The sequence below is a fragment of the Gluconacetobacter johannae genome, from assembly GCF_014174305.1.
Classification (GTDB): Bacteria; Pseudomonadota; Alphaproteobacteria; order Acetobacterales; family Acetobacteraceae; genus Gluconacetobacter; species Gluconacetobacter johannae.
Map to the genome: position 1 here is coordinate 114,574 of NZ_JABEQH010000009.1, position 47,187 is coordinate 161,760.

Here is a 47,187-nt window from a genome sequence, read left to right on the forward strand (position 1 = left end):
GACAATCGCGCCGCGCGACTGGTGGACATCCTCCGCGCCAGCCCGGACCGCGTCGTCCCGCCCTGCCCGCTGTTCGGTGTCTGCGGCGGCTGCGCCATCCAGCACCTGTCCCTGCCGGCCGTGCTGGACTGGAAGGCCGGGCTGGTCGTCCACGCGCTGGAACGGGCGGGATTCGATTCCATCCCCCAGCCCAAGGCCGTCCAGAGCACGCCCGGCGCCCGCCGGCGCATCGACCTTGCCCTGCGCCGCACCCATGACGGCATCCGCATCGGCCTGCATGCCCGGCGCGGGGATGTGGTCGATCTGTCGGACTGCCCGGTCCTGGAACCGGCACTGTTCGCGCTGATCGCGGCCCTGCGCCCGCTGGTGCTGTCGCTGGCCGCCTTCCGGCGCGAGGGTGACGCGCTGATTAACCTGCTGGATTCGGGGCCGGACCTGCTGCTGGCGACGGATGCGCCGCTGGATGCCGCCGACCGCACCAAGCTGGCGGCCTTCGCGCGGCAGCACGCCATTCCGCGCATCGCCTGGCGCCGCACCGGATCGACCGACACGCCGGAAACCGCGGCGCAGACCGCCACCATCCGGCATGATTTGTCGGGGGTGACGGTCGCCCCGCCACCGGGCGCATTCCTCCAGCCGTCCCGCGACGGCGAGGCCGCGATCATCGCCGCCGTCCTGGGCGGGCTGCCCGGCCGCCTGAACCGCAAGGATGTGGTGGTCGAACTGTACGCGGGGTGCGGCACCCTGTCCTTCGCCCTGGCCCGGCACGCGCGGGTCCTGGCGTATGAAGGCCATCCCGACGCGGTCGCCACCCTGAAACGCGCCACCACCGGCACCCGCGTGACGGCGGAACAGCGCGACCTGAACCGGCAGCCGGTCATGGCGCGCCAGATCGCCGACGCCCGCGTGCTGGTCCTGGACCCACCCTATGCCGGCACCGGCGCGCAGATGGAACAGATCGTCGCCGGCCGGCCGGAACGGATCATCTACGTCAGTTGCAATCCACAGGCGCTAAGCCAGGATGCAACCGCCCTGCGCGCGGCGGGCTACCGGCTGGACGACGTGACCGTCATCGACCAGTTCCTGTGGTCGACCGAGGTCGAGGCCGTCTGCGTGTTCACCGCCCCGCCCGCGCCGCGGCGGCGACCGCGATAGGCAAAGGCAAGGGTGCAGCACGTCTCAGGGCGCTGCCCTGAAACCCGCCAAAGGGCCTAGCCCTTTGGAAACCCAGTCGTTTATCCATGATCGGGGTCCAGGGCCTCAGGCCCTGGGACAGGCGAGACGTCAGACATGGAAGCTCTCGCCGCAACCGCAGCGGCCCTTTTCGTTCGGGTTGACGAAGGTGAAGCCCGATTCCAGTTGCTGGACCTCATAATCCATCGTCGTGCCGATCAGGAACAGGGTCGCCTTGCGATCCACCAGCAGCGTGACCCCCTTGTCGGTCACCACCTCATCCCCCGGGCCAGCCGCATCGACGAAGCTCATGTCGTAGCCATGGCCCGAGCATCCCTTGGTCGAGACCGCCACGCGCAGCAACTGCCCGGCATGCGCCGTTTCATACAGCGTACGCAGCCGGTCGGCCGCGCGATCGGACAGGGACATCAGCGGCGGAAGGGCGCGCACCGGGCGGGAGGGGGCCGTGGCATCGGTCGAGGAATGGGTCATGATGGCGTTCTCCTGGCTCAAAACATGTTCAGCGTCAGGCGGGCATCGTCGCTCATGCGCGACATGTCCCAGGGCGGATCCCACACGATCTCGACCTCGGCGCGGGTGACGCCGTCCACCTTCCCCACCGCCTCCTGCACCTGCATCGGCAGTTCCTGCGCGCTGGGGCAGTTGGGGGCGGTCAGCGTCATCTCGATATGCACACCGCCGTCCTGGTGCAGGTCGATCGCGTAGATCAGGCCCAATTCGTAGATATTCACCGGGATTTCCGGGTCGTAGACGCTGGCGATCGCCGCGATCACCGCATCCTCGTCCGCCGCATGGCCCGCCCCGGCCGGCGTGGCCTCGGCCGGCTCGTCGCCGGGCGTCCAGCTTTCGACAGCCCCGCTGGTCGAACCCGTTCCGCCCTGGGCCGCAGCCGGGGGATCGAACGAAAAGCCCTCGGCCCCCTGCCTGGTCTCGGGTCCATTCATGTCGGCCGCCTCCTCGGGTTGCGCTTGCATCAACGCCTCACCTGTCCTTCGATCCATCCAGGGCCTCCATCAGCGCCGTCCACGGCAATGTCGCGCATCTGATCCGGGAGCGATGCTGGTGCAGCGGCGCGAACACCCCCAGTTCCCCGACCTGCTCCGCGCCTTCACCCGTCCGCACCATCTCGCCAAACCGGCGGGACAGCGTGCCGAGTTCCAAAGCACTCCGCCCCTCGGCCAGCCCGGCCATCATATCCGCCGACGCGATGCAGATCGCGCATCCCCGCGTCTCGTGCCGAACGGCGGTAACCGTCCCCCCGTCGGTCAGCGACAGGCCGACCCGCACCCGGTCGCCGCACATCGGGTTGGTTCCTTCGCCGACATGGGTCGCGCCGTCCAGCGACCCGGCATGCGCGGGCGCACGCGCCCTGTCGATGACCTGCCTCTGATACAGCGTGTCCTGTTCCATCGCCCGCTCACACGAACAAGGAGCGGATCTGCTCCAGTGTGGCGGCCAGGGTGTCGACCTCCTCGCGCGTGGTGTACAGGCCGAAACTGGCCCGCGCGGTGGCGCTGACACCCAGGCGCCGCATCAGCGGTTCCGCACAATGATGCCCGGCGCGGATGGCGATGCCATTCCGATCCAGCAGGGTCGCGATATCGTGCGGATGCACGTCGTCCATGGTGAACGAGATCACGCCGCCCCGATCGGCGGGCGCGCCGATCACCCGCAGGCCCGGCACCTCGGCCAGACGCCGCAGGGCATGGTCGGTCAGCGCGGCCTCATGCGCGGCGATGGCGTCGAAGCCGATCGATTCGATATAGGAGATCGCAGCCCCCAGACCGATCGTCTCGATGATCGCGGGGGTCCCGGCCTCGAATTTGTGGGGCAGATTGGCCCAGGTCGATCCCTCGAACCGGACGGTGGAGATCATGTCGCCGCCACCCAGGAACGGCGGCATGGCCTCCAGCAGCTCCCGCCGCCCCCACAGCACGCCGATGCCGGTGGGGCCGTACAGCTTGTGCCCGGTAAAGACGTAGAAATCGGCCCCGATCTCGCGCACGTCCACCCGGCGATGCACCACCATTTGGCTGCCGTCGAACAGCACGCGCGCGCCGGCCGCATGGGCCATGTCCGCGATCTGCCGCGCCGGCGTCACCGTGCCCAGCACGTTGGACATGTGCGTGACCGCCACCAGCGCGACCTTGCCGTCGGACAGCAGCCGCCCCAGCGCGTCCAGCTCCAGTTCGCCCGCGTCGGTGATCGGCGCCACACGCAGTTCGACGCCCGCACGGTCGCGCAGCATCTGCCAGGGCACCAGGTTGGCGTGGTGCTCCATTTCGGAAATCACCACCGCCTGCCCCGGCCGGATCAGGCTGCCGAAGGAATGGGCGACCAGATTGATCGCCTCGGTGCTGTTGCGGGTGAAGATGATTTCCTCGCGCGCCGGGGCGCCGATCAGGCCCGCCACCTGGTCGCGCACGGCCTCGCACGCGTCGGTCGTCCGTTCGCTCATCCAGTGCAGGCCGCGATGGACGTTGGCGTACTGGGTCCGCATGGTCCGCGACATCGCGTCGATCACCTGGACGGGCTTCTGCGCCGATGCGGCGCTGTCCAGGAAGACCAGCGGCTTGCCGTGCACGGCCTCGTTCAGGATCGGGAAATCGGCGCGCAGATGGCGCAGCGCGTCGATCGGGTCGGCCAGGGCGGCGGGCGACAGATCCATCTTATGCGTCCTTCCGGTTCCACCAGGATTCGACGGCGCGATCCAGCGTCGCCCGCAGGACCTCGTCGCCGATCAGGTCAACGGCGTCATGCAAAAACGCCTTGACCAGCATGGCCCTGGCCTCGTGCTCGGCCACGCCGCGGCTACGCAGGTAGAACAGCTGGTCCGGGTCCAGCGCGCCCACCGTCGCGCCGTGGCTGCACCGCACGTCGTCGGCATAGATCTCCAGTTCCGGCTTGGCGTCGATCTCGGCCGCGTCGGACAGCAGCAGCGCCTGGTTCATCTGGTAGCCGTCGGTCTTCTGCGCCACGCGCTCGACCAGGATCTTGCCCTGGAACACCCCGCGCGCATGGCCCGACAGCACGTTCTTCACCGTCTGCCGCGAATTGCAGTCCGGCGCGGCATGGGTGATGACGCTGGTCAGGTCGGCATGCTGCCGGTCGTCCAGAAGCTGCGCCCCGTTCACATGGACGACGGCCCCCGGCGCGGCCAGCCGGACATGGACCTCGTGCCGCGCCAGGGCTGCGCCCAGGGTCAGGGTAAAGCTGTCATACAGGCCACCCGCGCCGATTTCGGCATGGACGACCGCCAGATGCTGCGCGGCGGGGGCCTCGGCCTGCATCTTGGCATGCCCCAGGCGCGCGCCGTCGCCGACTGCGATGTCGAAGACCGGGTTGTTCAGGTACGCCCCCCGCCCGACCGACAGATCGAGGACCGACAGCGCGGCCCCCTGCCCCAGTTCGATCCGGTGGCGCGGATGAAACGAGATCGGCGTCCCCTCGGCCACCCCGATCGACAGCAGCAGCAGCCGCCCGGCATCGGCCCCCGGCGCGACACGCAGCACCAGACCGTCCTCGGCCAGGATGGCGTTCAGGGCGCTGGCCACGTCGCCATCCGCATCCGCATCGCTCGCCTGGAAACGGCCCACCGACACCCCGTCCGGCAGGGACGACAGCGACGGATCGAACCGCCCGTTGACGAACACCGCCCGCCGCATGTCCGGGTCCAGCCCGACGACCTGCCCGGCCTCGGCCAGGACCGCACGGACCGCCGCGTCGTCGGGCGTCGCCGGCGCCGTGGCGAAGGGAACGTCGCCCAGCGCGCGCAGCGAGGTGTATTTCCACGCCTCGACCCCGCTGCGCGGCAACCCCGTCCGGCGCAGCATGTCCGCCGCCCGGTCGCGCGACGGATTGGTTCCGGCCCGCGCGGCATAGCGGTCCAGGAACGCGGCGGCGCTGACGCCGGCGGGGGCGAGCGCGTTCACGCGGCCTCCGCCAGGAAGCGGGCATATCCCTGCGCTTCCAGTTGCCTGGCCAGTTCCGGGCCGCCGCTATGGATGATCCGCCCGCGCGCCATGACGTGGATGCGGTCGGGAACGATATAATCCAGCAGGCGCTGATGGTGGGTGATGACCAGCGCCGAGAAATCGGGCGAGCGCAGGGAATTCACGCCCTCGGCCACGATACGCAGGGCGTCGATGTCCAGCCCGCTGTCCGTCTCGTCCAGGATCGCGAAGGACGGGGCCAGCATACGCATCTGCAGCACCTCGTTGCGCTTCTTCTCGCCCCCCGAGAACCCGACATTGACGTTGCGCTTGAGCATGTCGTCGGACATCGACAGGTGCTTCGTCTCCTGCCGCACGGCCTTGAGGAACGCCACCGCGTCCAGCTCGTCCTGCCCGCGCGCGCGGCGCACCGCGTTGACCGCCGTACGCAGGAAGTTCGCATTGTTCACGCCCGGCAGTTCGACCGGCGCCTGGAACGCCAGGAACAGGCCCAGCGCCGCGCGCTCCTCGGGTTCCAGCGCCAGCAGGTCCTGGCCCTTGAAGGTCGCGCTGCCGCCCGTCACCTCGTAATCCTCGCGCCCGGCCAGCACGTAGGACAAGGTGGACTTGCCCGATCCGTTCGGCCCCATGATCGCATGGACCTCGCCCGCCGGGATCTCCAGATCGACGCCGCGCAGGATCTCCTTGTCGATCCCGCCATCCGAGATTTTGGCGCAGAGGCCGGAGATTTTTACAAACTCGTTGCTCACGTCACTCATTCTCCGTTCAGCCGACGCTGCCTTCAAGGCTGATCTGCAGCAGTTTCTGGGCCTCGACCGCGAATTCCATCGGCAGTTCCTTCAGCACGTCCTTGCAGAACCCGTTGACGATCAGCCCCACCGCGTCCTCTTCGGACAGGCCGCGCTGGCGGCAATAGAACAGCTGGTCTTCCGAGATCTTGGACGTCGTCGCCTCATGCTCCACCTTCGCGGTCATGTTGCGGCTTTCGATATAGGGCACCGTGTGCGCGCCGCAGCGATCGCCGATCAGCAGGCTGTCGCACTGGGTGAAATTCCGCGCCCCCGACGCCTTGGGCATCATCCGCACCAGCCCGCGATAGGTGCTGTCCGACTGGCCGGCGCTGATGGTCTTGGCGATGATCGTCGAGCGGGTATTGCGCCCCAGATGGATCATCTTGGTGCCGGTATCGGCCTGCTGGTGGTTGTTGGTCACCGCGACGGAATAGAATTCGCCCACCGCGCCGTCGCCCTGCAGGATGCACGACGGGTATTTCCAGGTGATCGCCGACCCGGTTTCCACCTGCGTCCACGAAATCTTGGACCGCGCGCCACGGCAGGCGCCGCGCTTGGTCACGAAATTATAGATGCCCCCCCGGCCGTTCTCGTCGCCCGGATACCAGTTCTGGACCGTCGAATATTTGATCGACGCATCGTCCATCGCCACCAGTTCCACCACCGCCGCGTGCAGCTGGTTCTCGTCGCGCATCGGCGCCGTGCAGCCTTCCAGATACGAGACCGAGGCCCCGTCCTCGACCACGATCAGCGTGCGCTCGAACTGGCCGGTGTTGCGGGCATTGATGCGGAAATAGGTCGACAGCTCCATCGGGCAGCGCACGCCGCGCGGCACGTAGACGAACGATCCATCGGTGAAGACGGCGGAATTCAGCGCGGCATAGAAATTGTCGGACACCGGCACCACGCTGCCCAGATAGCGGCGCACCAAGTCGGGATGGTCGCGCACCGCCTCGGAAATCGGGCAGAAGATCACCCCGGCCTTGGCCAGCGTCTCGCGGAAGGTGGTGACGACCGACACGCTGTCGAACACAGCATCGACGGCGACGGGGGGGCGCGCCTCCTCGCCCTCGGGCACCTCGACGCCGGCCAGCATCGCCTGTTCGTGCAGGGGGATGCCCAGCTTTTCATAGGTACGCAGCAGTTCCGGATCGACCTCCTCCAGCGATTTCGGCCCGGCCTTCTTCTTCGGCGCGGCATAATAATGCGCGTCCTGGAAGTCGATCGGCGGATGGCGGACCTTCGCCCAGCCCGGCTCGGTCATCGCCTGCCAGGCCTGGAACGCCTTCAGCCGCCAGTCCAGCAGCCATTCGGGCTCTTCCTTCCGCCGGGAAATCAGGCGAATCGTGTCCTCGTTCAACCCCTTGGGCGCGAGGTCCATCTCGATATCGGTCTCGAAACCCCATTTGTAGGTGGATTGGCCGAGGCTTTCGACCGCGTCCCGGGTTTCGGTAATCGCTGGCATATCTTCCTGCTCCCTCAGACCGCGGCGGCGGAACCGGCGACGGACGTTTCGTGACCCCCGTTTGTGTCATGGCCCCTGGCATCGGCGGCCCCCACATCACGATCGTGGCATTCCCCCGCCCCCGGCTGCTGCCGGCCATGGCTTTGCATGTCCGCGAGCGTGATCGCGGACAAGGCCCCCCGGATGGCGTCATTGACCGCATCCCACTGCCCGCACACGCCGCACAGCACGCGCGCGTCGCACCCGCCGCCATCGACGCAGGCCGTCAGCGAAATCGGGCCGTCCACGGCGGTGATGACCCGCGCCACGGAAATATCGTTCAATGGCCGGGCCAGCCGATACCCCCCGCGCGCGCCGCGCAGCGATACCACCAGGTCATGGGACGCCAGGATCTTCAGCACCTTGGCGACGGTGGGCTCGGGGATGCCCGTAACCTGCGACAGGGACGGCGACGTCATCACGTCGTCCTGCTGCCCCAGGCGCATCAGGGCCACGACGGCGTAATCGGTCAGCTTCGACAGTTTCAGCATCCGTCCCCCACCCTCTGGCCGGCCTCGCGGCCATAGCGGACCAAATCAGTACTGATTTACCATCAGATGAGACGATGCACCGCCACCGTCAAGTGCAATCGGCACAATCCTGCCTGCCGCATCCAGCCCCTTACCCGGCTCCGGCGCCGAACATCAGCCGCAGCACCAGCGACAGCATCGCCCCGGCAAGGAAGCCGACCAGCGTGCCGTTCAGCCGCACGAACTGCAGATCCTTGCCCACCCGCAGTTCCAGCCGCGACGCCAACTGGTCGGCATCCCACCCCGCGACGACCGAGGCGATGAAGCGCGACAGCCGGTCGCAGACGAAGGGCAGGCCACGCACGATCATGCCACGCACGCTCGACATCACCCGCTGGCGCAGCGCCTGGTCCTCGCGCATCTGTTCGGCCAGGTGCCGCAGCGCATCCCGCACGATCGACGCCGACCAGCCGTCGGGCTGGGCCATGTCGGCCTCGATCATCAGGCGCATCCGCCGCCAGACATCGCCGCTCCAGCCCCGGATGCTGTCATGGCTCATCACCCCCATGATCGCGCCGGTGATCTCGGCCCGCCGCTCGGGATCCGTCTCGATCCGGTCGATCTCGGCGCGGACCCAGGTCGTGAAGCCTTCGCGCAACTCGGAATTCTGGGGATCGACGCGGTCCAGCTCGTGATTCACCGAAATCAGAACCTTGGTCGCGATCGACCCGCCAATGGCCCAGCCCAGGATCCGCCCCCCCTGTTCGCGCACCCGGTCCTCGATGATCGCGCGCAGGGCCGCCTCCTTGGCCTTCAGCCCGTCCTTCAGGCGCGCCAGCAGGAAGGACAGGACCTCCTGGTGGCGGTCGCCCTCCACCAGCGCGCGCAGGGTCCGCGCGACCACCGGCGCCACGTCCTCGCCCCCCAGGACCACCGGCAGGATCCGGCCCATGGCCGACCCGGCGCGCCCGTCCTCCAGCCGGTCCATGACCGGCGGCGCGGCCTGGGCCAGCGCGCGGCTGACGGTCTCGGCCGTCGCGGGGTCGGCCAGCACCCCGGCCAGCATGCCGGGCAGGTCGATCCGGTCCAGGGCCGCGTTGACGTCGGCCTCGGTAAAGACATGGGTCGCCACGAAGCGGCCCAGGGCCTCGCCCAGCCGCGCCTTCTGCGCGGGCAGGATCGCGGTATGGGGAATCGGCAGGCCCATCGGCCGGCGGAACAGGGCCGTGACGGCGAACCAGTCCGCCAGGCCGCCCACCACCCCGGCCTTGGCGCCGGCCCGCAGGATGTCCAGCCACGGACTATCCGCCACCAGGCCCACGGCCGGCGCGCCGTAGCCTGCGATCGTCAGGACACCCATCCCGGCCAGCAGGCCGGTCGCCGCGCGGCGATAGCGTCGCAATACAAGCCACGCGGCCCTGTCCGCTTCGGGAATCGTGTTCATCCCCCCGTCGATACCACCCCGCGCGCGGGGACCCAAGGCTTCATGCCCGCCCACCGCCCCGCCGCACCGCGCATCCAGACGCGTCGCCACAAGGGCATGGGCCCAAATTCACTGTGATGTCGGATGGCAGACATTGCGATGTGAACGCGAACATGGAACTTTGCCGCGCAGGTACGGATTGGACGATTGGGACTGCGCGATGACCGAAACCACTTCCCACGACGCAGCGGAGATGCTGCTCGACCTCGCACGGCAGGCCGTCGCGGACGGGCATGACTCCTCGTCGGGCAATCCGGTCATTACGCTGGCCCGCCGGATCGGCCGGCGGATCACGTCCGGCGACCTGTCGACCGAAACCCTGGAAGATGTCGTCCGGCACCTGCGCGACGAGGCATTCCGCGCGCGCGCCCACCGGCTGCATGCCTATGTGGATGGCACCGACGACGCCATCGTCGCCGAACGCATGCGCGCCGTCGCGCGGACCGTCGCGGACGATCCCGCCCCGGACGGCACGGCCGCCAGCTTCGGCCATTTCCGCAGGACGCTGGAGCGCAGCCGCTTCGCCGCCGTGTTCACCGCGCATCCGACCTTCGCGCTGGCCAACCCGGTCTACGAACGGCTGGCCGCCATGGCCTCGAACGACACGGGCCAGGACGCCGCATTCCCGGTCCTGGCGACGCATCGCCGGGCCGCGCCGCCGACCCTGGACGAGGAATTTGCCCTGGCCACGGCGGCAATCCTGCGCGGGCGCAACGCGCTGGACCGCCTGACCCGCATCCTGCTGGACGAGGCCCAGGCGCGCTGGCCGCGCGAATGGTCGGTGCTCAGCCCCCGCCCGGTGATCCTGACCAGTTGGGTCGGCTACGACACCGACGGGCGGACGGATATCGGCTGGTGGGACACCATCCGCCTGCGCCTACGCATGAAGCACCTGCAACTGACGCGACTCCAGGACCAGGTCGCGCCGCTGCGCCCGATCGCCGACGGGCTGCATGAACGCATCGCCTGCGCGCTGGGCGCCGTCAGCGCGCAGATCGACGCCTGCCCGACCGGGCCGGACCCCGAAGCGGTCGCCGCCTTCGCCGCCGTGCTGATCGGCCGGCGGGACGAGGCGATTTCCCGCGCCAGCGACCTGGCGTCGTCGTTCCAGGAAGCCATCGACACCGCCGCCCCCGAACACCGCATGGCCCTGGCCGTCGCCCGCGCGGGCTTCATGGCGCACGGCATGGCGGCCGCGCATACCCATGTCCGCCTCAATTCGACGCAGATCCACAATGTCGCGCGGCAGCGGCTGGGCATCGAGGACAGTCCGGAAATGCCGTCGCAGCGCCGCGGCCTGCTGACCCGCATCAATGAGGCGCTGGACCGGGTCGAGCCGGTCGAGGTCGATTTTGGTTCGCTGCTGGCCGAACAGGCCACGGCCGCGCGCCTGATGATGACGGTGCGGCAGATCGTCCGGCACATCGACCGCGAAAGCCCCATCCGCTTCCTGATCGCCGAGACCGAGAGCGGCTATACCCTGCTGACCGCCCTGTGGCTGGCCAAGACCTTCGGAATCGACGAACAGATCGAGATCTCGCCGCTGTTCGAGACGCAGGAGGCCCTGGAAAACGGCGCGCATATCATCGAGGAGGCGCTGCATTCCCCCCATTGGCGCGACTATCTGCGCCGGACCGGCAAGCTGAGCCTGCAATTCGGCTATTCCGATTCCGGCCGTTATGTCGGGCAGCTGGCCGCGACCTACCTGATCGAGCGGCTGCGGCTGAAGATCTGCGACCTGCTGCGCCGCTGGGACCTGACGGATATCGAAGTCATCCTGTTCGACACCCACGGGGAAAGCATCGGGCGCGGCGCGCATCCCTTCCGCCTGGCCGACCGGTTCGACTATCTGTCGCCCCTGCATGCGCGCGCGGTGTTCGCCGGCGCCGGCCTGCGAATCCGCGAGGAAGCGGCCTTCCAGGGTGGGGACGGCTATCTGCTGTTCGGCACCCAGGCGCTGGCCGACGCCACCGTCAGCATCATCGCGTCGCATATCTTCGCGCCGACGCCGCTGGACCGCGACCCGGTCTATGACGAACCCGATTTCTCGGCCGATTTCTTCTCGACCATCGGCGCCGGCATGGCGGGGCTGGTCGAGGACCCGGGCTATGCCGCCCTGCTGGGCGCCTTCGGTCCGTCGCTGATCGACAAGACCGGATCCCGCCCCTCGGCCCGCCAGAGCGACGCGGCGGCGGCCACCACGCGGATCAGCCATCCCAGCCAGCTGCGCGCCATTCCCAACAACGCGATCCTGCAACAGCTGGGCTGGTGCGCGAACACCATCCAGGGCCTGGGCTCGGCCGCGGCGCGCCACCCCGAAACGTTCGAGGAATTCCTGACCAAAAGCCCGCGCTTCCGCCGCGCGCTCGATTTCGCGTCCCATGCGCTGGCGCATTCCGACGATACGGTCCTGCGCGCGGTGATCTACATGCTCGACCCCGACATGTGGCTGGCCCGCGCGACGGCCGAAGCCGATCCGGCGCGGCGCGACGCCTTCCTGGCGCTGATGAACGGGCTGGAGCGCCTGAATTTCTGGGCCAGCACGCAGGCGATGTTCCGCCGCATCCAGTCGGACCACCTGGCGCTACGCAAGGCGTGGCAGCATGCGCCGGGCATGCAGCCCGAGGAAATGCTGCTGCATGCCATCCGGATCGCGACGATCGAGCAGATCTGGCTGCTGTCGACCCGCATCCCCTATTTCGCGCCGCGCAACGCCTTCACCCGCGACGTGCTGACGGTCCGCGTCCTGTGCCTGGAAATTCCCGCCGCCCTGCGGGAACTGGAACATATCTTCCCCTACGCCACCGGCAGCGGGCTGGACCTCGATTTCCACGAAGCCCACGGCCCGCGCAACGACAGCGCCTACGTGCGCGAACACACCGAAATCTTCGATCCGATGCTGCGGCTGTTCAACCTGGTGCGGGAAACCGGCATGGCGGTGATGCACCATGTCGGGGCGTTCGGCTGACGGGCGGGCGGCCCCGCCCCGACTGGCGGGTCAGCGAACCGCCCCCGCCGGTCGGCCCGCCGCTGGCGGCGGCGGCCGGCATCCGGCGGATCGTCGCGCCCAATCCCGGCCCGATGACCGGCCACGGCACCAACAGCTGGCTGGTCGAACATGCCGCCGGCACGGCGGTCATCGACCCCGGACCGGACGATGCCGCCCATCTGCGCGCCATCGTGGCGGCGGCGCGCGGGCCGGTCACCCACATCCTGCTGACCCATACCCACCGCGACCATCTGGACGGCGCCCGCCCCCTGGCCGGCATGACCGGCGCACCGGTCTGCGCCTATCGTCACAGCGCCTGTGCGACGTTCACCCCCGACATCGCGCTGGATGATGGCGCCCCGGTCGCGACCCTGACCGCACTGCACACGCCGGGACACGCCGCCGACCATCTGTGCTTCGCCACCGGGGACGGAGTCCTGTTCACCGGCGACCACATCATGGGCTGGTCGACGACGATGGTCCCGCCGGCTCCGCACGGGTCGGTCCGCCTGTTCCTGGACAGCCTGAACAAGGTGCTGGACCGCGACGCGCGCCTGCTGCTGCCCGCGCACGGCGCGCCCATCGCCAGCCCCGCCCCCTGCATCCGGGGCCTGATCGCCCATCGCCTGGCGCGCGAGGACAGCATCCTGGCGGCCCTGCCGGAGGAACCCGCCACGCTGGATGACATCATGCGCTGCGTCTATCGCGCGATCCGTCCCGCGCTGCATCGGGCGGCGAAGCTGAACCTGCTCGCCCATCTGGAAAAATTGCGCGACGACGGCCGCGTCGTTCACCATCATGAGACCTGGCGCGCCATCCGCGGCAAAACGGCCGCCTGAGCCGGCCCGCCTCACGCCCTGCCCCCACCCGGAGAGACCATGTTGAAGAAACGCCTGCCGTTGCTGCTGTCCGCCTCTGTCCTGAGCATGGGGGTGGGCGCTCCGGCGCTGGCCGACGACCATGCCGACGCCGCCCGCACCGCCCATTCCGCCACGCGGCCGGCGCCGCAACCCATCGAACGGACCAGCAGCGGCACGGTGACCATCGGCGGCAGGACCATCGCCTACCAGGCCGTCGCCGGGACATTGCTGATCCACCCCCGAATCTGGGACGATTCGGAGGAGACGATCCATGAGGAAACCCCCGGCAGCGACGCCCACGCCATCGACGGCAATGCCGACGCCACGGCGTCGATGTTCTATGTCGCCTATTTCCGCAAGGATGCCCGGCCCGAGAACCGGCCGATCACCTTCGTCTACAACGGCGGCCCCGGTTCCTCGACCGTCTGGCTGCATATGGGCGCCTTCGGTCCGCGCCGGGTGGTGACGAACGACGACACCCACACCCCCGCCGGCCCCTATCGCCTGATCGACAATCCCCAGAGCCTGCTGGACGTCACCGACCTGGTGTTCATCGACGCGCCGGGCACCGGATTCGGCCGGATCAACGGCAAGGACAAGGAAAAGCTGTTCTGGGGCGTCGATGCCGACGGACAGGCCTTCACCCGTTTCATCAGCGGCTTCCTGGCGAAGTACGGCCGCTTCAACTCGCCCAAATATCTGTTCGGCGAAAGCTACGGCACCCTGCGCTCCGCCGTTATCGTCAACGACCTGCAAAACCGGGAGAACATCGATTTCAACGGCGTGATCCTGCTGTCGCAGATCCTCAGCTACGACAACAGCGTCGATGAGCCCGCGCTGAACCCCGGCATGGACGAACCGTTCGTGCTGGCGCTGCCGACCTATGCCGCCACGGCCTGGTACCATCACAAGCTGCCGCAACAGCCCGCCGAGCTGAAACCGTTCCTGGCCGAAGTCGAGCATTTCGCCAGCACCGACTACCTCGTCGCCCTTCAGCAGGGGGCGGCCCTGCCGGCGGCGGAGCGTGAGCGCATCGTCGGCCGCCTGCACGATTATACCGGCCTGCCGGCCAATTATATCCGCCGGGCCAACCTGCGGATCGACGGCGGCGAGTTCTCGAAAACGCTGCAGGCGGACAGCGACGTCACCACCGGGCGCCTCGATACCCGTTTCTCAGGCCCGTCGCTCGACCCGCTGAGCCAGGAGGCCGGATACGACCCCCAATCGACCTCGATCAGTTCGGCCTACGTGTCGCTGTTCAACGACTATACGCGCAAGACCCTGGGCTACGGCGACGGGCTGACCTACCGGGCCGAAATCGACATTCCGCACTGGGATTTCCACCACGCCCCCGACGGACCCGATTCCACCCCGTCCGACGGACAGGCAAACGTCATGCCCGACCTGGCGCAGGCGATGAAGACCAATCCGACGCTGAAAATCATGCTGAACGCCGGATATTTCGACCTGGCGACCCCGTACTACGAAGGCATCTACGAGATGCAGCACCTGCCGATTCCAGCACGCCTGCAAGGGAATATCGAATTTCAGCAATATCAGTCCGGCCACATGGTCTACGCCAACATCCCGTCCCTGACCCAGTTGCACGACAATATCGCGGACTTCATCCGCCGTACCGACAACCAGGCCGATCCGGCTACGCCGTAGGCCCCCGGTCAGGCGCGGCCGCGAAGACCCTCAGAGCCATCCCGACGCCGGCGACCAGCATCAGGGCGCCGGCCACTTCCGACCAGGATGGAAGCTGGCGTGCATATGTCGCGCTGTAGATCAGCGCGAAGATCGTTTCGAAGACGATGAGTTGCCCGGCCACCGAAACCGGCAACGCGCGGGCCGCGATGGACCATGTCCAGGTCGCCACCCATGACGACAGCACCCCCAGCACCAGCCCCGCACTCACCGGCCGCAGCCAGGCCCCATGGGCCAATCCGATCGCCGGCACGGCCGACCAGTGCGCCAGCCAGCCGACCACCAGCAGCGGGAGCAGCGCGATCATCGTGCCGATCCCCGTCAGGGCCGTCCAGGTCACCGGGGAGAGGCCCGGACGCGCGGCCAGTTCGGCGGCATTTCGCATGCCGTACCACGACCACAGCACCAGCGCGCCCACCGCCAGCAGCAGGCCCCACAACGGCCCATGACCCCCGCCATCCGCACGGGCCTGCAAAAGGGCGACGCCGTTCACCAACGCCAGGCCGAACAGGATGACCATCAACGCCGGCATCAGCCGCCTGAGCGGCAAGCCGCTCGTCCGGTGGCCCAGCACGGACATCAGCACCGGAAGGCACCCGATCACCAACGCCACCACCGGAGGCCCCGCAAGCGGAACGGCAAGCGAGAGCGCCAGATAATATCCGACATTGCCCGTAAAACCGAGCAGGACCAGAATCTGGTAGTCCGCCTTCGACAGGCGGCGCAGCGCCGCAAACCCCTCCGGCGCGACCAGCATGAGCGAGACGACGCCGAAGGTGACGTATCGGCACACCGTCAGATCGAAGGCCGAATAGGGGCCGCTGACCAGGGGCGCGATGAAGGTCAACGCCCACAACGCCCCGGTCGCCAGACCGGCCAGAAGCCCCACGGTCGCCGTCTGCGTGCCCATGCCGACGGTGACGGGCTTAACGGTACACCATGCCGCCATCGATCAGGATCGACTGCCCGGTCATGTAGTCGGAATCCGGCCCGGCCAGGTAGGCCACCAGCCCCGCCACGTCGTCGGCCGTCTCCGCTCGCCCCAAGGCGATCCCGTCGACATATTTCCGGTACGTCTCGCCCAGCTTCGCCCCGGTGATGTCCGAAAAGCGCCGGTCGATCTCGGTCCACATGTCCGTGCCCACCACGCCGGGACAATAGGCGTTCACGGTGATCTTGCGGCTGGCATATTCCTTCGCCGCCGCCTGGGTCAGCGCCCGCACCGCGAATTTCGTGGCGGAATAGACGCCCAGCAAGGCAAATCCCTCATGCCCGGCGATCGAGCATGCATTGATGATCTTGCCGCCGTGCCCGCGTGCGATGAACTTGGCCGCGGCCGCCTGGATGCCCCACAGCACGCCCTGGACATTGATGCGGAAGATGCGCTCGACCTCCTCGGGCGTCACGGAGGCGATCGCCTGCACCTGCGCGATCCCCGCGTTATTCACGATGACGTCGAAGCCGCCCAGTTCCTGTTCCGCATGGTCCACCGCCGCCTGCACCTGAGCCCGGTCGCCCACATCCGCGACAAAGGTCGCGACCTTGCCGCCCAGCGCCTCGATTTCCTGCGCGACGGCGGTCAGCGCATCATTCCTGATATCGACCAGCGCGAGGCGCGCGCCCTCCTTCGCCAGCCGCAGCGCGATGCCCCGGCCGATTCCCTGCCCTGCGCCGGTAACCAGCGCGACCTTCCCGTTCATGGACATGTCGTAAGTTCCCCCCGCCGATTATCCGCCCGACCACTTTTCCGGCCCGCGCACTCGGCTGTTCTTCTGGTGTTTCCGTGACTCATCCGGTCACGGTCATGCAGTTCAGCCATGCCCGGCCCCGCCGCTTCAACGGGCCTGGGCGCCCCCTCACCACGACGTGACGGACGCCGTCGGGATTGTCGCAATTCTGCACAAGGGCGCAACCCATACCGCAAAAAAAACCGGCCCACATGGGGCCGGTTTCCTTACCTGCGATCCGGTCGAAATCAGGCCGACTTGGCCATGATCTCCTCGGCGACATTGCGCGGCACCGGGTCGTAATGATGGAACTGCATCGTGAAGGACGCACGGCCCTTGGTGATCGAGCGCAGGTGCGAAATGTAGCCGAACATTTCCTTCAGCGGCACCAGCGCGCGCACCATGACGGTCGAACCCGAGCTCTCCTGGTTCTGGATCATGCCGCGACGACGGTTCAGATCGCCCACCACGTCGCCGACATGGTCGTTCGGCGTCGTCACCTCGACGTCCATGATCGGCTCCAGGATGACCGGGCCGGCCCGCTTCATGCCTTCACGGAAGCACGCCTTGGCGGCGATTTCGAACGCCAGCGCCGACGAGTCGACGTCATGGTACTTGCCGTCCAGCAGCGTGAACTTGAAGTCCACGGTCGGGAAGCCGGCCAGCACGCCCGTCGAGGACTGCATCCGGATGCCCTTTTCGACCGCCGGGATGTATTCCTTCGGCACGGTGCCGCCGACGACCTTGTTCTCGAACTGGATCTCCTGGTTCCGCTCCAGTGGCGCGAACTCGATCTTCACCTCGGCGAACTGGCCCGAACCACCCGACTGCTTCTTGTGGGTGTAGGTTTCCACATGCGGCTGGGTGATGGTCTCGCGATAGGCCACCTGCGGCGCACCGATATTCGCATCGACGCCGTATTCGCGGCGCAGACGGTCGATGATGATGTCCAGATGCAGTTCGCCCATGCCCGACAGGATGGTCTGGCCGGTTTCCTGGTCCGTCTTCAGACGCAGCGAGGGGTCCTCGCCCGCCAGCTTCTGCAGCGCCAGGGTCATCTTCTCGACCCCGTCCTTGGTCTTCGGCTCGACCGAGATGTCGATGACCGGGATCGGGAAGGTCATGCGCTCCAGCACCACCGGATCGGCAGGGTCGGCCAGCGTGTCGCCGGTCTGCGTGTCCTTCAGCCCCACGAAGGCGGCGATGTCGCCAGCGTGGACTTCCTTCACTTCCTGGCGCTTGTCGGCATGCATCTGGAAGATGCGGCCGATCCGCTCCTTGTGGCCCTTGGTCGTGTTCAGCACCGAATCGCCCGACCGCAGGATGCCGCGATAGACGCGCACGAAGGTCAGCGTGCCGTACTTGTCGTTGATGATCTTGAACGCCAGGCCCGCGAACTTGCCGTCCGGATCGACCGGGATGATCGGCAGCTTGTTCTCGTCGACCTCTTCGTCCTCGGGCGGCGCGATGCGGATGCCCTCGACGTCGTCCGGCGCCGGCAGGAAGTCGATGACCGCATCCAGCAGCGGCTGCACGCCCTTGTTCTTGAAGGCCGTGCCGCACAGGACCGGGCGGAACTCGCCGGAAATCGTGCCCTTCTTGATGCAGCGCTTCAGGGTCGCGACGTCGACGTCACCCTTCTCGAAATATTCTTCCATGGCCGCCTCGTCCACGGACAGGGCGGTGTCCAGCAGCTCCTGGCGGGCTTCCTTGGCCTTCTCCAGAAGGTCGGCCGGAATTTCCTCGTCATGGTACTTCGCGCCCAGCTCGCCGCCTTCCCAGACGATGGCCTTCATCTCGATCAGGTCGACGACGCCGATGAAGTTTTCCTCGGCGCCGATCGGCAGCTGCAGCGGGATCGCGACGATGTCCAGCTTCTCCTTCAGCGTGTCGAACGCGCGGTAGAAGTCGGCGCCGGTGCGGTCCAGCTTGTTGATGAAGATGATGCGCGGCACGTTGTAGCGGTCGGCCAGACGCCAGTTGGTCTCGGACTGCGGCTGCACGCCGGCGACGCCCTCGATGATGAAGACCGCGCCGTCAAGCACGCGCAGGCTGCGGTTCACCTCGATGTTGAAATCGATATGGCCCGGAGTGTCGATGATGTTGATGCGGTGACCGGCCCATTCGCAGGTGACGGCGGCCGAGGTGATCGTGATGCCGCGCTCACGCTCCTGGTCCATGTAGTCGGTCGTGGTGTTGCCCTCGTGGACCTCACCGATCTTGTGAGACACACCGGTGTAATACAGGATACGCTCGGTGGTCGTCGTCTTGCCGGCGTCGATATGCGCCGTGATGCCGATGTTGCGAATCAGCGAAAGACCGGACTTTTCGGACACGGGGGAACCTCCACAAAACAATTCAGGCGCGAACGGAACCCTTCCCCTCGCGCCTGCCGGGGCCGGAAGCTGCCCCCCACCCCAAGGATCGGGGTTCCGGAAGATGCAGGCCGGCAGAATAGACAGATGGGCCTGACATGCGTCAGACGCCCTGAACATGCAAGCCCGGTCCGCCTGAAAAATCGGACCCGACCCGCATGCCGGACGATTACGCCGTGGCTTCGGCCTTCTTTTCCTTGGCGCGCAGGATGCGGCGCTTCAGAGCCTGGGCCTCGGTCGGCAGCTTGCGGTTCGGGGTGGACAGCAGGAACGCGTCCAGGCCGCCATTGTGCTCGACCGTACGGATGCCGTTGGTGCTCAGGCGCAGGCGCACCGCGCTGCCCAGGATATCGGACAGGAGAGAGGTCTCCTGCAGGTTCGGCAGGAAGCGGCGGCGGCTCTTGTTGTTGGCGTGGCTGACGTTGTTTCCCGTCAGCACGCCCTTGCCCGTGATCTGGCAACGGCGAGACATGGTATCATCCTCGGATAACTAAGGGCCGAGGCAAGATGCCCGGCAACGATCGTCAAGATTAGGCGCGGCTTATGGCCAAGGTACCGGCCGCCGTCAAGGCGAAAGGAACGATTCGGGCCGTTTTCGCCTGAATCGACCTCCGGCATCCCCGCCATGGGCAGGCCGCGCCCGCGGGTTACTCGGGCTGGGACGCCCGGTCGCGGTCCGGATGCAGGTCGCCCGCGCGGACGCTGTGGATGGCGTTTTCCAGCATGGCCAGCATCGTCCCCTGGTCCATCGTCCGCGACAGCAGGCCCAGCGACCCGCCCAGCAGGGCGGAGGCGATGGCGATCGGCGGCAGCTTCTCGCCCAGCATGTATTCGATCGCCTTGTCCACGACCGCGCCGCAATGGCTCAGTTCCTCGGGCACCGATCCGTCGTCGCCCAGGGTCGGGCCCTCGCCTGGCGTGTCCGTCATGTCGTCTTCTCCCTGTTGTCGGCCCGTTCGGGCGGCCGTTCGGGCCATCCGGCCGCGTCGCGGCGCAAAATGCCCCCGTTCACGCGGGAAAACCACCCCCCGGCGCGGCCTCGGCCACCGCGTCGGCCCGCTCCTCGGCCTGCGCCGCCCACATCCCGGCATAGAGTCCCCCGCGGGCCAGCAGGCTGCGATGGGTTCCGCGCTCCTTGATGACGCCATCGCCCATCACGAGGATTTCATCCGCATCGACGACCGTCGACAGGCGGTGGGCGATGATGACGGTCGTCCGTTCGGCCGACACCGTCCCCAGGGCAGCCTGGATTTCCTGCTCGGTATGGGTGTCCAGGGCGCTGGTCGCCTCATCCAGGATCAGGATGCGCGGGTTTTTCAGGATGGTGCGGGCAATGGCCACGCGCTGCTTCTCGCCGCCCGACAGCTTCAGCCCGCGCTCGCCCACCTTGGTGCGGTAGCCGTCGGGCAGGCTGACGATGAAATCGTGGATCTGCGCCAGCCGCGCCGCATGCTCGATCTCGGCCTGGGTGGCGCCCAGGCGGCCGTAGGCGATGTTGTAGCCGATCGTGTCGTTGAACAGCACCGTATCCTGGGGCACCACGCCGATCGCCGCCCGCAGCGCCGCCTGCCCATACTCGCGAAGATCGTGCCCATCCACCACGACGCGGCCCGACGTCACGTCGTAGAACCGGAACAGCAGCCGGCTGATGGTCGATTTGCCCGCCCCCGTCGGCCCGACGATGGCGACGCGGCCGCCGGCGGGCACGCTGAAGCTGACATCGTGCAGGATCTCGCGATCCGGACGGTAGGAAAAGCGCACATGCTCGAAACGGATCGCCGCCGCCGGGGCTTCGTCCAGCCGGCCGGGCAGGCCGATGGCGTCCGGGCGGTCCGTGACATCGGGCGCCTCCTCGGTCAGGCGGAACATCTGCTCCAGATCCACCAGCGACGTCCGCAACGAGGAATAGATGCTGCCCAGGAAATTCAGCGGCAGGTACAACTGCATCAGGTAGGTATTGACCAGCACGAAGCGCCCGACCGTCAGCCGCCCCCCGGCCACATCGTCCGCCGCCAGCAGCATGACCGCCGCCAGGGTCACCGCGATGATGGCCGCCTGCCCGAAATTCAGCCCGTTCAGCGACACCTGCGTGCGGACCGCCGCGCGTTCGTACCGGCGCTGGGCCTCCTCGTACCGGCGGCTTTCATGTTCCTCGTTGCCGAAATACTTGACCGTCTCGTAGTTCAGCAGGCTGTCCAGCGCCTTCCAGCTCGCCTCGCTGTTGATGTCGTTCATCTCGCGCCGGATGCCGATCCGCCAGGAGGTGAACATGACGGTGAAACCGACATAGGACGCCACCGCCACCAGCATGATGACGGCGTACCGCCAGTCGAACAGGCGCCAGATGACGGCGATCACCATCAGGGCCTCGATGATCGTCGGCACGACGTTGAAGACGCCGACTCGCAGGATGGTCTCGATCGCCTCGGTCCCGCGCGCGATGGCGCGGGTCACCCCGCCGGACTGGCGGTCGAGGTGAAACCGCAGCGACAGCGCGTGCATGTGCCGGAAGCTGCGGATGGCGGCGACGCAGCTGATGCGGAAGCGGACCGGCGCGAACAGGGCGTCGCGCCATTCGCCCAGCCCCGCCGACATCAGCCGCAGCAACCCGTACCCCAGGATCAGCAGCATCGGGATGGTCGCCAGCCCTGCCCCCGCGCCCCCCACATGCAGCGCATCCACCACGCGGCTGTAGAGGTACGGGACGCAGATCGTCGCGACCTTGGCCGCGATCAGCAGCACGCACGCGCCCACGACGCGCCACCGCGTGCCGGGGTCGTTCCGGGGCCACAGATAAGGAAGCAGATCGCGCAAGGTCGTCAGGACCGGCTGTTCCGGCCCACGCTGGTCCTGGGATAAGGGAGGTGTCATGGCCTGGATGTGGCATGTGCCGGCGGTTTTGCAAACACCATCGCGCTATCCGGAACATGATCGGGGGCGCCCTCGCCGGACAGGATTGTCACGCGCCGGCCCGCCCGGTATGGCAGGCACACGCATCAGGAGCAGACCTGCATGGCCCCCGACGCCGACGCCTTTCTCCGGCATCTCGAATCCTGCAATACGGCCCGGCTGCCCGGCGGGCGGACGCCGTTCCGCCTGGGCGACGCGCCGGCCGGATGGATTGCCCCCCCTCTTGTCCCCGAACTGGAACAACGCGGCCTGCCACGCCGGGACGGGGCCATCACGCTGGCCGATCCGACCCGGCTGGAACCGCTGGGCGAGGATCTGGCGGCCTGCGGGGTCTACGGGTCGCATCACGAACTGTTCGACGTCGCCGCCACGGCCGACGGCCCGGCGATCGCCCGCGTCGATCGCGGCGCGCTGCCGCTGTTCGGCCTGATCGCGCATGGCGTGCATATGAACGGGCTGGTCCGCCGTCCGGACGGCCTGCATCTGTGGATCGGGCGGCGCGCGACCAGCAAGCGCCTCGATCCGGGCAAGCTGGACCATCTGGTGGCCGGCGGCATCCCGGCCGGCCACACCCCCCAGGACGCCCTGCACAAGGAGGCGGCCGAGGAAGCCAGCATTCCCCTGTCCGTCGCCCGCCGGGCCGTGCCGGTGGCCCGCATCCGCTATGCCATGGACCGCCCCGAGGGCCTGCGCCGCGACGTCCTGCACTGCTACGACCTGGAGTTGCCGGCCGATTTCGTCCCGGCCCCGGCGGATGGCGAGGTCGAATCCTTCGCCCTGATCCCGGTCGAGGACGCCTTTCGCATCGTCCGCGACACCGACGATTTCAAGTTCAACGTCAATCTGGTGCTGATCGACCTGTTCCTGCGCCTCGGCCTGATCGACCCGGACAGCCGGGCCGGGCGGGCGCTGCGGTCGGGACTGGCCGGCGCCCCGGCCTTGGCCTGATGCGCGCCACCGTTGCGCGCACCCTGCCCGCCATCCTGCCCGCCGTCCTGCTCATCCTTGCCGTCGGCGGCATGTCGGGCTGCGCGCCGGCGCGGCCGGACTGCGCCGGGTTCGGCGCGCGTCCCGGCCTCGAACTCTCGCTGCTGTTCGGCCTGACCCGGCCGGACGGCGCCCCGATCACCGACGCCCAATGGGACGGGTTCATGCAGCAGGAGATCACGCCCCGCTTTCCCGACGGGCTGACCGTCTTTCGCACCCTCGGGCAATGGCGGGACCGGGAAAACGGCCGAATCGTCGCCGAGCCGTCGCGCATCGTCTGGATCGCCGCCCCCGGCGACACACCCGACCTGCGGGCGCGTGTGGAAGCGATCCGCGCCCGCTACCGGCGCGATTTCCAGCAGCAGTCGGTCGGGCTGACAATCCGGTCGGGCTGCCAGGCGTTCTGATCGCGGGACGCCCACCCCTGTCGCGGCAGGACTCTGTCGGGTATGCTCGCCGTTCCCGTATCGGCTGCCCCGGCCCGGGGCGGACAGCGATGGAGTAACACGCCCCGATGACCAGCGCCGCGACACCCAGCGCCCCCCTCCCCAGCGCGCCGGTCGCCCGCAAGGAGCCGCGACGCATCGCGCAGCTCGGCCGGGTCCGGATCGACGATTACGGCTGGATGAAGGACGACAACTGGCAGGCCGTCCTGCGCGACCCGTCGGTCCTGCGCGCCGACATCGCCGAGCATCTGCGGGCCGAGAATGCCTATACCGCCGCCATTCTTGCCCCGACCGAGGCCCTGCAGGCCACCATCGCGGCCGAGATGAAGGCGCGCATCCGCGAGGACGACACCTATCCCGCCCTGCCGCACGGCCCCTGGCGCTATTACATGCGCTACGCCACCGGCGCGCAGCATCCGATCCACGCCCGCCACCCCGAAGGCCGCCCCCAGGACGAGGAGATCCTGCTGGATGTCAGCGCGGCGGCGCAGGGGCATGAGTACTACGCCATCGCCACGGCGACCCACAGCCCCGACCACCGCCTGTTCGCCTATGCCGAGGACGCCCAGGGGTCCGAGGTCTATCGCGTCGTCGTCCGCGACATCGCCACCGCCGCCGCCGTCGGCACGCCGGTCGAAAGCTGCAGCGGCAATTTCGCCTTTTCCCCCGACGCGCGCTTCCTGTTCTGGACCTGGCGGGACGAGCACGGCCGGCCGACGAAAATCTTCCGCCGCGACATCGCCTCGGGCAGCGACGCCCTGGTCTACGAGGAAGCGGACCCTGGCTTCTTCATCGGGGTCGAGGCCAGCCGGTCGAGCCGGTGGATCGTCATCTCGGCCAGCAACCAGGACACGTCGGAATCGTGGCTGATCCCCGGCGACCGGCCCGAGGCCGCGCCGGTCTGCGTCGAACCGCGCCGCGCCGGGCTGCTCTATACGCTCAGCCACTGGGGCGACCGGTTCGCCATCCTGACCAATGCGGACGGGGCGGTCGATTTCAAGCTGATGGTCGCCCCCGACGCCACGCCGGGCATGGCGCACTGGCGCGACCTGGTTCCGCACCAGCCTGGACATTACATCACCGACTGCGTGGCGTTTTCCGGGCACCTGGTCCGGCGCGAACGGCGCGACGCCAATACGGCGCTGATCGTCCGGCACCGCGACGGGGGGGAACATGTCCTGTCGTCGGACGAGGACGCCTATGTCCTCTCGCTCTCGGGGTCGTACGAATACGACACGCGGGAACTGCGCTACGTCTACCAGTCGCCGACGACACCCCGCCAATGGTACGCCTACGACATGGACGACCGGTCGCGGCACCTGCTCAAGACCCAGGACGTGCCCTCGGGCCATGACCCGCTACGCTATCGCTGCTGGCGCCTGACCGCCATCGCCGGGGACGGCGCCGAAATCCCGGTCACGGTGCTGGGACGGCACGACACGCCGGTCGATGGATCGGCGCCGCTGCTGCTGTATGGCTACGGCGCGTACGGCCATGCGATCGAACCCAGCTTTTCCACCGGCGTGTTCAGCCTGGTGGACCGGGGATGGTTCTACGCCATCGCCCATGTGCGCGGCGGGTCGGAAAAAGGCTGGAACTGGTTCCTGGGCGGCCGGGGGCGGAACAAGACCAACAGCTTCACCGATTTCATCGCCTGCGCCGACCATCTGGCGGCGACCGGATTCGGCGCGCCGGGCCGGATCGTGACGGACGGTCGGTCGGCGGGGGGCATGGTCATGGGGGCCATCGCCAACATGCGGCCCGACCTGTTCGCCGGCATCGTGGCCGTGGTGCCGTTCGTCGACGAACTCAACACCATGTCCGACATCTCGCTGCCGCTGACGCCGCCGGAATGGCCCGAATGGGGCAATCCGCTGGAAGACGCCGACGCCTACGACCTGATCGCCAGCTACGCCGCCTACGAACAGGTCGGCCCCCGCCCCTACCCGGCGATTCTGGCCATCGGCGGATTATCCGACCCACGCGTCACCTATTGGGAGCCGGCGAAATGGATCGCCCGGATCCGCGAACACACGACCGCAGGCCGCCCGGTCATGCTCCGCACCAATATGGAAGCCGGGCATGGTGGGGCGTCGGGGCGCTTCGACGCCCTGAAGGAGGCCGCCCTGATCCAGGCCTTCGCGATCTGGGCCGTCGAAACGGCGGACCGGCCCTGAACGGGCCGAGCGCCACACGGCCAGGACATGAATCAGGTCGCCGCCAGAAAAGGAACATCATGACGGATCACGCCAGCCCCGCCATCGTGCCGCGCCACACTGCGCCGCCCCGCCGCCTGCGCGAGCCCCAGCGCGTCCAGCGAATCGCCCGCGGATTGCTGGCCATCTTCTTCACCGGCCTGGCGCTGTACACGATTCGCGGGTTCCTGCCCTCGCTGATCTGGGGCGGCATCTTCGCCATAGCCGCCTGGCCGCTGTATGTCGGCAGCCGCAACCGGTGGAAATCCCTGCCCGGAGGCACCATCCTGCCGCTGATCTTCACCGTTGGCGTCGCGCTGATCTTCCTGGTCCCGATGGGCCTGTTCGCCCTGGAAGCCGGGCGGGAAGCGCAGAGCATCGCGATCTGGATGAATGAGGCCCGGCATTCCGGCGTGCCGGTCCCCGGGTGGATCCACGAGTTGCCGTTCGGCGCGCCGGCCGTGACGTCATGGTGGGAAAGCCACCTGCAAGATCCCGACGATGTGTCGGAACTGCTGCACTCGCTCAATATCGGGCGCAGCGTGCAGGTAACCCAGCAACTGGGGTCGCAGATCTTCCATCGCGGCCTGCTGTTCGTCTTTTCGATCCTGACCCTGTTCTTCCTGCTGAAGGACGGCGAGAGCGTAATCCGGCAGTGCCTGGTCGTGTCCCGCAGGGCCTTCGGCAAGCGGGGGGAAGGCATCGCCCAGCAGATCATCGCCTCTGTCCACGGAACGGTGGCGGGCCTGGTGCTGGTGGGCATCGGCGAGGGCGCGCTGATGGGGGTCGCCTATTTTATCGCGGGGGCGCCGCACCCGTTCCTGTTCGGGGTCTTCACCGCCGTCGCCGCCATGATCCCGTTCTGCGCGGTGATCGCCGTGGGCGTGGTCTCCCTGCTGCTGCTGGCCAAGGGGGCGATGATCGCCGCCATCGCGATCCTAGGGCTGGGCCTCGCGGTCATCTTTCTCGCCGACCATCTGGTCCGGCCCGCGCTGATCGGCGGCTCGACGGAGATGCCGTTCCTGTGGGTCCTGACCGGCATCCTGGGCGGGGTGGAAAGCTGGAACCTGCTGGGGCTGTTCCTGGGGCCGGCCATCATGGCCGTGCTGCACATGCTCTGGCGCAACTGGACGCGCGAACGCTATCAGGACGGTGCCTGAGGCACCGTTTGGGCGGGCATGATACATGAGAGATACGGTCGCAGACGGTGGTCGGGCAGGCGGGATTCGAACCCACGACCCCCAGTCCCCCAGACTGATGCGCTACCAGGCTGCGCTACTGCCCGTCCGTCTGCGACGACACGCCGTGTAGCAGCGCACGCCACGAACCGCAACCCGTGTTCGGCATCGAATCGGCCGACGGGACGGATCAGACCGGGATCAGCCGCCGCAGGGCCTTCAACTCGATCAGAATCCCGCGCAGGCTGTCCTTCAGGATCAGGTTTTCCTGGCGAATCCGTTCGATTTCCAAAGACTCGGCAGTTCCTTCCCCGGACGGGGCCGCAACCGGCCACTCCACCGCCTGCGGCGTCAGGGGCGCGGCCGGCGCGTCGGGTGTCACCATCATCACCGCCTCGATCCCTGGTCCGTCGAACGCCGAATCCGACGCATCGGCCGCGTCATCGGCCGGGGCAATGGCTGCATCCTGGAACGGGACGTCGGACCCGCTCGCCGAATCGTCGGCCGCCGGCTCGGTCGCCGGGCCGGCATCCGTACCCTCGCGCAGCATGCGCTGGACGCCCTTGATCGTATAACCCTGCACATAGAGCAGGTCGGAAATCCGGCGCAGCAATTCGATATCGTCGGGCCGGTAATAGCGCCGCCCCCCGCCCCGCTTCAGCGGGCGAACCTGGGTAAAGCGCGTTTCCCAGAACCGCAGCACATGCTGGGGCACATGCAGTTCGTCCGCGACCTCGCTGATCGTGCGAAAGGCGTGCGGCGCCTTCTTCAGCCGGCCGGCCGCCGCGTCATCGGCCATTTCGGCCGCCGGCCAATCCTCCTGCCCTTCGTCGGCGCCACTCATTCGGCGTCGTCCTCGATCGTATCGGTGGGCTGTCCGTTGACGCGCGAGCGCAGCAACTGGCTGGGCCGGAACACCAGAACGGATCGCGGCAGAATCGGGACCTCGACCCCGGTCTTGGGGTTACGGCCTGTCCGTCGCCCCTTCTGCCGTACGGAAAACGTGCCAAAGCCGCTGATCTTGACCGTATTTCCCGACTCGAGTTCCTGCGCGACCCGCTCGAGGACATGTTCGAGCAGATCGGCCGATTCGTTCCGGGATAGCCCGACCTGACTATAGATGTGTTCTGCCAGACTGGCGCGGGTCACTGTGCTCATACGCGCAAAGGTATGCATGCAGCGATGGAGCGTCAATTCAATGCGTTGACGTCCGCCATTTTTTCGGCGTCAGAAACGCGCCAGCGCCGATCCCCATGTCAGGCCGCCGCCCAGCGCCTCCATCAGCACCAGGTCGCCCTTGCGGATGCGCCCGTCGCGGACGGCCTCGTTCATCGCCAGCGGGATCGACGCCGCCGACGTGTTCGCATGGCGGTCCACGGTGACGACCACCCGTTCGGGCGGCAGTTCCAGCTTGCGCGCGACACCCTCGATGATCCGCAGATTGGCCTGGTGCGGCACCAGCCACGACACGTCGGCGTAGGTCAGGCCATGGGCGGCCAGCACTTCATCGACCGAGTCCGACAGCTTGGCCACGGCATGGCGAAACACGTCGCGCCCGCGCATGCGTAGGAAGCCGCTACTTTCCCGCCGGCCCACCGCGCCGTCGACATAGAGCAGATCGCCGGTGGTACCGTCCGAATGCAGGTGGGTCGAGAGGATGCCCTCAGGCCCCGGCCCCTCCGCCGCCGTCAGCAGAACCGCCCCGGCGCCATCGCCGAACAGAACGCAGGTCCCCCGATCGGACCAGTCGATGATACGCGAATAGACCTCGCTGCCGATCACCAGGATTTTCTCGACCTGGCCACTGCGGACCAGGGCATCGGCCGTGGACAGGGCGTAGACGAAACCCGAGCAGGCCGCCGCGATATCGAATCCGAACCCGCCGCGCAGGCCCAGTTCGGACTGCACCCTGACGGCCGTAGCGGGAAAGGCCTGGTCGGGGGTGCTGGTGGCGACGATGATCGCATCGACATCCGCCGCCGACACCCCGGCATATTCCAGCGCGCGGGACGCCGCCGCGGCCGCCATGCTGACCGCACTGTCGTTCGGCCCGGCAATATGCCGCTGGGTGATCCCGGTGCGGGCGCGAATCCACTCGTCCGACGTGTCGAGGCGCGCCGCCAGCTCGTCATTGGTCACGATCCGGTCTGGCAGATAACCACCAAACCCGACCATAAGCGAACGTCTCGCCATCATTCCCATCATTCCAAACCCGGCGCCGGGCCATCACCAGCTCTGCCGTGAGACGCACACGGGGCGCCTGTCCGGCCTATGCCCTGTCGGCCCATTCCGACGTCAACTGACCACCGCGACCGCAGGCTGATCCTTCCCGGCGCCTGGCCGCAGGGCCGTAAGCGCCCCCATCCGCGACAGTCGTTCGCGTATGCTTTCGTTGAACCGGTGCGTCACCATATCCATGGCAACATCGACGGCCGATGCAAAGCCTTCGGCGTCGGTCCCGCCATGCGATTTGACCACGACACCATTGAGCCCGACGAATACCGCCCCGTTATAACGACGCGGATCCAGCCACTCGCGCATGCGGTTCAGGCCCGGCCGCACCAGCAGATAACCCAGCTTGGCCAGCAGGCCGGACCGGAAGACCTGGCGCAGCAGGACGAATGACATCTTCAGTGCGCCCTCGCCGGTCTTCAGCGCGACATTGCCGGTGAACCCGTCGGTGACGACCACGTCGGTGGTGCCGGCCGTAATATCGTGCCCTTCGACAAACCCATGGAACTGGGGCGCGAGCGGGCTGTTACGCAGGATTTCGGCGGCCTGACGCAGTTTTTCGTCGCCCTTCAGCTCCTCGGAGCCGACATTCAGCAACCCGATCGTCGGCGCCGTCAGGCCCAGCACGGCCTTGGCGAAGGCTTCGCCCATCACGGCGAATTCGACCAGGTTGCGCCAGTCGCACGCCATGTTGGCGCCCAGGTCCAGCATCACCACATCGCCCTTGGTCGTCGGGCTGATGGCGGCCATGGCCGGGCGGGAAATGCCGGGAAGCGTCTTGATGACGATCTTGGCCAGCGCCAGCATCGCGCCGCTGTTGCCGGCCGACACCACGCCCCGGGCCTCGCCCTGGGCCACGGCGTCCATGGCCAGCCGCATGGAGGAGTCGCGCAGGCGCAGCGCCGCTGTCGGCTTCATGTCCATCGGAACGGCTGCCGCCGCCGGACGGACCGTGCAGATCGCCGCCGCCTTGGGGTGACGGGCCAGCTGCTCGCGCAGCCGGTCCTCATCCCCGATCAGCAGGATCCGGGCCGAAGGGTGCCTGTCGGCCGCGATCGCCAGACCAGCCACCACAACTTCCGGGCCACCGTCCCCGCCCATGCCGTCTATGGCCAGCGTGAAGGGCTCGGCCTCGGAAAAAGAGGAACCTGTCTCGCTCATGCGTGCCTTCTGCCGGGAGAGAACCAAATACGCAAGACCGTCACGGATATCGTGTCAAAGCCGGCGGCGCGACCGCTTGCATCCGGTCACGCCACCCGCCTTCGGTCCTGCGTCGTCCGGTCAGGCCCGGACGGCGGTCTTGAGCGTCTTGCCCGCCGCAACGACCTCACGGCCGTCATAGTGCCCGCAATGGCTGCAGACATGGTGCGGACGCTTCAGTTCGCCGCAATTCGCGCATTCGGCATGGGCCTCGACGCGCAGCGCCTCATGGCTGCGACGCATGCCCCGACGGGACGGCGAGGTTTTTCTCTTGGGTACAGCCATGGGCCTGGGCCCCTCCGTTCTGAGATCTTAACCGGGTTCCGCCATAGGCCGAGCCCCGATCAGTTATCGGTAATTGAGGGGGGGCGTCTAGCAGACGGAAAGACATTCCGCAAGGCATGTCCTGCACCCCGTCGGGCATAGACGCCCCCAAGGTCAGTCGCGCGGCCAATCCGCCGGCTCAGTCCGCCGCCTTCTTCAACGCGGCCAGGGCCGCGAACGGACGTCGTGTCCCGCCATCGCCCTCCTCCTCCGGCAGCCCCTCCTCCGGCGCGGCGGGCGGAAGATCGACCTGCCCCACCCCCTCGGGCAGAACGCTGCCGGGCCGGCGGGGATAGGGGTCCAGGATCAGCGACAGCTCCTCGGCCGCCAGTTCGCCCAGGTCGATCATGTCGCGCTCGTAGGGGATTTCGTCCATGGCCTCGGGGTCCAGGGCCTCGTCTTCGCGGAAGCGTTCGGCCGGAACGAAGCGCGCGGCGAACGTTTCGGTCATCGCATCCTCGAACGGATCGGTCGTAATCACGCAGACCTGTTCGACGCAGGCGGCCAGCCAGCCTTCGGCCAGCACCTCGCCCTGGCGACCGGGCGTCAGCCGGTACCGGCAGGACAGGGCGCGTATGGCCGGCAGGCCGAACCGGGCGGCCAGGGCGGCGCATTCGTCCTGGTTCGCCTCGATCGTCATGTCCTTGCCCGACATGGCGATTCGACCAACCGCGATCCTGCGGGAAAATTCCGCGTCCATTCCTGTTCAACTCCTCGATCGGCGCGCCGCATGACCGGCGCCCCGCGCCGCGCATCCGGGCATGATATTTGTCTATGATGGCGATGAAGAATTGACTTCGCCACCCCAATCGGGCACCCGACGGAGACTTCTTTCATGCAGCAGGATGCCCCACAGGCCATGCGGTCATCTCCGGACGTGACGCCGACCCTTCGCCCGATCCAGCGTCTTCTGCCGTGCGCGGTCGTCGGGCTCGGGCTTCTTCTGTCCGGCTGTGCGGTCTTCCAGTCGCGCCCCATTCCGCGCGGCTCGCTGATCGAGGCCGACGACTACGCTCAGCTCAAGCCCGGCGTCAGCACGCGCGGCGACACCATGGACCTTCTGGGGTCGCCGACCACCCGCGCGACATTCGACGACAACACATGGATCTATATTTCCATGACGACGATGCCGACGCCGGTCAGCTTTCCAGGCATCCGCAAGCAGCAGGTCCTGGTGCTGAATTTCGACAATGGCGGCGTGCTGCGGAACATGCGGACCCTGAGCAAGGCGGACGCCCGCTATGTCGGGATGGAGCCGGACGTGACGCCGACACCGGGCACCAAGATCAACATCCTGCAGCAGATCCTGGGCAATGTCGGCCGCTACAACCCGATGAGCAACATGAACAGCACATTCGGCGGCAGCACCGGCCCGATGGGCAGCAACAACGGCCCCGGCCACGGGGGCTCGGGCAATACGCTGCCCTGATCGGCGCACCCGTTACAGGGGCAGGACGATCCTGACCTGAAGCCCCCCCAGGCGACTGCCCTGCAGGGTAATGTCGCCGCCATGGGCGCGGACGATGTCGCGCGCGATCGTCAGGCCCAGCCCGGTACCGCCGTCGCGCCCGCTCTCGAACGGGCGGAAGACGGCCTCCTGCTTGTCCGAGGCGATTCCCGGCCCGTCGTCGTCGACGCAGATGATGACTCCGCGCTCGTCGCGCCGGGCGCTCAACGCCACCCGGCCCCCATGCCGGCGGGCATTTTCCAGCAGATTGTCCAGCACGCGCCGGAACGCATCGGGGCGCAGCACCGCATCGACCGGTTTGGGAATGGACACCGACAGGATCACGCCGCCCGCGCGGCGGAAGGCGAAAGCGACCTCGTCCAGCAACTGGCCGACATCGACCGGCACCGGGTTTTCCGCTCCCTCCCCCCGCGCGAAGGACAGGTAGCTTGCGATCATCCGTTCCATTTCCGCGACGTCGCCGACCATGTCGGCCACGTCGGCCTGAAGCTCCCCGGCGTCGATCGTCCCCTGCTGGGGAATCATCGCCAGCGACAGGCGCAGGCGCGTCAGCGGCGTACGCAAATCATGCGACACCCCGGCCAGGACGGCCGTCCTCTGCGCCACGAAACGAAATACCCGTTCCTGCATGCGGTTGAAGGCGATCGCGGCCTTGCGGACCTCCTGCGCGCCTTCGGGATGAATAGGTCCGATATCGCGCCCCAGCCCGAACAGTTCCGCCGCACGGGCCAGCCGCCGGATCGCGCGGACCTGATTACGCATGAAGATGCTGGCGATCAGGAACAGCAGCAGCGTGCTGCCGACGCCCCATGCCACGAACAGCCAGATCGGCGCGACATCCAGCCGCTTGCGCGGCGCCCCGATATCCAGAACCCCGTCCGGCATCTGGATGCGGATATGGACCGTGTGTGGGTCGTCGATCCAGTCGATATAGGTCGGGCGGCCGATCGACGCCCCGAGCGCGTCCGCCAGGTCCTCGTCCATCGGGCCCAGCACGTGGGTGGACCCGGTGCGCCGCAGACGCTGTCCGGGATGCCAGATCATGTCCAGTTGCGTGCGTTCGCGCACCCGACGCGTGATCCACTCCCGGTCGCCCATGGCGTGATAGCGGTCCAGCAGATCCAGCGTCAGGACGATATCCGCCGTCACGCTGCCCGACAGGCGGCGCGAGACGACCTTCAGATAATTGCCGTAGAACAGCTCCAGCGAAATCCCCTGCGTCACCAGCAGCGGGATCAGGATAATCAGCAGGGTACGGCCCAGCAGCGACCGCGGCAGCACCCGGCGGACGGGACGATCCAGGCGGCGCTGCAGGCGCGACATGCGCGATGCCCCACCGCAATCGGCGGAACGTGGATCGAAAACAGCCATCGTGCGCGCCTTCCGTCGTGCCGTGGGGCGTCAGACCCCCGGTTTCAGCACATAGCCCTTGCCGCGCACCGTCTGGAGGTATCGCGGTTCGCGCGGATCGGGCTCGATTCGGCGGCGCAGGCGCGTCACCTGCACGTCCACCGCGCGTTCGCCGATTTCCTCCATGTCCAGGATCCGGGCGATCTCGTCGCGCGACAGGGTTTCGTTCGGCCGGCGCGCCAGGACCGTCAGCAGGGCGACCTCGCCGCCCGTCAGGTGCACACTGCCCTCCGGCCCGTTCAACAGGCCGCGCGCCGGGTCGAATTCCAGCCCGCCCAGGCGGACGACGCGCAGATTGTCCGACGGCGCGGGTGGGGTGAAGCGGCGCAGATGCGCCTTCAGCCGCAACAGCAGCTCCCGGGGCTCGAACGGCTTGCCCAGGTAATCGTCGGCGCCGGCCTCCAGCCCGGTGATCCGGTCCTCGGGGTCGCCGCGCGCCGTCAGCAGCAGGATCGGCAGTTCCTGCCCCTCCTGCCGCAGGGCCCGGGTCAGGTCCAGGCCGTTCTCGCCGGGCATGGTGACGTCCAGCACCATGGCGTCGGGCTGCATGAAGCCCAGCACCTGCCGCGCTTCGGCGGCCGAGGACGCGGCGCTGATGCGAAACCCCTGCTCCGTCAGATAGCGTTGCAGCAACCGTCGCAGGCGCGGATCGTCGTCCACCACCAGAATGTGCGCCCCTGCGATCGACCCATCCCGCGCCACGGCGTCCCGTTCGTCCGTCCCCATCATCCCCTGCCCCGGCGTGAGCGTTCGCCCGTTGCGACGACGGCATCCAGCACACGTCGTGTCCTGTCGTCCATAAGACCCTGCATGACCCGGCGGAACCCCTCGATCGCTGCGGCGCCGACATCGCGATACACGCCCATCAGCTTTTCGCGCTGCACATCGAACAATTGCCGCTCGACCCCGGCGCCGGAGGGCGTCAGGTGCAGCAGCCGCTGCCGCCGGTCCCGGCGCCCGACCTCCTGGCGCACATAGCCCCGCGCCTGCAGATCGCCCAGCGCGCGGCCAAGGCTCTGCTTGGTGATGCCCAGCAGCTCCAGCAATTCGCCCACCGCGATTCCGGGGTGGCGTCCGACCATCTGCAGGATGCGATGATGCGCGTGGCCCAGCCCCAGCGCCTCCAGCAGGGGGGTGGCCACCGAATCGAAATCGCGCCAGGCCAGGATCATCAGTTCCTGGGCCTGGCGCATTTCCTCCTCGCGCAGGAACAGCAGGCCGCTGCCGGCCCCTGCCGCACCGGCCCGTCGCGGCGCGCCCGCCTGGTCGCTCACGCTGCCATCCCGCCGGTTCAGGCTGTCCGTCCCGAAAGAAGACGCTGCTTCATGCGCCCGAAACGCGCGACCCGCGCCAGCCTGCGGTCCAGGAAGGCCGCAACCGCCGCCATATCGTCGCCCCGGGCCAGCCAGAACAGCAGGACCTGCACATAGATCGCGGCCAGCGTGGCCCGCTTGGTGTACCAGGCCGTCCCCTCGGCCCGATCCCCGGCGGCCTCCCAGATCGCATCCACGCTCCGGGCCAGCGTACGGGCCAGCACGTGGCCCCTCCCCGGCACCAGCAGCACGGCCAGCGCGCGGCGAAAGGCGGCCCGGTCGGGGGCGATCCGTTCCAGGCGCAGCAGCATGACCGCCCGGACCCGGCGGCTCAGTCGCGGCTCGTCCAGGTCGCGCGCGACCTCGATCATGTCCCGGTCGATCCGATCGAACCAGGCTTCGACCAGATCCACGGCCCCGCCAGGAAACAGCAGGTCGGCATCCGGCCCCGCGACAGCCCGCAGGATCGCGATGCTCCACCCCGCCCGCCCCGCCACGGGGGCGATGCACTCCAGCGCCGCGTCGCGCGCGGCGCTGCGTTCCGGCCTGCCCGGCGCCAGGCAGGCGGCGGCGCAGCCGGCCATCCGCGTTCCGATCATGCGCGTACTCCGTATCGCCCGATTTCCTCGTCGAAACCCATCTGCCCCAGATCCGTCATCCGCATCGGATAGAGAATACCATCCAGATGGTCATATTCATGCTGCAGGACATTCGCCAGGAACCCCGACGCCACGCCCTGCACCCTCTCGCCCTCGCGGTTCAGGCCCGAATAGGCAATGCGGGCATGACGCGGCACCAGGCCCCGCAGACCGGGAATCGACAGGCAGCCTTCGGGGCGCAACACGATCTCGTCATCGACCGGGTGCAGGACGGGATTTATCAGCACGCTGGTCCCGCACGGCGGGTCATCGGCGCCGGCGCTGCGCTCGGCGGGCACGCGATAGACGAACAGACGCCGCGAGACGTGCACCTGCGGCGCCGCCAGCCCGGCCCCGCGCGCGTCTTCCATCGTCTCGATCATGTCGTCGATCAGGCGGGCGATGTCGGCCGACTGCGGGTCGGCGACCTCGTCCGCGCGGCGCAGCAACACCGGGTGCCCCATCCGGGCGATCTTGAGCAGGGTCACGGTATCAGGCCATCCTCTGTCTTCGATTCGGGTCCGGCGCCCAGGGATTCGCTGCGGGACGACCCCGCGCCGGACGCAGGCGTGCAGTGCCAAAATAGTCTGCCCGAGTCCCCCGGGAAACGGGCGGAATGATTTGTGTTTTCGCCGAAGCCCATGTTATAGGTCCGCCCCACTCGGGAATCGCATGCAGGGCTGGGCTCTGCGGTCATCCCGCATAACGCATTTTCGTGGCCGGCCAGGACAGCCACAAGCAGGAGTTGACGACCAAGTGCAGGTTCTCGTTCGCGACAACAATGTCGACCAGGCTCTCAAGGCGCTCAAGAAGAAGATGCAGCGTGAAGGCATCTTCCGCGAAATGAAGCTGCGTCGCCATTACGAAAAGCCCTCCGAGCGCAAGGCGCGCGAGGCTGCCGAAGCCGTTCGCCGCGCGCGCAAGATGGAGCGCAAGCGTCTGGAGCGCGAAGGGTTCTAATCTGCACCTTCGGGTCAGTTCCCAAAAAAAGGCCGGCATCCCCAGGATGCCGGCCTTTTTTATTGTGCCCTGCCCCGGCTGGCCCCTACCGGATGGCGGGCGGGGCCGCATCCATCAGGCGATGCGACAGATAGACGGCCTCCAGCGCGCGCTCATGCGCGATTTCAGGCGCGTTGACGGTTCCGGAATGGCCGCCCTCGGTATCCTCGTAATACAGGAACGGCACCCCCAGCGCCTGCAGGCGAGCCGCGAAGCGGCGGGCATGGACCGGCCCCACCCGGTCGTCCCGCGTCGAGGTGAAGATGAACGGCTCGGGATAGTCCGTGCCCGCACGCAGCGCCCGCAGCGGCGAGATGCGTTGCAGGAACGCGCGCTGGTCCGGCACGGCCATGCTGCCATATTCGCCGACCCATGACGCGCCGGCGGCCATCGTCTCGTAATGTTCCATGTCCAGCAGCGGCACGCCGATGATGACGGCGTTCCACAATTCCGGATGCTGGGTAAATTCCACGCCCATCAGCAGGCCGCCGTTGGACCGCCCGCGAATCCCCAGGCGGGCGGGCGAGGTCACGCCCCGCCTTTCCAGGTCGCGGGCGACGGCGGCAAAATCGTCGAAGACGCGCTGGCGATGGACGCCTCGCCCGGCCTCGTGCCACGCCGGGCCGAATTCGCCCCCGCCACGGATATTGGCGACGACGTAGACACCGCCGCGCGCCATCCACAGCCGGCCGAATTCCGGATTATAGTCGGGCACCGAGGATAGCTGGAACCCGCCATAGGCCGTCAGCATCGCCGGATTCGCCCCATCAAGGCGCATGTCCTTCCGATGGACGACGAAATAGGGAATGCGGGTTCCATCCGTCGATATCGCCCAGGACTGGTCCACCACCAGGCCGGCAGCATCGAATTGCGGCGGCAACTCCATGATCTTCCGCACGCTGACCGCCGTCGTGTCGGCCAGCCAGAGTTGCGGCGGCGTCACGAAACCGGACACCGACAGGAAGGCCCGCCCCGACCGCTGGTCGGCATCGACCACATGCACCGACATCATGTCCGGCAGGGGCAGCCGGGTCCCGGTCCAGCCTTGCGCCCCGCCCACGGAAGGACGGAACACCCACGCCTGGCCCCGCACGGTGTCCAGCAGCGTCACCACCACCCCGTCGCCCGTCACCGCGACCTCATCGACCGATTGCCGCGCGGTCGGGGTAAAGATGACCTGCGGCGGCGCGGCGCCGGACGGATCGACGGACACCAGGCTACCCGCCGGGACCGGCTTCCCCCCGGCCGGGGTCCAGTCCTGGTTGACCGACAGGATCAGGCGGCTGTGCAGCAGACCATGCACCTCCAGGCGCGTCGGCAGGTCGATCCTCCGCACGCCCTGAGGGGTCAGACGGCTGTATTGCTCCTCGAAAAACGTGACGGCGCGGCGAATCAGCACCAGTCGATGCCCCTCGCCGTCCGTCAGCACCATCGGGTCCACCGCGACGTCGGTACGGCGGCCGCGCATGACCTCCTCGGCGTGGTCCAGCCCCTGGCCGCGATGCAGGCGGCGCACGATGAACGGATAGCCCGACTCGGTCATGTCGCCATTCGCGGCCCCGCCCCAGTCGCGCGCGACCAGCAGCGTATCCCGGTCCAGCCAGACCGCGCCCTGCTTGGAACGGGGCAGCACAAAGCCGCCCGGCACGAAGCGCCCCGTCGCAAGGTCGAATTCCCGCAGGCTCGCCGCATCCTCGCCGCCCTCGGACAAGCGCACGAGGCACGGCCGGTCATCGGGCGTCAGGCACTCCGCCCCCTGGAACACCCAGTCGCGATGTTCCTGCCGGGCCAGCGCGTCGACATCCAGGCGGGTCCTCCAGCGCGGATCCGCCGCGATGAACGACGACACGTCCGATTCGCGCCAGATCCCGCGCGGATGCCCGTCATCCTGCCACAGATTGTAGATGCGCCCCGCCAGGAAGGTCGGCTTGGGAATGCGGTGCCGGTCCTGTTCCACCCCCAGGACGGCGTCGTAGAACCCGCGATAGCGCGAATCGCCCTGCAGCGTCGCGAACGCATGCTGGTTCTGCTGCCGGACCCAGGCAAGGGCATCGGGGCCGGTGACGTCCGACAGAAAGGCCGGCACCCCATCGGCGGCGTGGGCCGGCGGCGACGCCAGCATCGCAATACAGGCAAGGATCGTCCGGATCGTTTTCATGCCGAAAACTGTTCCAGATGATCCGAAGCCGGAAAAGCAAAAAAATGACGGGCGTTGCCCGAACCCACCAGGGCCTGAGGCCCTGGACCCCAATCATGGATGAAAACGACTGGGTTTCCAAAGGGAAGTGCCCTTTGGCAGGTTTCAGGGCAGCGCCCTGAGGCGGGCCGACCTGTTCAGCCGTTCAGCTTGTCCAGTTCGCGCACCACGGCCTCGCCCATCACGGCGGTGCCGACCTGGGCCATGCCGGGGCTCATGATATCGGCGGTGCGAAGACCGCTGGCCAGCACGTTGGACACCGCGGTCTCGATCAGTTCAGCCTCGGCATCCATGCCGAACGAATACCGCAGCAGCATGGAGAACGAGAGGATCTGCGCCAGCGGATTCGCCAGCCCCTTGCCCGCGATGTCCGGCGCGCTGCCATGGATCGGTTCGTACAACGCCGGCCGCTTGCCGGTGGCATCGACCGTGCCCAGGGTCGCCGACGGCAGCATCCCCAGGCTGCCCGTCAGCATCGAAGCCAGGTCGGACAGCAGGTCGCCGAACAGGTTGCCGGTCACGATCACATCGAATTGGCGCGGGTTACGCACCAGCTGCATGGCGCAATTATCCGCCAGCATGTGGCTCAGCTCCACGTCCGGATAGTCCCGCGCGTGCAGGTCGGTCACGACCTCCTTCCACAGCAGGCCACTTTCCATGACGTTGCATTTTTCGACCGAGCACACGCGATTGCCGCGCTGACGCGCCAGATCGAAGGCGACGCGGGCGACGCGCTCGATCTCGGCCGTGGTGTAGACTTCGGTATTGATGCCGCGCTTCGTGCCGTCTGGCAGGGTCTCGATCCCGCGCGGCTCGCCGAAATAGATGCCGCCCACGGTTTCGCGCACGATCATGATGTCCAGGCCGGCCACCACGTCGGGCTTCAGGGTGCTGGCATCGACAAGCGCGTCGAACACCTTGGCGGGACGCAGGTTGGCGAACAGCCCCAGTTCCTGGCGCAGCTTCAGGATCGCGACCTCGGGACGGCGGTCGAAGCCGACCGACGCCCATTTCGGATCGCCGACCGAACCGAACAGAACGGCGTCGGCCGCCTTCGCCGCCTGGATCACCTCGTCACGGATCGGCACCCCGTGCACCGCAAGCGATGCCCCGCCGACCAGATCCTCGGAAATATCGAAGGAAATCCCGCGCGCGCGGCTCATCCACGCCACGACGCGCGCGACCTCGTTCATCACTTCGGGGCCGATCCCGTCGCCGGGCAGGACCAGGAGTTTCTTCGTGACGGTCATCTTGTTCTTTCCATCCTGATAAGGCGCGCGCGGACGCTCAGTCGATGACGATCCGCGTCTGCCAGGGCTGGGCCTGCTGCCGGGCGGTTTCGAACGTGCCGATCGCGCCCTCGTGCTGCAGGGTCTGGCCGATATCGTCCAGCCCTTCCAGCAGCAGGTGCTTGCGTAGCGGGTCGATGTCGAACCCGATCTCGGCGCCGTCGGGGCGGATTACCACCTGGCGTTCCAGATCGACCGTCAGCCGTCCGTTCCCGCCCAGGCGCGCGTCGTCCATCAGCATGTCGCAGATTTCGCGCGGCAGCCGGATCGGCACGATCCCGTTCTTGAAGCAGTTGTTGAAGAAGATATCGGCGAACGACGGCGCAATCACGCAGCGGATGCCGAAATCCAGCAGCGCCCACGGCGCATGCTCGCGCGACGACCCGCAGCCCAGGTTATCGTAGGTAATCAGGATCCCGGCCTTGCGGTAGGGCTCCCGGTTCAGCACGAAATCCGGCTTCTCCGATCCGTCGGGATAGTAGCGCATGCCGTCGAACGCATGCACCCCCAGACCCGACCGCTTGGTCGTCTTGAGGAAACGGGCCGGGATGATCTTGTCCGTGTCGATGTTGGCTTCGGGCAGCGGCGCCGCGATCGCGGTCAGAACGGTGAATTTGTCCATGGTTCAGATCAGCTCCCGCACGTCCGTCAGATGTCCCGTCACCGCCGCCGCCGCCGCCATCGCGGGCGACAGCAGGTGGGTGCGTCCCCCCGGCCCCTGGCGCCCCTCGAAATTGCGGTTGGAGGTCGAGGCGCACCGCTGCCCCGGCGTCAGCCTGTCCGGGTTCATGCCCAGGCACATGGAACATCCGGCCTCGCGCCATTCGAACCCGGCATCGCGGAAGATGCGGTCCAGCCCTTCTTCCTCGGCCTGCGCCTTCACGATGCCCGAGCCGGGCACCACCATCGCCCGCACACCCTCGGCCACATGCCGTCCGCCGATGACGGAGGCGGCCGAGCGCAGATCCTCGATCCGGCTGTTGGTGCACGACCCGATGAAGACCACGTCGACGGGCACGCCGGCGATCTTCTGCCCGGCTTCCAGCCCCATGTAGTCGAGCATGCGCTGCATCTGCGCGCGCCGGGCCTCGTCCGCCTGCGCCTGCGGATCGGGAACCGTACCGGTGATGGGGATGACGGCCTCGGGGCTGGTGCCCCAGGTCAGCGACGGGGCGATGTCCTCGGCGCGGAGTTCGACGACCTTGTCGTACTGTGCGCCCTCATCGGCGGCCAGGGTCTTCCAGTACGCCACCGCCTGTTCGAAGGCCTCGCCCTTCGGCGCGAAGGGACGGCCGCGCACGTACTCGAACGTCGTCTCGTCCGGCGCAACCAGGCCCGCGCGCGCGCCCGCCTCGATCGACATGTTGCAGATCGTCATCCGGCCGGCCATGTCCAGCCCCCGGATCGTCGATCCGGTGAATTCGATCACATGGCCGGTGCCGCCCGCCGTGCCGATCGTGCCGATGATCGCCAGCATCACGTCCTTGGCGGTCACGCCCGGACCCAGCGGCCCCTCGACCGCCACCTTCATGTTCCGCGCGGGCTTTTGCAGCAGGGTCTGGGTGGCCATCACGTGCTCGACCTCGGAGGTGCCGATGCCGAACGCCAGCGCCCCCAGCGCGCCATGGGTCGAGGTATGGCTGTCGCCGCAGACGATGGTCATGCCGGGCAGGGAAATCCCCTGCTCGGGCCCCACCACATGCACGATGCCCTGCCGCGCGGACAGCAGCGGGAAATACGGCACGCCGAATTCGCGGACGTTGCGCTCCAGCGTCTCGATCTGGTTCCGGCTCTCGGGTTCCTCGATCGGCAGGGTGCGGTCCGACGTCGGGACGTTATGATCCACCACCGCGATGGTGGCGTCGGGCCGGCGCAGCCGGCGACCGCTCATCCGCAGCCCCTCGAAGGCCTGCGGGCTGGTGACCTCGTGGACCAGATGCCGGTCGATATAGAGAATCGCAGTCCCGTCCGGAAGGCGCTCCACGACATGGCTGTCCCATATCTTGTCGAACAGCGTGCGTGCGGCCATCGGTAATTCCCTCCTCCGGAACGGGATAACGGCCCCGGTCCCCGCCACGCGCCGTCGGGCGCATGGCGGGGCGAACGGACCCGGAATAATCAGAATGGGGCCGCGCACCCGCGCCCGAAAGGGGCGCGGGGCGCGCGGCGCCAGGCGTCAGGCCTGGGCTTCGGTCGTCACCGTTTCGCGCGCGCGCTCGGCGATACGCGCCGACTTGCCGCGACGGCCACGCAGGTAATACAGCTTCGCACGACGGACGGCGCCGCGACGCACCACCTTGATCTCGGCAAGCGTGGGGGAATAGAGCGGGAACACGCGCTCCACGCCCTCGCCGTTCGAAATCTTGCGGACCGTGAAGTTGCTGTTCAGCCCCTTGTTCGACCGCGCAATCACCACGCCCTCATAGGCCTGGACGCGCTGGCGCTCGCCCTCGACTACGCGGACGGACACGCGGACCGTGTCGCCGGGGCCGAATTCGGGCACCGCGCGGGCGGCGGTGAGGCGCGCAATCTCGTCGGCCTCGTACTGCTGGATAATGTTCATGATCGAGTCCCTCGCTTGATAAACGTCTGTCAGTGCAGCCGCTCCGGATCAGCCGCAAGGCTGACCGGGCCGCCGGTGTCTTGGCCGGTACGGGCAAGATGGGCGGCCCACAGATCGGGCCGGCGCATCCGTGTCGCCGTCTCGGATTCAGTCTGCCGCCATCCGGCGATGGCGGCGTGATGACCGGACAGCAGGATGTCGGGCACGTCGCGCCCCTCCCAGCTCGCCGGCTTGGTGTAATGCGGATATTCCAGCAGCCCGTCGGAAAAGCTCTCCTCCGTGCCGCTGGCCTCGGACCCCATGACGCCGGGGATCAGCCGGACGCAGGAATCCAGCAGCACCAGCGCCGCCATCTCCCCGCCCGACAGGATGTAGTCGCCGATCGAGACCTGTTCGACCTGCTCGGCCTCCAGCACCCGTTCGTCGATCCCCTCGTACCGCCCGCACAGCAGCACCAGGCCCGGCCCGGCGGCATAGCGGCGGACATCGTCCTGGCGCAGCGGGCGGCCGCGCGGCGTGGGATAGACCAGCGGCCGGCCCGCGCGCCCGACATCGCGGATCGCGGCGGACACCACATCCGGGCGCATGACCATGCCGGCCCCGCCCCCGAACGGCGTGTCGTCCACCACGCGATGGCGGCCGATGCCATAGTCCCGCAGGCTGCGGGCCTCGACGGACCACACCCCCTGTTCCAGCGCCCGGCCGGCCAGCGACTGGCCGAGCGGACCGGGGAACATATCCGGAAACAGCGTCAGCGCCGTCGCCCGCCACGTCATGACGACACCACCTCGACGGTCGCGTCGCGCGACAGGTCGCCCTGCACCTCAACCTCGTCGGGCAGGACCACCACGATCCGGCCCGCCGCGATATCGACGACGGGAACGCAGGCTTGGGTAAACGGCAGGATCAGGGTTCGCCCCTCGCCGCCGATCTCCAGGCTGACCCCGGCGCCGTAATCGTGGACGACCAGCACGCGCCCCAGGGGGGCATCACTTCCCTGCTGCACGACCGACAGGCCGATCAGGTCGGTGAAGTAGAATTCGTCCTGATCGGGTTCCGGCAGGCGGTCGCGCGCGACATAGAGCTGCCGGTTGACCAGCGCCTGCGCGGCGTCGCGCCCGGCCAGCGGCTGGCCGGAGGCGTCGCGCAGTTCGGCGATGCCCTCGCCGCGCCAGCGCAGGGTCCAGACCTGCCCCCGGTCGTCGGTCAGCGCCCCGTAGGCAGCCAGGTCCTCCGCCACGGCGGCGTAGCTGTGCACGCGCACCAGCCCCCGCACGCCATGCGGACGTCCCACCACACCCATCAGGATACGATCGCGATCCACCGGTTCAGCCTGCCTGCCGTCCTATCCGCTGCGTGCGAAATCAGGCCGCGGCGGCGGCGGCGGCAGCAGCCGCACGCTCCTGCGCGCGCTTCTTCGGCGCCGACTTCTTGGGCTGCTCGTTATAGGCGGGCTTCGGCGTCAGGCCGGCATTGCCCAGGAAGCGGGCGACGCGGTCGGTCGGCAGGGCGCCCTGCGACAGCCAGTGGGTGATGCGCTCGGCCACCAGGCGCACGCGGTCGGCGTGCTCGGACGGCAGCATCGGGTTGTAGGCGCCCACCTTCTCGATGAAACGGCCATCGCGCGGCGAACGGCTGTCGGCGATCACGATGTGGTAGTACGGACGCTTCTTCGCACCGGCGCGGGCAAGGCGGATCTTGAGGCTCATTGAGACAATTCTCCGAAGTTGATCTCTGGGTATGGACAAAAGCGAAACGGAAGTGCCGGAACGTTCGTCAGAACGGACGGCCACCGGGCGGTTTCGCTCCTTTCGGCATGAAAGCGGACATCCCCTGGCGCATGAGACCCTTCATGCCGAGCTTGTTGATCCGCTTCATCATCGTGGACATGTCGTCGAACTGCTTCAGCAGCCGGTTGATGTCCTGAACACTGGTCCCCGACCCGGCGGCGATGCGCTTCTTGCGCGACGCCTTGATGATGGCGGGCGTCTTGCGCTCCGCCCGGGTCATCGACGAAATGATGGCCTGGTGACGCTTGAGGACCGACGTATCGAGGTCCTTGTCGCCCAGCGCCTGCTTGACCTTGCCCATGCCGGGCAGCATGTCGAGAATGCCCGACAGCGACCCCATCTTGGCGATCTGGCGGATCTGCGCGGCATAATCGTCAAGGTCGAACTGCCCCTTCATCATCTTGAGGGCGATCTTCTCGCTCTCTTCATGATCCAGGGTGTCGGCGGCCTTCTCCACCAGGCCCGCGATGTCGCCCAGGCCCAGGATGCGGCCGGCCACGCGCTCGGGGTGGAACTCCTCCAGCGCGTCCAGCTTCTCGCCCGAGCCGGTCAGCTTGATCGGCGCGCCGGTGATGGCGCGCATCGACAGCGCCGCGCCGCCACGGGCGTCGCCGTCCATGCGGGTCATGACCACGCCGGTCACGCCCACGGCCTCGTTGAAGGCCTTCGCGGTGTTCACCGCGTCCTGGCCGGTCATCGCATCGACGACCAGCAGCGTCTCGGCCGGCTGGGTCTCGGCGCGGATGGCCCGCACCTCGTCCATCAGCGCCTCGTCGATCGACAGGCGGCCGGCGGTGTCGAGGATGACGACGTCGAAGCCTTCGCGCCGCCCGGTGTCCATGGCGCGCCGCGCGATCTCGACCGGGGTCTGGCCCGGCACGATCGGCAGCGAGGGCACGCCCGCGCGCTCGGCCAGCTGCGCCAGCTGCAACTGCGCGGCCGGGCGCTGGGTGTCCAGGCTGGCCAGCAGGACCTTCCGGCGCTCGCGCGTGGCCAGGCGCAGGGCGATCTTGCCCGAGGTGGTGGTCTTGCCCGAGCCCTGCAACCCGACCATCAGGATCGGCACCGGCGCCACGGCGTTCAGGTTCAGCGGGACGGCGCCCGCGCCGCCCAGCGCGTCGATCAGCGCGTCATTGACGATCTTGGCGACCGCCTGGCCGGGCGAGATGCTGTCCAGCACCTCGTGCCCCACGGCGCGTTCGCGGACGCGGGTGACGAAGTCCTTGACGACCGGCAGCGCCACGTCGGCGTCCAGCATCGCCAGACGCACTTCCCGCATCGCCTCGGTCACATCGGCCTCGGACAGCGCCCCCCGCTTGGCGAGGCCGTCGAACACACCGGAGAGCTTGCCTGAAAGCGCCTCGAACAAAGGACATTCACCCCAAAAGAAGTCGAGCCACTGCGCGAATACTCGCGGAGTGGCGTTCCTGATTTCGGGGGAGGCTTTACGCCCCCTCCCCCCGAGTGTCAATGATATTGCCTCTCCGCCCTGTCGGCGGCCGGCGAATCCGGTCCCGGCGGCCCGAGGGTCGCCGGGACCGACCGGTTATTTCCCCGCGTCGTCCTCGGCGGGCTTCATCACCTGGTGCATCTGCTCGCGCAACGCGCGGATCTTGTCCTGCCGGGCCTTGGCCTGCGTCAGCTGGGCCGGGGTCAGGATGTCGTGGATCTTCACCGCGACGTCCAGGCGCTCGGCTTCGCCTTTCTGACGCAGGGCGTCGATCTGCTGGGTCAGCGCCGTCAGCTTCGCCCGGTCGACCGGCCCCGGCGCCATCAGGATATCCTCGATCTGCCGGTGCAGGGCGCGCACCTGCTGCCAGTCGCCCTTGCGGTCCTTATGCGCCCCTTCGAAGACCGCATGGATCTGCTTGCGCTGCGCCGGCGTCAGCTTCAGGCCCGCCAGGAACATCATGCCGCCATGCATGCCGTGCCCGTGGAAGCCGCCATGCATCTCGCCCCCATGCGGCGGGGGCGGCGGCATGTCCTGCGCCGTGGCCGCGGCGGCGCCGCCCACCAGGGTCGTCAGGACCGTCGCGGCAAGAATCGTTTTTCTGAACATCGCTGGATCTCTCCACATTCCCTGTCCGGGACATCGTCCCGGCGTGACAAGAGGAATGTAACCACAGACCCGTGTGAGGAAATCCGGCCAATATGCTACGAAATGTAAGCGATTGGCCCTATCCCTTGGGGGCAGCGCCTCCGCCGCGCGGCCGTTCGGCCGGCAGCATCTCGCCGGTGGCGGCGTAATAGACCCGTTCGGCGATGTTGGTCGCGTGGTCGCCGATCCGCTCCAGGTTCTTGGCGATGAACAGCAGATGCGTGCAGGACCGGATCGTGCGCGGGTCCTCCATCATGTAGGTCACCAGTTCGCGGAACATCGCGGTATACAGTTCGTCCACCACCGTGTCGGACTGCCAGACCTCCACCGCGCGGGCGACGTCCTTGCTGGACAGGGCCTCGATCGTGCGATGCAGGTTTTCCTGCACCAGCCGGCCCATGCTGCGCAGGCCGCCCAGCGGGATCTCGCTGCTCGGCGCCTCGACCTTCAGCGAACGCTTGGCGACGCTGGCCGCGTAGTCGCCGATGCGTTCAAGGTCGCCGGTGATCTTCAGCGCGGCCACGATCTCGCGCAGGTCGCCGGCCAGCGGCGCGCGCAGCGCCAGCAGGCGGATGGCCAGCGCCTCGACATCGCGCTCCAGCGCATCCACCTGCGGGTCCAGCACCTGCGCCTCGTGCGCGGCGGCCACATCGCCGTCCACGATCGCCAGGACCGCCAGCGCCGTCTGGCGCTCCACGATGCCGCCCATCCGCGTCATCAGGGCGCGGAGCCGCGTCAGTTCCTGCTCGTAGCTGCTGACGGTGTGCGCGTGTTCGTTTGCCACGGTTCCCACTCCCTCGTTCAGCCGAAGCGGCCGGTGATGTAATCCTGCGTGCGGCGTTCGCGCGGGGCGGTGAACATCCGGTCCGCGCTGTCGACCTCGACCAGTTCGCCCAG

The 47,187-nt window shown here is 68.0% G+C and carries 47 protein-coding genes, 1 tRNA gene and 1 pseudogene (1 of these 49 only partly in view); 10 read left to right on the forward strand and 39 right to left on the reverse strand.

Annotated features, from left to right (window positions below; translation table 11 throughout):
* On the forward strand, window positions 1-1,155 hold the 3' portion of the coding sequence (locus tag HLH21_RS08290; RefSeq protein ID WP_182943178.1) for a class I SAM-dependent RNA methyltransferase. It extends 126 nt beyond the left edge of the window; only the last 1,155 of its 1,281 coding nucleotides appear in the window; its start codon lies beyond the left edge, outside the window; its stop codon occupies window positions 1,153-1,155.
* 129 nt (window positions 1,156-1,284) lie between these two features.
* Here the strand turns inward: HLH21_RS08290 and HLH21_RS08295 are convergent, their stop codons facing one another.
* The 9 genes from HLH21_RS08295 to HLH21_RS08335 form a co-directional block, all read right to left on the reverse strand.
* The gene (locus tag HLH21_RS08295) at window positions 1,285-1,665 is read right to left on the reverse strand and encodes a HesB/IscA family protein (RefSeq protein ID WP_182943180.1); all 381 of its coding nucleotides are present in this window, start codon (window positions 1,663-1,665) and stop codon (window positions 1,285-1,287) included.
* A 17-nt stretch (window positions 1,666-1,682) separates the two neighbouring features.
* The gene (locus HLH21_RS08300; protein WP_182943182.1) at window positions 1,683-2,138 is read right to left on the reverse strand and encodes an SUF system Fe-S cluster assembly protein; all 456 of its coding nucleotides are present in this window, start codon (window positions 2,136-2,138) and stop codon (window positions 1,683-1,685) included.
* A 37-nt stretch (window positions 2,139-2,175) separates the two neighbouring features.
* Entirely contained in the window at window positions 2,176-2,604 is a 429-nt protein-coding gene (gene sufU / locus HLH21_RS08305; protein ID WP_182943184.1) for a Fe-S cluster assembly sulfur transfer protein SufU, read from the reverse strand.
* A 7-nt stretch (window positions 2,605-2,611) separates the two neighbouring features.
* Window positions 2,612-3,862, reverse strand: coding sequence for a cysteine desulfurase (locus HLH21_RS08310; RefSeq protein WP_182943185.1), 1,251 nt, complete (start codon window positions 3,860-3,862; stop codon window positions 2,612-2,614).
* Between the two features lies 1 nt (window position 3,863).
* Complete coding sequence (sufD, locus tag HLH21_RS08315; RefSeq protein ID WP_182943187.1) at window positions 3,864-5,126, reverse strand: Fe-S cluster assembly protein SufD; 1,263 nt, start codon at window positions 5,124-5,126, stop codon at window positions 3,864-3,866.
* Complete coding sequence (gene sufC / locus HLH21_RS08320; protein ID WP_456305459.1) at window positions 5,123-5,896, reverse strand: Fe-S cluster assembly ATPase SufC; 774 nt, start codon at window positions 5,894-5,896, stop codon at window positions 5,123-5,125. The genes sufD and sufC overlap by 4 nt, the downstream gene beginning before the upstream one ends.
* Window positions 5,897-5,912: 16 nt before the next feature.
* The gene (gene sufB, locus HLH21_RS08325) at window positions 5,913-7,403 is read right to left on the reverse strand and encodes a Fe-S cluster assembly protein SufB (protein ID WP_182943191.1); all 1,491 of its coding nucleotides are present in this window, start codon (window positions 7,401-7,403) and stop codon (window positions 5,913-5,915) included.
* 14 nt (window positions 7,404-7,417) lie between these two features.
* Window positions 7,418-7,933 (reverse strand): SUF system Fe-S cluster assembly regulator, encoded by a 516-nt coding sequence (locus tag HLH21_RS08330; protein ID WP_182943193.1) that lies wholly within the window; start codon window positions 7,931-7,933, stop codon window positions 7,418-7,420.
* Between the two features lie 130 nt (window positions 7,934-8,063).
* On the reverse strand, window positions 8,064-9,356 hold the full coding sequence (locus tag HLH21_RS08335; protein WP_182943195.1) for a DUF445 domain-containing protein: 1,293 nt from the start codon (window positions 9,354-9,356) through the stop codon (window positions 8,064-8,066).
* 199 nt (window positions 9,357-9,555) lie between these two features.
* Between HLH21_RS08335 and HLH21_RS08340 the strand changes: the two genes are divergently transcribed.
* The 3 genes from HLH21_RS08340 to HLH21_RS08350 all read left to right on the forward strand — a co-directional run bounded on the left by HLH21_RS08340 (window position 9,556) and on the right by HLH21_RS08350 (window position 14,912).
* Window positions 9,556-12,363 carry a phosphoenolpyruvate carboxylase gene (locus HLH21_RS08340; protein ID WP_182943197.1) on the forward strand — a complete coding sequence of 936 codons (2,808 nt, stop codon included), beginning with the start codon at window positions 9,556-9,558 and terminating at the stop codon, window positions 12,361-12,363.
* 113 nt (window positions 12,364-12,476) lie between these two features.
* The gene (locus HLH21_RS08345) at window positions 12,477-13,223 is read left to right on the forward strand and encodes an MBL fold metallo-hydrolase (protein ID WP_182943199.1); all 747 of its coding nucleotides are present in this window, start codon (window positions 12,477-12,479) and stop codon (window positions 13,221-13,223) included.
* Window positions 13,224-13,262: 39 nt separating this feature from the next.
* Window positions 13,263-14,912, forward strand: coding sequence for a S10 family peptidase (locus HLH21_RS08350; RefSeq protein WP_182943201.1), 1,650 nt, complete (start codon window positions 13,263-13,265; stop codon window positions 14,910-14,912).
* Here the strand turns inward: HLH21_RS08350 and HLH21_RS08355 are convergent.
* The 6 genes from HLH21_RS08355 to HLH21_RS08380 form a co-directional block, all read right to left on the reverse strand.
* Window positions 14,902-15,861: a DMT family transporter gene (locus tag HLH21_RS08355; RefSeq protein WP_182943203.1), complete on the reverse strand. Its 960-nt coding sequence runs from the start codon at window positions 15,859-15,861 to the stop codon at window positions 14,902-14,904. The two genes, HLH21_RS08350 and HLH21_RS08355, sit on opposite strands and share 11 nt — an antisense overlap.
* A gap of 16 nt (window positions 15,862-15,877) precedes the next feature.
* Window positions 15,878-16,657 (reverse strand): acetoin reductase, encoded by a 780-nt coding sequence (locus HLH21_RS08360; RefSeq protein ID WP_182943205.1) that lies wholly within the window; start codon window positions 16,655-16,657, stop codon window positions 15,878-15,880.
* A 269-nt stretch (window positions 16,658-16,926) separates the two neighbouring features.
* Window positions 16,927-19,014 (reverse strand): elongation factor G, encoded by a 2,088-nt coding sequence (gene fusA, locus HLH21_RS08365; RefSeq protein WP_182943207.1) that lies wholly within the window; start codon window positions 19,012-19,014, stop codon window positions 16,927-16,929.
* A gap of 208 nt (window positions 19,015-19,222) precedes the next feature.
* Complete coding sequence (gene rpmB, locus HLH21_RS08370; RefSeq protein ID WP_012227397.1) at window positions 19,223-19,525, reverse strand: 50S ribosomal protein L28; 303 nt, start codon at window positions 19,523-19,525, stop codon at window positions 19,223-19,225.
* A gap of 175 nt (window positions 19,526-19,700) precedes the next feature.
* Entirely contained in the window at window positions 19,701-19,982 is a 282-nt protein-coding gene (locus HLH21_RS08375; RefSeq protein ID WP_182943209.1) for a hypothetical protein, read from the reverse strand.
* A 79-nt stretch (window positions 19,983-20,061) separates the two neighbouring features.
* Window positions 20,062-21,924, reverse strand: a complete 1,863-nt coding sequence (locus tag HLH21_RS08380; protein WP_182943211.1) for an ABCB family ABC transporter ATP-binding protein/permease — start codon at window positions 21,922-21,924, stop codon at window positions 20,062-20,064.
* Window positions 21,925-22,065: 141 nt separating this feature from the next.
* Between HLH21_RS08380 and HLH21_RS08385 the strand changes: the two genes are divergently transcribed.
* From HLH21_RS08385 to HLH21_RS08400, 4 genes are all read left to right on the forward strand, one after another.
* The gene (locus tag HLH21_RS08385; RefSeq protein ID WP_182943213.1) at window positions 22,066-22,911 is read left to right on the forward strand and encodes an NUDIX hydrolase; all 846 of its coding nucleotides are present in this window, start codon (window positions 22,066-22,068) and stop codon (window positions 22,909-22,911) included.
* Window positions 22,911-23,357, forward strand: a complete 447-nt coding sequence (locus HLH21_RS08390) for a DUF3574 domain-containing protein (RefSeq protein ID WP_182943215.1) — start codon at window positions 22,911-22,913, stop codon at window positions 23,355-23,357. The genes HLH21_RS08385 and HLH21_RS08390 overlap by 1 nt, the downstream gene beginning before the upstream one ends.
* A gap of 107 nt (window positions 23,358-23,464) precedes the next feature.
* The gene (locus HLH21_RS08395) at window positions 23,465-25,573 is read left to right on the forward strand and encodes a S9 family peptidase (RefSeq protein WP_182943217.1); all 2,109 of its coding nucleotides are present in this window, start codon (window positions 23,465-23,467) and stop codon (window positions 25,571-25,573) included.
* Window positions 25,574-25,632: 59 nt separating this feature from the next.
* Window positions 25,633-26,751 (forward strand): AI-2E family transporter, encoded by a 1,119-nt coding sequence (locus HLH21_RS08400; RefSeq protein WP_182943219.1) that lies wholly within the window; start codon window positions 25,633-25,635, stop codon window positions 26,749-26,751.
* Between the two features lie 48 nt (window positions 26,752-26,799).
* Here the strand turns inward: HLH21_RS08400 and HLH21_RS08405 are convergent.
* The 7 genes from HLH21_RS08405 to HLH21_RS08435 all read right to left on the reverse strand — a co-directional run bounded on the left by HLH21_RS08405 (window position 26,800) and on the right by HLH21_RS08435 (window position 31,225).
* Window positions 26,800-26,876, reverse strand: a tRNA-Pro gene (locus HLH21_RS08405).
* A gap of 83 nt (window positions 26,877-26,959) precedes the next feature.
* Window positions 26,960-27,568, reverse strand: a complete 609-nt coding sequence (locus tag HLH21_RS08410; RefSeq protein ID WP_182943276.1) for a MerR family transcriptional regulator — start codon at window positions 27,566-27,568, stop codon at window positions 26,960-26,962.
* Window positions 27,569-27,609: 41 nt separating this feature from the next.
* Complete coding sequence (locus HLH21_RS08415; protein WP_182943221.1) at window positions 27,610-27,927, reverse strand: integration host factor subunit alpha; 318 nt, start codon at window positions 27,925-27,927, stop codon at window positions 27,610-27,612.
* A gap of 69 nt (window positions 27,928-27,996) precedes the next feature.
* A complete protein-coding gene (locus HLH21_RS08420; protein ID WP_182943223.1) occupies window positions 27,997-28,965 on the reverse strand; it encodes a beta-ketoacyl-ACP synthase III in 969 nt (322 codons plus the stop codon).
* 99 nt (window positions 28,966-29,064) lie between these two features.
* A complete protein-coding gene (gene plsX, locus HLH21_RS08425) occupies window positions 29,065-30,162 on the reverse strand; it encodes a phosphate acyltransferase PlsX (RefSeq protein WP_182943225.1) in 1,098 nt (365 codons plus the stop codon).
* A 120-nt stretch (window positions 30,163-30,282) separates the two neighbouring features.
* Complete coding sequence (gene rpmF / locus HLH21_RS08430) at window positions 30,283-30,486, reverse strand: 50S ribosomal protein L32 (RefSeq protein WP_182943227.1); 204 nt, start codon at window positions 30,484-30,486, stop codon at window positions 30,283-30,285.
* Window positions 30,487-30,664: 178 nt separating this feature from the next.
* The gene (locus HLH21_RS08435; RefSeq protein WP_182943229.1) at window positions 30,665-31,225 is read right to left on the reverse strand and encodes a YceD family protein; all 561 of its coding nucleotides are present in this window, start codon (window positions 31,223-31,225) and stop codon (window positions 30,665-30,667) included.
* Between the two features lie 159 nt (window positions 31,226-31,384).
* Here HLH21_RS08435 and HLH21_RS08440 point away from each other — a divergent pair, with 159 nt between their 5' ends.
* Entirely contained in the window at window positions 31,385-31,954 is a 570-nt protein-coding gene (locus tag HLH21_RS08440; protein WP_182943278.1) for an outer membrane protein assembly factor BamE, read from the forward strand.
* A 12-nt stretch (window positions 31,955-31,966) separates the two neighbouring features.
* Here HLH21_RS08440 and HLH21_RS08445 read toward each other — a convergent pair whose 3' ends face one another.
* The 5 genes from HLH21_RS08445 to def form a co-directional block, all read right to left on the reverse strand.
* Complete coding sequence (locus tag HLH21_RS08445) at window positions 31,967-33,316, reverse strand: sensor histidine kinase (protein ID WP_182943280.1); 1,350 nt, start codon at window positions 33,314-33,316, stop codon at window positions 31,967-31,969.
* Between the two features lie 78 nt (window positions 33,317-33,394).
* Window positions 33,395-34,129 carry a response regulator gene (locus tag HLH21_RS08450; protein ID WP_182943284.1) on the reverse strand — a complete coding sequence of 245 codons (735 nt, stop codon included), beginning with the start codon at window positions 34,127-34,129 and terminating at the stop codon, window positions 33,395-33,397.
* Window positions 34,129-34,596: a MarR family winged helix-turn-helix transcriptional regulator gene (locus HLH21_RS08455; protein ID WP_182943282.1), complete on the reverse strand. Its 468-nt coding sequence runs from the start codon at window positions 34,594-34,596 to the stop codon at window positions 34,129-34,131. The genes HLH21_RS08450 and HLH21_RS08455 overlap by 1 nt, the downstream gene beginning before the upstream one ends.
* A gap of 98 nt (window positions 34,597-34,694) precedes the next feature.
* Complete coding sequence (locus tag HLH21_RS08460) at window positions 34,695-35,315, reverse strand: COQ9 family protein (protein ID WP_182943231.1); 621 nt, start codon at window positions 35,313-35,315, stop codon at window positions 34,695-34,697.
* Complete coding sequence (def, locus tag HLH21_RS08465) at window positions 35,312-35,842, reverse strand: peptide deformylase (protein ID WP_182943233.1); 531 nt, start codon at window positions 35,840-35,842, stop codon at window positions 35,312-35,314. The genes HLH21_RS08460 and def overlap by 4 nt, the downstream gene beginning before the upstream one ends.
* Window positions 35,843-36,110: 268 nt before the next feature.
* Between def and rpsU the strand changes: the two genes are divergently transcribed.
* Entirely contained in the window at window positions 36,111-36,314 is a 204-nt protein-coding gene (gene rpsU / locus HLH21_RS08470) for a 30S ribosomal protein S21 (RefSeq protein WP_010506446.1), read from the forward strand.
* An 85-nt stretch (window positions 36,315-36,399) separates the two neighbouring features.
* On the opposite strand, the gene HLH21_RS08475 is transcribed toward rpsU, so the two are convergent.
* From HLH21_RS08475 to HLH21_RS16995, 12 genes and pseudogenes are all read right to left on the reverse strand, one after another.
* Window positions 36,400-38,511 (reverse strand): prolyl oligopeptidase family serine peptidase, encoded by a 2,112-nt coding sequence (locus tag HLH21_RS08475; RefSeq protein ID WP_246379416.1) that lies wholly within the window; start codon window positions 38,509-38,511, stop codon window positions 36,400-36,402.
* 176 nt (window positions 38,512-38,687) lie between these two features.
* A complete protein-coding gene (gene leuB / locus HLH21_RS08480; protein WP_182943235.1) occupies window positions 38,688-39,800 on the reverse strand; it encodes a 3-isopropylmalate dehydrogenase in 1,113 nt (370 codons plus the stop codon).
* 37 nt (window positions 39,801-39,837) lie between these two features.
* Window positions 39,838-40,461 (reverse strand): 3-isopropylmalate dehydratase small subunit, encoded by a 624-nt coding sequence (leuD, locus tag HLH21_RS08485; RefSeq protein ID WP_182943237.1) that lies wholly within the window; start codon window positions 40,459-40,461, stop codon window positions 39,838-39,840.
* A gap of 3 nt (window positions 40,462-40,464) precedes the next feature.
* Window positions 40,465-41,868 (reverse strand): 3-isopropylmalate dehydratase large subunit, encoded by a 1,404-nt coding sequence (leuC, locus tag HLH21_RS08490; protein WP_182943239.1) that lies wholly within the window; start codon window positions 41,866-41,868, stop codon window positions 40,465-40,467.
* Between the two features lie 147 nt (window positions 41,869-42,015).
* On the reverse strand, window positions 42,016-42,402 hold the full coding sequence (gene rplS, locus HLH21_RS08495) for a 50S ribosomal protein L19 (RefSeq protein WP_182943241.1): 387 nt from the start codon (window positions 42,400-42,402) through the stop codon (window positions 42,016-42,018).
* A gap of 29 nt (window positions 42,403-42,431) precedes the next feature.
* The gene (gene trmD / locus HLH21_RS08500) at window positions 42,432-43,178 is read right to left on the reverse strand and encodes a tRNA (guanosine(37)-N1)-methyltransferase TrmD (RefSeq protein WP_182943243.1); all 747 of its coding nucleotides are present in this window, start codon (window positions 43,176-43,178) and stop codon (window positions 42,432-42,434) included.
* A complete protein-coding gene (gene rimM / locus HLH21_RS08505; RefSeq protein WP_182943245.1) occupies window positions 43,175-43,726 on the reverse strand; it encodes a ribosome maturation factor RimM in 552 nt (183 codons plus the stop codon). The genes trmD and rimM overlap by 4 nt, the downstream gene beginning before the upstream one ends.
* Before the next feature lie 40 nt (window positions 43,727-43,766).
* Entirely contained in the window at window positions 43,767-44,111 is a 345-nt protein-coding gene (gene rpsP, locus HLH21_RS08510) for a 30S ribosomal protein S16 (protein WP_182943247.1), read from the reverse strand.
* 67 nt (window positions 44,112-44,178) lie between these two features.
* Window positions 44,179-45,561 (reverse strand): signal recognition particle protein, encoded by a 1,383-nt coding sequence (ffh, locus tag HLH21_RS08515; protein WP_182943249.1) that lies wholly within the window; start codon window positions 45,559-45,561, stop codon window positions 44,179-44,181.
* Between the two features lie 177 nt (window positions 45,562-45,738).
* Window positions 45,739-46,251: a Spy/CpxP family protein refolding chaperone gene (locus tag HLH21_RS08520; protein ID WP_182943251.1), complete on the reverse strand. Its 513-nt coding sequence runs from the start codon at window positions 46,249-46,251 to the stop codon at window positions 45,739-45,741.
* 118 nt (window positions 46,252-46,369) lie between these two features.
* Complete coding sequence (phoU, locus tag HLH21_RS08525; RefSeq protein ID WP_182943253.1) at window positions 46,370-47,074, reverse strand: phosphate signaling complex protein PhoU; 705 nt, start codon at window positions 47,072-47,074, stop codon at window positions 46,370-46,372.
* 17 nt (window positions 47,075-47,091) lie between these two features.
* Window positions 47,092-47,187: pseudogene (locus HLH21_RS16995) on the reverse strand (phosphate ABC transporter ATP-binding protein); the annotation flags it as partial.

Bases quoted from the DNA above. Each gene is read 5' to 3' on its own strand.
- HLH21_RS08295 (WP_182943180.1), bottom strand. From the start codon at position 1,665: ATGACCCATTCCTCGACCGATGCCACGGCCCCCTCCCGCCCGGTGCGC.
- HLH21_RS08300 (WP_182943182.1), bottom strand. From the start codon at position 2,138: ATGAATGGACCCGAGACCAGGCAGGGGGCCGAGGGCTTTTCGTTCGAT.
- sufU (WP_182943184.1), bottom strand. From the start codon at position 2,604: ATGGAACAGGACACGCTGTATCAGAGGCAGGTCATCGACAGGGCGCGT.
- HLH21_RS08310 (WP_182943185.1), bottom strand. From the start codon at position 3,862: ATGGATCTGTCGCCCGCCGCCCTGGCCGACCCGATCGACGCGCTGCGC.
- sufB (WP_182943191.1), bottom strand. From the start codon at position 7,403: ATGCCAGCGATTACCGAAACCCGGGACGCGGTCGAAAGCCTCGGCCAA.
- HLH21_RS08330 (WP_182943193.1), bottom strand. From the start codon at position 7,933: ATGCTGAAACTGTCGAAGCTGACCGATTACGCCGTCGTGGCCCTGATG.
- HLH21_RS08335 (WP_182943195.1), bottom strand. From the start codon at position 9,356: ATGAACACGATTCCCGAAGCGGACAGGGCCGCGTGGCTTGTATTGCGA.
- HLH21_RS08340 (WP_182943197.1), top strand. From the start codon at position 9,556: ATGACCGAAACCACTTCCCACGACGCAGCGGAGATGCTGCTCGACCTC.
- HLH21_RS08345 (WP_182943199.1), top strand. From the start codon at position 12,477: ATGACCGGCCACGGCACCAACAGCTGGCTGGTCGAACATGCCGCCGGC.
- HLH21_RS08350 (WP_182943201.1), top strand. From the start codon at position 13,263: ATGTTGAAGAAACGCCTGCCGTTGCTGCTGTCCGCCTCTGTCCTGAGC.
- HLH21_RS08355 (WP_182943203.1), bottom strand. From the start codon at position 15,861: ATGGGCACGCAGACGGCGACCGTGGGGCTTCTGGCCGGTCTGGCGACC.
- HLH21_RS08360 (WP_182943205.1), bottom strand. From the start codon at position 16,657: ATGTCCATGAACGGGAAGGTCGCGCTGGTTACCGGCGCAGGGCAGGGA.
- rpmB (WP_012227397.1), bottom strand. From the start codon at position 19,525: ATGTCTCGCCGTTGCCAGATCACGGGCAAGGGCGTGCTGACGGGAAAC.
- HLH21_RS08375 (WP_182943209.1), bottom strand. From the start codon at position 19,982: ATGACGGACACGCCAGGCGAGGGCCCGACCCTGGGCGACGACGGATCG.
- HLH21_RS08380 (WP_182943211.1), bottom strand. From the start codon at position 21,924: ATGACACCTCCCTTATCCCAGGACCAGCGTGGGCCGGAACAGCCGGTC.
- HLH21_RS08385 (WP_182943213.1), top strand. From the start codon at position 22,066: ATGGCCCCCGACGCCGACGCCTTTCTCCGGCATCTCGAATCCTGCAAT.
- HLH21_RS08390 (WP_182943215.1), top strand. From the start codon at position 22,911: ATGCGCGCCACCGTTGCGCGCACCCTGCCCGCCATCCTGCCCGCCGTC.
- HLH21_RS08395 (WP_182943217.1), top strand. From the start codon at position 23,465: ATGACCAGCGCCGCGACACCCAGCGCCCCCCTCCCCAGCGCGCCGGTC.
- HLH21_RS08400 (WP_182943219.1), top strand. From the start codon at position 25,633: ATGACGGATCACGCCAGCCCCGCCATCGTGCCGCGCCACACTGCGCCG.
- HLH21_RS08410 (WP_182943276.1), bottom strand. From the start codon at position 27,568: ATGGCCGATGACGCGGCGGCCGGCCGGCTGAAGAAGGCGCCGCACGCC.
- HLH21_RS08415 (WP_182943221.1), bottom strand. From the start codon at position 27,927: ATGAGCACAGTGACCCGCGCCAGTCTGGCAGAACACATCTATAGTCAG.
- HLH21_RS08420 (WP_182943223.1), bottom strand. From the start codon at position 28,965: ATGATGGCGAGACGTTCGCTTATGGTCGGGTTTGGTGGTTATCTGCCA.
- plsX (WP_182943225.1), bottom strand. From the start codon at position 30,162: ATGAGCGAGACAGGTTCCTCTTTTTCCGAGGCCGAGCCCTTCACGCTG.
- rpmF (WP_182943227.1), bottom strand. From the start codon at position 30,486: ATGGCTGTACCCAAGAGAAAAACCTCGCCGTCCCGTCGGGGCATGCGT.
- HLH21_RS08435 (WP_182943229.1), bottom strand. From the start codon at position 31,225: ATGGACGCGGAATTTTCCCGCAGGATCGCGGTTGGTCGAATCGCCATG.
- HLH21_RS08440 (WP_182943278.1), top strand. From the start codon at position 31,385: ATGCGGTCATCTCCGGACGTGACGCCGACCCTTCGCCCGATCCAGCGT.
- HLH21_RS08445 (WP_182943280.1), bottom strand. From the start codon at position 33,316: ATGTCGCGCCTGCAGCGCCGCCTGGATCGTCCCGTCCGCCGGGTGCTG.
- HLH21_RS08450 (WP_182943284.1), bottom strand. From the start codon at position 34,129: ATGGGGACGGACGAACGGGACGCCGTGGCGCGGGATGGGTCGATCGCA.
- HLH21_RS08455 (WP_182943282.1), bottom strand. From the start codon at position 34,596: ATGCGCCAGGCCCAGGAACTGATGATCCTGGCCTGGCGCGATTTCGAT.
- HLH21_RS08460 (WP_182943231.1), bottom strand. From the start codon at position 35,315: ATGATCGGAACGCGGATGGCCGGCTGCGCCGCCGCCTGCCTGGCGCCG.
- HLH21_RS08475 (WP_246379416.1), bottom strand. From the start codon at position 38,511: ATGAAAACGATCCGGACGATCCTTGCCTGTATTGCGATGCTGGCGTCG.
- leuB (WP_182943235.1), bottom strand. From the start codon at position 39,800: ATGACCGTCACGAAGAAACTCCTGGTCCTGCCCGGCGACGGGATCGGC.
- leuD (WP_182943237.1), bottom strand. From the start codon at position 40,461: ATGGACAAATTCACCGTTCTGACCGCGATCGCGGCGCCGCTGCCCGAA.
- leuC (WP_182943239.1), bottom strand. From the start codon at position 41,868: ATGGCCGCACGCACGCTGTTCGACAAGATATGGGACAGCCATGTCGTG.
- rplS (WP_182943241.1), bottom strand. From the start codon at position 42,402: ATGAACATTATCCAGCAGTACGAGGCCGACGAGATTGCGCGCCTCACC.
- trmD (WP_182943243.1), bottom strand. From the start codon at position 43,178: ATGACGTGGCGGGCGACGGCGCTGACGCTGTTTCCGGATATGTTCCCC.
- rpsP (WP_182943247.1), bottom strand. From the start codon at position 44,111: ATGAGCCTCAAGATCCGCCTTGCCCGCGCCGGTGCGAAGAAGCGTCCG.
- HLH21_RS08520 (WP_182943251.1), bottom strand. From the start codon at position 46,251: ATGTTCAGAAAAACGATTCTTGCCGCGACGGTCCTGACGACCCTGGTG.